Source organism: Klebsiella sp. 2019SCSN059 (genome assembly GCF_021739525.1).
Lineage (GTDB): Bacteria > Pseudomonadota > Gammaproteobacteria > Enterobacterales > Enterobacteriaceae > Klebsiella > Klebsiella quasipneumoniae.
Window position 1 is genome coordinate 56489 of the sequence record NZ_JAKKOM010000001.1, and the last position, 54500, is coordinate 110988.

A 54500-nucleotide genomic window follows, 5' to 3' on the forward strand; every position below is an offset into this window, starting at 1 on the left:
AGCGCCATCAGCGCACCGGTTTCAATGCCTGCCGGGGAATCACAGACGATGAAATCGAACTCCATCTTCTTCAGTTCTTCGAGAACTTTGTCGACGCCTTCGCGGGTCAGGGCGTCTTTATCCCGGGTCTGGGAAGCCGGGAGAATGTAGAGGTTTTCCGTGCGCTTATCTTTGATCAGCGCCTGGTTCAATGTGGCATCGCCCTGGATGACGTTGACGAAATCATAAACGACGCGACGTTCGCAGCCCATAATCAGGTCGAGGTTACGCAGGCCGATATCGAAGTCGATAACGACGGTTTTCTTTCCCTTCTGGGCCAAACCTGTAGCGATGGCCGCGCTGGAGGTGGTCTTGCCAACGCCCCCTTTACCCGAAGTCACAACAATAATGCGTGCCATAGAAATTCCTTGTTAAAAAGGGATTAATTTAACGGTTGAATTGTCAAAGCGCTTTCGCCTAAACGCAGGCGTGCCGCTTTGCCATAAAATTCGGCCGGGATGTTATCGCTCAGCCAATATTCCCCGGCGATGGAGACCAGCTCCGCCGCAAGGTGGGTACAAAATATCTGGGCGTCTCTGTCGCCACCGGCGCCTGCCAATGCGCGTCCTCGCATCATGCCATATACATGGATATTGCCGTCAGCGATAAGTTCCGCGCCGGCACTCACATGATTTGTAACAATAAGATCACAGTGTGGCGCATAAATGCGCTGACCGGAACGTACCGGCTGGTCAATCAAACGCGTTTTTGTGATCTGGTTAGCAACTGGCGGCGGCGGGGCAGGTTCGGACGGTGCCGGACGAGGGGCTTTTTCTTTCCCTTCGGTTAATAACGGGATACCGGCGCGGTCGATTTCGGTTTTCAGGCGCGGGATTTTGCATCCGCTGACGCCCATAATACGTAAACCGGTCGCGGCGATAGCCTCGTTGACGGCGCGCCATTCGACGCTCTCCTCGACGCTGGCGATATTCACCACCACCGGAGCATGGCGTAAAAAGGCGGGAGCCTGGGCGATTTTGTCTTCTAACGCCTGACGAATAACCTCGGGATTTGCATCGTGCAAATGAACGACAGATAACGTGAAGCTACTGCCTTTAAGTTCGATTGGCGTATTTGACATCCTGGCCTTACTCAATTTGCTGTTTATCGACCGCCGAAGTGCGGTGATATTCCGAAGACTAAAAGGCATGTTATAGTCACTCATATATTGAGGCAAGTGACCACGGGTCTAATTCCGAGTAAAACTATGTTTTGTGTGATCTATCGAAGTACTAAACGTGAACAAACCTATTTATACGTCGAAAAAAAGGACGATTTCTCACGCGTTCCTGACGAGCTGATGCGCGGCTTCGGCACGCCGCAAATGGCGATGCTGCTGCCGCTGGATGGGCGCAAAAAACTGGTTAACGCCGACCTCGAAAAAGTGAAACAGGCGTTAAGCGAACAGGGCTATTACCTGCAACTTCCTCCGCCGTCTGAAAATCTACTAAAGAAACACCTGGCGGAACAGGGGAAACAATCCGATTAACCCACGAGGGAAAATAATGTACCAACATCATAACTGGCAGGGAGCGCTCCTGGATTATCCGGTGAGCAAAGTGGTTTGCGTCGGCAGTAATTATGCAAAGCACATCAAGGAAATGGGCAGTGCGACGCCGGAAGAGCCGGTGCTGTTTATTAAACCTGAGAGCGCGCTGTGCGATCTCCGTCAGCCGTTGGTGCTTCCTGAGGGGCTGGGCTCGGTGCATCACGAAGTCGAGCTGGCGGTGCTGATCGGCGGTACGCTGCGTCAGGCGACGGAAGAGCATGTGCAGAAAGGGATTGCCGGCTATGGCGTCGCATTGGATCTCACCCTGCGCGACCTGCAGGCGAAGATAAAAAAGGCCGGGCAGCCGTGGGAAAAAGCCAAAGGCTTCGATAACGCCTGTCCGATCTCCGGCTTTATTCCGGCCGCCGAGTTCCACGGTGACCCGCAGAATACGCCGTTAAGCCTGAAGATTAACGGCGAGGTGCGCCAGCAGGGCACTACCGCCGACATGATCCATAAGATCGTGCCGCTGATCGCCTATATGTCGCGCTTCTTTACTCTCAAAGCCGGGGACGTGATCCTCACCGGCACCCCGGAAGGGGTAGGGCCGCTGCACAGCGGCGACGAGCTGGTGGTCGGCTTCAACGGCCTGTCGCTCACCACCCGGGTACTGTAAGCGTGGTTTGCCGCCTTTTGGGGCGGCAAAACTTGCATCGTCGTGCCAGACTGGTTATAAGGTGCACCCTTAACTGGCAACGACGGACACTTCGATGAGCGAACAACCTTTCTGGCAACAAAAAACCCTGGATGACATGACCGACGCGGAGTGGGAATCGCTGTGTGACGGTTGCGGCCAGTGCTGCCTGCATAAGCTGATGGATGAAGATACCGATGAGATCTACTTCACCAACGTCGCCTGCCGTCAGCTCAATATCAAAACCTGCCAGTGCCGTAACTACGAGCGTCGCTTCGAATATGAGCCGGACTGTATCAAGCTCACGCGCGAAAATCTGCCGACTTTCGAATGGCTGCCGCCAACCTGCGCCTATCGCCTGCTGGCGGAAGGCAAGCCTCTGCCGGCCTGGCACCCGCTGCTGACCGGCTCAAAAGCGGCGATGCACGGCGAACGCATCTCCGTCCGTCATATTGCGGTGCCCGAGTCCACCGTTGTCGACTGGCAGGACCACATCCTTAATCTGCCTGACAGGGCGCGGTAAGCGCCGTCACGCTTTTTTCGCGTGGAACAGCCCGTTTTCACCGTCGGTTTCATCCGCCACCCAGAAGTGAATATTGAAGCGGGCATCGTCGCTGAGTTCGACGCGGTGCCAGTACTGCGGCGGACTGGTGGCAAACTGCCCGGCATGAATGACGACTTTTTTCTCCGGCTCCGTCGCCTGTTCATTGGCAAAACCGTAATAGGTCACCGTACCTTCCATGACGCACAGCTGACCGAAGACGCCGGCTGCGGTGTTGTGGTGGCTCAGCAGGGCGGCGGGGACGTTCTCTTTGGTAAAGAACGGGGTGGAGCGTTTAACTTTCCAGTCTGCGGGGATCAGTAAAGATGACATGTGAGCTCCTGTGGGGCTATATAAGATGTATTTAATATGCATCTTTTGATGGCCGTGGTCAACCGCAGACAGGAAACGATTCAGCGATGAACAGCAGGCACAAAAAAACGCCCCGGAGGGCGTTTCATGATGCGCGGGACTCACAGCGGCTTAGCGGCCAAACAGATCGCGCTTTTTCGCTTTAAAAGGCTGAGCAACGATCACCAGGATAGCCACCACCAGATAGGCCGCGAAAATGCCCACCAGCCATTGCGGCATCTCCAGCGACAGGAACTGCCACTGGCGTACCGAACAGTCGCCGGACGCGACAAACACCTGCGGCAACCATTTATCCAGCGGCAGCCAGCTCGGGAAGCGGGCGGCGAAATCACAGGTCTGGAACGGCGATGGGTGCAACTGGATCATCGTATGTTCCCACGCCAGCTGCAGCCCACGTACCGCGCTGTACAGCCAAATCAGCATGGCGACATAGCGCAGCGGCGTTTTGGGGGCAATGGCGCCCACCAGCCCCGCGCCCATGATGCCAAACAGGGCGCAGCGTTCATAAATGCACATCACACACGGCTGCAGCAGCATCACGTGCTGGAACCACAGCGCGACGAGTTCGAGAATGAACGCGGTCAATGCCATCAGGAGCCAGGCGCCGCGTCCCCGCGAGCACTGGTTTAAATATTGCAACATAATCATTTCCCTGGAAGATGCTAAATCATGGCAGTGTAAACGAAAACCGAACCGACGCCAGCGGCCCGGCGGAAAATATTACGTAACTGGTTATTGAATCGCCCGGGCGAACCCGGGCGACGGGTGGATCAGGGCAGGGTGGGGGTAACCAGCCAGCCGTGAGCCAGCAACCATTCGGTGACCGGCATCAGGGTGAACTCGACGCACAGCAGGCCGACCAGCGTCAGCACGAGGGTGTAGGGCAGAGCCATCCACACCATGCGGCCATAGGAGAGCCGGATAAGCGGCGCCAGCGCGGAAGTCAGCAGGAAGAGGAATGCCGCCTGGCCGTTCGGGGTGGCCACTGACGGCAGGTTGGTGCCGGTGTTGATCGCCACCGCCAGCATCTCAAACTGCTTCAGGCTGATGGCGCCATGCTCGAGGGCGGTTTTCGCTTCGTTGATGTAGACCGTACCGACAAAAACGTTATCCGAGATGGACGACAGCAGGCCGTTAAACAGATAAAACAGCGACAGCTGCGCGTGCGGCGAGGCCTGCAGAACAAACTCGATGACCGGCGTGAACAGCTGCTGGTCGATGATCACCGCCACGACGGCAAAGAATACCGTCAGCAGCGCGGTGAAGGGCAACGCCTCGGTGAACGCCTTGCCAATCGCATGTTCATCGGTCACGCCGGTAAAGGTGGTAGCGAGAATGATCACCGACAGGCCAATGAGGCCGACTTCGGCAAGGTGCAATGCGAGGGCTGCGATCAGCCAGACGCCAATCAGCGCCTGGGCAATCAGCCGCAGCCGTTCCTGACGACTGCGCTGCGCGCGGCTGCGATCGTCAAAGTCCTGCAGCACCTTTCGGACCGTCGGCGGCAGCGGTTCGCCGTAGCCAAACAGGCGATACTTTTCCACCAGCAGACAGGTCAGCAGCCCGCAGACCAGCACCGGCAGCGTGATGGGCGACATGCGAATGAAGAATTCGCCAAAATGCCAGCCCGCCGCTTTGGCGATAATCAAGTTTTGCGGCTCGCCGACCATGGTCATGACGCCGCCGAGCGCGGTACCGACGCCGGCGTGCATCATCAGGCTGCGCAGAAAACCGCGGAACTGCTCCAGCACCTCGCGGTAGTGCTGATCGATATGGCTGTCGTCCTGCACATCGCTATCGTCGGGGCGCGCCGAGGCGACGCGGTGATAGATGCCGTAAAACCCGACGGCGACGCTAATCACCACCGCCACCACGGTGAGCGCATCGAGAAAGGCGGAGAGGAAGGCGGCGGCCAGGCAGAAGGCCAGCGACAGCAGCATTTTGCTGCGGATGCCGAGCAGCAGGCGCGTAAAGACGAAGAGCAGCAGCTGCTTCATAAAGTAGATGCCCGCCACCATGAACATCAGCAGGAGCAGCACTTCCAGGTTGCTGGCGATCTCTTCCCGCACATGACCCGGGCTGGTCATGCCGATCAGCACCGCTTCAAATGCCAGCAGCCCCCCCGGCAGCAGTGGATAGCACTTCAGCGCCATGGCGAGGGTAAAGATAAACTCAACCACCAGCAGCCAGCCGGCGACAAACGGCGCTAAGGCGAACACCAGCGGATTGATGATTAAGAAAATAATTAATGCCAGCTTGTACCAGTCAGGCGACTGGCCAAGAAAATTGCGCCACAGCGCGCGGCCATAAGAAATTTCCACGACAGAATCCTTCCCCGTCAATTAGTACATGATTTTGTGCGTAACGATTGGCAAGAGTATCAGCTGAGCAAAATGAGAAGCAACTTTCTTCGCAGCGCGGCGGCGGTTACGGGCGAGAAGGAAAAGCGTAAAGTAAAAACGGAAAATGAAACGGCGATCCCTTTTTAATTCACTTGCGATGCTATCTGCGCTATAGCGGCTCTGGTATGATGAGTGCAATTGCAACAATGTGTAATGGAAATATTATTATGGTCATTAAGGCGCAGAGCCCTGCGGGTTTCGCGGAAGAGTATATCATTGAGAGCATCTGGAATAACCGCTTCCCACCTGGATCGATTCTCCCCGCTGAACGCGAGCTTTCTGAGCTGATCGGTGTCACCCGCACCACTCTGCGCGAAGTGTTGCAGCGTCTGGCGCGTGACGGCTGGTTGACCATTCAGCACGGCAAACCCACCAAAGTGAACAACTTCTGGGAGACCTCCGGGCTGAATATCCTTGAAACGCTGGCGCGTCTGGATCACGACAGCGTCCCGCAGCTGATTGATAACCTGCTCTCCGTGCGCACCAATATTTCCACGATTTTTATTCGCACCGCGTTCCGTCAGCATCCGGATAAAGCGCTGGCGGTGCTGGACAGCGCCCGGGAAGTGGAAGATCACGCCGACGCCTTCGCCGACCTCGATTACAACATTTTCCGCGGTCTGGCGTTCGCCTCCGGCAATCCGATCTATGGTCTGATCCTCAACGGCATGAAGGGGCTGTATACCCGCATTGGCCGCCACTATTTCTCCAGCCCGGAAGCGCGCAGCCTGGCGCTGGGCTTTTATCATCAGCTGGCGAAGGTGTGCGAAGGCGGCCTGCACGATCAGGTGTATGAGCTGGTTCGTCGCTACGGCCATGACAGCGGCGAGATCTGGCACCGGATGCAGAAATCGCTGCCCGGCGATTTAGCCATGAATGTGCGTTAAGCTGGCTTTTCGCCATCGATAAACACAATAAGGGGGCCGATGGCCCCCTTCGTCGTTTTATACGTCCCGTAAAGCTATAGCGCGTTCGGCCGCGCCGGGCAGCGGTCCAGTAGCTCAATGCTGCCGTCGGCGTTCTGCTGCTCCAGCAGCACATCGAACCCCCACAGACGATGCACATGTTTCAGCACTTCGCGCCGCCCTTTGTCCAGCGGGACGCGGTTGTGCGGCACATAGCGCAACGTCAGCGAGCGGTCGCCGCGCAGGTCAACGTTCCACACCTGGATATTCGGCTCAAGATTGCTGAGGTTATATTGCGCTGAGAGCTTGTTGCGGATCTCGCGATAGCCCTCTTCGTTGTGGATCGCCGAGATCTCGAGATAATTGTTGTGGTCGTCGTCGAGCACGGTGAAGAAGCGGAAATCGCGCATGATCTTCGGCGACAGGAACTGGCTGATAAAGCTCTCATCCTTGAAGTCGCGCATGGCGAAATGCAGCGTTTCCAGCCAGTCGGAACCGGCGATATCCGGGAACCAGTACTTGTCCTCTTCGGTGGGCGACTGGCAGATGCGCTTGATGTCCTGGAACATGGCGAAGCCCAGCGCGTAGGGGTTAATCCCACTGTACCACGGACTGTTGTATGGCGGCTGGAACACCACGTTCGTGTGGCTGTGGAGAAACTCCAGCATAAAGCGCTCGGTCACTTTCCCTTCGTCATAGAGATGATTGAGGATGGTGTAGTGCCAGAAGGTGGCCCACCCCTCGTTCATCACCTGGGTCTGTTTCTGCGGGTAGAAATACTGGCTGACTTTGCGCACGATGCGCAGGATCTCGCGCTGCCACGATTCCAGCAGCGGGGCGTTCTTCTCCATAAAGTACAGCAGGTTCTCCTGCGGTTCGGAAGGGTAGCGGCGGGCGGACTCAATCGCCTTCTCCTCTTCGCGCTTCGGCAGGGTGCGCCACAGCATATTCACCTGGCTCTGCAGATACTCTTCCCGGCTTTTCTGCCGCGCCTTCTCCTCCTGCAGAGAGATTTTTTGCGGACGTTTATAGCGGTCGACGCCGTAGTTCATCAGCGCATGGCAGGAGTCGAGCAGTTTCTCCACTTCGTCGACGCCATAGCGTTCTTCGCACTCGGTAATGTATTTGCGGGCGAAGATCAGGTAATCGATGATTGAGCTGGCGTCGGTCCAGCTGCGAAACAGGTAATTGTTTTTAAAGAACGAGTTATGCCCGTAGCAGGCGTGCGCCATCACCAGCGCCTGCATGGTGATGGTGTTTTCTTCCATCAGGTAGGCGATACAGGGGTTGGAGTTGATGACAATCTCATACGCCAGGCCCTGCTGGCCGTGCTTATAGGCCTGCTCGGTCTCAATGAATTTTTTGCCGAACGACCAGTGCGGATAGTTGATGGGCATGCCGACGCTGGAGTAGGCGTCCATCATCTGCTCGGAAGTAATGACTTCGATCTGGTGCGGGTAGGTGTCAAGACGATAGAGCTTAGCGACCCGGTCCACTTCGGCCAGGTAGGTCTCCAGTAACTCAAACGTCCAGTCGGGTCCATCGCTTAAACGGGTGGTGTCCCTGTTCATGGAGTCAATCGTAGCCATTAGCGCGCCCTCGTTGTTGTTGGTTTTCTCTGAACGGAAAACCTCTAAACAAGCATAGAACACCGCACAGCAAACTGTGTTGTCAGCCAATCGCTTTTCTTCGCGATTTACCCATCTCAAAGCCGTTTTTTGCGCTTATTTACAGAATATAATGCTGGGTAAAAATAAAGCGCAGCATGAGATCGTAAATCTCGCAGCGCAGGGCTGGTGCGGTTTGCTGTGAGTTAAGTCACCATAAATAAAGCGTATGTTGAATAATATTTTCATCTGAGTTATCAATTTGTAATTAGATGATTGTTCTTTAACTGTTACGGAGTCGCTATGCGTGTCGTCATACTGGGAAGTGGGGTGGTTGGGGTAGCCAGCGCGTGGTATTTGAGTCAGGCGGGTCATGAGGTGACGGTTATCGACCGTCAGCCCGGTCCGGCAGAGGAGACCAGCGCGGCCAACGCCGGGCAGATTTCTCCCGGCTATGCGGCGCCCTGGGCGGCGCCGGGGGTGCCGCTGAAGGCGATAAAATGGATGTTCCAGCGCCATGCGCCGCTGGCGATCGGCCTTGACGGCACGTCGTTCCAGCTGAAGTGGATGTGGCAGATGCTGCGCAACTGCGACACCCGCCACTATATGGAGAACAAAGGCCGGATGGTGCGCCTGGCGGAGTACAGCCGTGACTGCCTGAAGGCGCTGCGCGACACCACCGGCATTCAGTATGAAGGGCGTCAGGGCGGGACGCTGCAGCTGTTCCGTACCGCCAAACAGTATGAAAACGCCACCCGCGACATCGCGGTGCTGGAGGACGCCGGCGTGCCGTATCAGCTGCTGGAGGCGAAGCGGCTGGCGGAAGTGGAGCCTGCGCTGGCGGAGGTCAGCCACAAACTGACCGGCGGCCTGCGTCTGCCAAACGATGAAACCGGCGACTGCCAGCTGTTTACCACCCGTCTGGCGGCGATGGCGGAACAGGCCGGGGTCACCTTCCGCTTCAATACCCCGGTGGACGCCCTGCTGCAGGAGGGCGATCGCATTGCCGGGGTGAAATGCGGCGATGAGATTATCAAAGGCGACGCCTATGTGATGGCCTTCGGCTCCTACTCGACGGCGATGCTCAAGGGGCTGGTGGATATTCCGGTCTACCCGCTGAAAGGCTATTCATTAACCATCCCGATTGCCCAGGAAGACGGCGCGCCGGTTTCCACTATCCTTGATGAGACGTATAAAATCGCCATCACCCGTTTCGATCAGCGTATTCGCGTCGGCGGTATGGCCGAGATCGTCGGTTTTAACAAAGCGCTGCTGCAGCCGCGTCGGGAAACTCTGGAGATGGTGGTGCGCGACCTGTTCCCCCGCGGCGGCCACGTTGAGCAGGCCACCTTCTGGACCGGCCTGCGGCCGATGACGCCGGACGGCACGCCGGTGGTCGGGCGCACGGCGTTTAAAAACCTGTGGCTCAACACCGGTCACGGTACCCTCGGCTGGACCATGGCCTGCGGCTCAGGGCAGCTGATCAGCGATTTGATCTCCGGCCGCACGCCGGCGATCCCTTACGACGATCTGGCGGTCGCCCGCTACAGCCCCGGGTTCACCCCGGCGCGTCCGCAGCATCTGCATGGCGCACACAACTAAGGAGCTTGCATGACCCGTCCGGTAGTGGCCAGCATCGACCTGCTGGCCTTGCGGCAGAATTTACAGATAGTGCGTCGCGCGGCCCCCGGGTCGCGCCTGTGGGCGGTGGTCAAAGCTAATGCTTATGGCCATGGCGTGGCGCGGGTATGGAGTGCGTTGAGCGCGGCGGATGGTTTCGCCTTGCTCAACCTGGAAGAGGCGATCCTGCTGCGCGAGCAGGGCTGGAAAGGTCCGATCCTGCTGCTGGAGGGCTTCTTCCATGCCGATGAGCTGGCGGTGCTGGATCAATATCGCTTAACCACCAGCGTTCACAGCAACTGGCAGATTAAGGCGCTGCAGCAGGCGAAGCTGCGCGCGCCGCTGGATATCTATCTCAAGGTGAACAGCGGCATGAACCGGCTGGGCTTTATGCCGGAGCGGGTGCATACCGTCTGGCAGCAGCTGCGGGCGATAAGCAATGTCGGCGAGATGACGCTGATGTCGCACTTCGCGGAGGCGGAGAACCCGCAGGGGATTGTCGAGCCGATGCGCCGTATTGAACAAGCGGCGGAGGGACTGGATTGCCCGCGCTCGCTGGCCAACTCGGCGGCGACCCTCTGGCATCCGGAAGCGCATTTTGACTGGGTTCGACCGGGCATCGTGCTGTATGGCGCGTCGCCCTCAGGGCAGTGGCAGGACATCGCGAACACCGGCCTGAAGCCGGTGATGGCCCTGCGCAGCGAAATCATCGCCGTGCAGAACCTGCGCCCCGGCGAGGCGATCGGCTATGGCGGCCTGTATCGCACCACTCAGGAGCAGCGGATCGGCATTGTCGCCTGCGGCTATGCCGACGGCTATCCGCGGGTGGCGCCGAGCGGCACGCCGGTGCTGGTGGACGGCGTGCGGACTACCACCGTCGGGCGCGTGTCGATGGATATGCTGGCGGTCGATTTAACCCCCTGTCCGCAGGCCGGGATTGGCGCGCCGGTCGAACTGTGGGGCAAAGAGATTAAAATCGACGACGTGGCGGCCAGCTGCGGCACCGTCGGCTATGAGCTGATGTGCGCCCTGGCGCCGCGGGTGCCGGTTGTGACCCTGTAACGTATTCCGGGGCGGATCACTCCGCCGATCACATATGCCAGTATTTCAATAAGTTACTGAAATACTGGCATTTCGATAACCTCAAACTACCCGCCAAAACCCGCCCTAACTCGGCGGGTGTGGACACTTTGTGGATCTCTATCAGGAGCCAAATTTTGCCACTAAAAAGGTGATGAGTGCTGAAAGAATGCCGACAGCAACAGGCACCACAACACTACCCCATTTCCAGCGAGCCTTATCCTCAAGCTTGTCAAAGCGTTTATCCAGCGCTTCGATAAACTCGTTTTTAACATTAACAATATCTAATTTAAGTTCGCTCTTCGTATTAGAAATTTCGGATTTCAGGCCCAACATTTCTGCCTTCAGTTCACCTTTAAGCTCTGACAAATCTGCCTTTGTGACAAACTGCTCTGAACGCTCTGTCAGCCTTACAAGGTCGAGCTTGACTGTGGACATACCGTCTTCGAGTTTTTCTACACGTTTTTCAAGATTGTCAGACATGCCATCGCCTCCATCCCCGTCTTTCTTCCATGGTACATCATTTGTGCTATTGGAGCGGCGAAACTCAGAAACACTACTCATCGTTTTGTGCTCCTTTAGGGTTTTGATCTTCAAACCACTTAAGGACAGCACTGGCACGATATAAGCTCAGATGACCGCAATTGAGGCAATTCACCATGTAATAGCTTTTTCTAAGTCCGGCGATCGTATTCAGGTTACCAAATGCAACATATTGGACATATTGTACTGATTGAGCATCTTCAATCATGCCTCGCTCAGCTTCTCCAAGAGATTCAAAGTTTTCGGGAAAACTATCGGTTTTTATGTAACCAGTCTGTGGAACAGATAATTTATCTGAACCGCAAGCCAGACAATGCCCAGAAATTCTTTTTTCTGAAAGATACTTAAATAACATCTCTGCATCTATAGTTCTAAGACGACTACGATACTTATCTGTTACTTCTTGTTCATCACCGTTAAGAAGGTCGATTTTGGACTTGAGTTTTTCTTCATAAAATTGTTTTAGAAGAAAATCTCGCAATTCTTTCTCTGTCGGTTCTTTCATATCCATTTTAGTTCTCCAGAGGGTTAAATCGCACGGCATCCTGTAGGTAATCTGGCGCAAGATGCGCGTATACCATTGTTTGCTGTATGTTCGAGTGACCCAGTATTTTTTGCAGGGTCAGAATATTGCCGCCATTCATCATGAAATGGCTGGCGAAGGTATGCCGCAGAACATGAACCCCCTGGCCGTCCGGTAGATCCGGAGCCACCTGCTTGATCGTCCGGCGAAGCAGTTCGTAATCCACGTCCGCAAAAATATCGCCCGTTCCCCGCTCGCACAGCTCATCAAACAGCATATTGCTAACGGGCACAGTTCTGTTTTTGCTGTTCTTGGTGTTAATAAACATCGCTTTTGAATGAGCAAGGTGTGTTCGCCTTAGCTTCACGACCTCACCCCAGCGAGCACCGGTCGCCAGACTTAATCGTGCCGCGAGGTTTTCCGGCTCGGGCAGGGTAGCCAGCAGCTGCTTAATCTGCGACTTCAGCAGATAACCCATTTCATGCGCGTGTACTTTTAGTGGCGAGATGCCTTTAAAGGGGTTCTCGTGGTGATAATTCCCGGTCTCAATGAGGGTACCGAACAGTGACGATAGCGTTTCCTGTTCGCGGTTCAGTGTCTTGGCCTTAATGCCGGCAGCGTAGCGACCAGCGCGATAATCAGCCCAGGTGCTTTTATTTACCTTGTCGGTGGTGGGATACCCCATAGCCTCATCAACACGCTCAAGCTTACGGCGGGTACTTTCGCCTGATTTCATGGTCTGGCCTTTGATGCGCCACCAAAGCTCAATAAGTTCGGAGAACGGACGCTTGTCGGGGGCTCTATCCAGCCATTCTTTCCCGTGTTGTGAGGACAGGATCCAGCGCTCATATTGTTGCGCTTCGGATTTGGTTGGGAATTTTTTGCGTATACGCCGGCCTTCACGACCCTGCGGACGCATATCAACCATATAGCCATCTTTAAGAGATTTAATACTCACCAGAAAATCCCCCTCTCATGACAGATCCCACCTTTGCCCCATCTTTCCATTATATTTAAAGCAGTTAGCCAACCTTTTTCGCGCTTCGGCGGCTCGATGTTCCGTCTTGCCCATCAGGGGAGAGAGCCGGAGCTATCTGACCGGATGCTTCATTGGTTTCATCGCTCATTAGCCACAAGGTGTATTTTTTGAAGGACTCGTGAGTTGTGATTTTTCTCAGCGTAACTCCGCCAGGCTCCATTATCCCAACCTCATATTTCTTAATCGTGCTTATGGAAATACCTGTTAAATCGGCGAATTTTGCCTGACTTAAACCCTCTGCTTCCCTGATCAGCTTTAGTTTCTCACTTAGCTCGCTTGACATGGTTCATTCCTATGATCTAAAGTTGGTTCATGTTAATGAACCAATAAAACCCCAAACTACCCAAACAAGGCAGGATAACACATGGCAAGAAACGCAAGAAGAGCCACTACGCCACCTGAAATCAGGGATTTGCCGGGTGATTACCCATTTGGCGATCGTGTTTCTGAGTCCCTGGCCGACTACGCGAAGCGCACTGGCCTAACGCTGAAGGCAGTTCAACATCGCGCAGACGATGGCCGTTTACCGATCATTCAGGCGCGCCCACGAGCAAAGCGGGAAGTTAACCTGCTCGCCATCTACATGAACGCCCGCTACAAAGCCGAGCGCTTTGTTGAGTCAATGAACTAAAGGGGATAGTCATGCAGAAAGGGAGTGGAATTACGCGCGATAACTTACCCAAGGTTACCTGGATAAATAAGCACGCCGGAATTTGTTGCGGCTTCACCATCCGTGTATTACCGCGCAGGGTAGGTAAGAAGCGTTATCAAATTATGAAAGATGGTGATTCTTTCGGAATTGACTTTGCTTTATCGGAAGCGCGCAAAACGATAGATCGCATTATTACCAATCACCGCTTTATTAATCATTGGGAGAACGGGAAATGAAACGCCTTTATGCTGAGCAGATTAATAAAATGCTGGAAGATTATTATTTCAATCTGGAAAACAACCCGCAAGGCCGTGAGTCGCATTACGGTGTATTAGCCAGTGGCGTCCAGCATATTTATGGTGCCGCCTTCTGCATGAATGATGACGACGCACTTAGTGATCTGCGCCCGTTCGATAGCGCGATCATGAATGGCGAGATACCGTCTCCAGCCGCGATAGAGCTTGCTGTATGAGTATCTTCAGCGAAGAGAGAACATCATGGGAACGTGAAATGCTGATCCGCGAGGCGATAGAAAACGCTGAGCAGGGTTTCACTGTCCACCTGAGAAATGGTGCGCGTATTACTGTCAGCTCTAACAGCCCGTCGATTGACTTAATTATTTACGGTCTGGAAAAAACCATTCGCGGTAATCATGAGCGCGCACGAATGACCTTTATTGATTTTATGTATTACTGGCACGAAAGGTTATTCAAGCAGGTTAAAAGAAAGCCGCGACCTAACCACTAATTAATCAGCGTCAAAAATAACGGCATTTATTTTGCCGGGGATTCGTTTTGCCTTTTTCAGGAGGTCGCCATGTCGATCACGTCAATAAAACTGGATGGCGGACTTAGCGATCCAGAGTTTGTGGAAATAAGCGCCAACGCACGGAAACACGAACGCGCGCACCTGCTGGGCTTACTGCGTATTTATGTCGGCCAGCTGAAAAAGGAAAGCGCCACCCCGGACGAGATTTATCAATCAATCGAGCGGTGGATCAGCAGCCGCGAACTTCCAATCAGTGAGGGTATTAAACAATGAACCACTTAATGATCGATATTGAAACGCTCAGCAACCGACCGAACGCGGTGATTTGCGCGATTGGTGCGGTGTTCTTCGAGCCATCAACCGGGAAGATCGGCCCGTCGTTCTATCAGACCATTGATCCGCGCACCTCGCAGAGCCGTGGCGCGGATATCTCCGCCGACACGGTGATGTGGTGGCTCAGGCAGGATAAAGAACCAATCAGCGAGCTGGTAGGCGCGAAGTCGCATGAAATTGAGGTGATGCTGGATTTCGCCAAATTCATTGAAGGCGCATTCCCTGAAACCAAGAAAAAGAATCTGAAGGTGTGGTGCAAGGGCGGTTCGTTTGATTTCCCGATCCTCAAATCTGCATTTGAACGCTCATCGCTCGAAGGCGTTTCCATGCTACCGTGGCTTTATTGGAATGAATGCTGCTTCCGCTCGCTGCTTACAGTGGCCGGAGCTATCGGTTACGCCCCCCATCCGCGCCGCTCAGTTGCACACAACGCCTTAACCGACGCTATCTATCAGGCCGAGCAGGTTTGCGAGATCTGGCAGCGCCTGACCTCCCCGCACCTCGAATCATTGTGAGGCGCGCAATGACTAAATCACCTATCAAATGGGCTGGCGGCAAAACCCGCGTCATGCCGCAGCTGCTGATGCAACTGCCGAAAGCCGATTGTTTAATCGAGCCGTTCGTTGGCAGCGGTACCGTGTTTATGAACACGGAATACCGCCGTTACATCCTCTGCGATAGCAATCGCGCGCTGATCAATTTCTTTCGTGTGCTGACTTCCAACACCGAGCGACTGATTGATACCGCTCGCGGAATGTTCCTGGGTGGCAATAACGAAGAGCAATATTACAAGCGCCGTGCGCTATTTAACTCCATGCAGTGGAGCGATACGGGCAAGGCTGATACTGCTTTACTTTATGCCGCTTTGTTTCTGTATCTGAACCGACATTGCTTTAACGGGATATATCGCGTCAATCAGATGGGTGATCATAACGTCCCGTTCGGGAAATATGGCGCACCTTACCTTCCGGCTGACGAGATGCGCCGCTTTGCCGAAAAGGCCAACGACACAAAAGCCGTTTTCATTGATGGCGATTTTCGTCACACCATCCCTCACGTTATGCAGCTGGCATATGACGCGGTTATTTACTGCGACCCCCCCTACATTCCAGCCAGCAAGACAGCCAACTTCACTGCCTACGGCAAGCCATTTACCCTGGACGATCACCGCGACCTGGTTGCAACCCTGCTCGATGCTCATCGCCAGCACGGCACCCGCGCGGTGATATCCAACAGCGACACCCCGGAAACCCGCGAGATCTACTCCGCTTTCAATCTCCACGCCTTCAGCGTTCGCCGCTCTGTCAGCGCCAAAAGCCGCGATATGGCCGGTGAAGTGATCGGCGTTCTTCGCGGCGATGTGGGTCGCAACTCTGGCGCATATGGAGCTTGGACGAGCACCATTGAAAATCTGCGGCCGGCGGCGATATGGATCGGGTTTGACCTGGCCGCCGGATTCGATAACGGGGAGCCATCTGATGAACACGCTTGATGCCGTTGTGACGCGAGTTTTGGACGTTCGTCCATATCGCCATTTCTGGATCGTCGAGGTGGAGGTGTTGAGCTGGGGCAGATACAGCAACACAACCATCATCCGCGATAGCGAAAAAGAAGCCCGCCAGGTTCAACCCGGCGACACGGTAACGATCTGAGGATCCGCAAATGAACGAAGAAACCAATTACCGCCGGTTCTGGCGAAACCTTGTGATCTGCTGTGCGCTTTGCTCGCTGTTGTTCTGGATCCCGATGGGCTATCTCGCCTTTCGTGTTGGCTCTGTGGTCTGGGATGCGCTGTGGTCTCTTATAAAAATGTAGTGAAATCAAAGGAGAAAACTAAATGGCTTTGTACGAAGAGAAGTATCAACTCAAAGGAAATGAGCTAATGAATCGGCTGCTGGAACAGGTTGATGCATGGAAATATGTCAATAAATACAAGTCAAAAAAGCAACAAAAGGCGGCATTTTGCCGCCAGAGCTTATTGCTTGAAAACGAACAATGAATCGTATTTTCCAGGATTAAGGTTATCTGCATGAAGATCAGTCAGCCCAAGCTTAGCAATGCCTTGAACGAGAGCCAGGTATGCGCCAAGACCATCAACAGTAATGACGCGGTAAATATCACCAGCTTCATTTTGAATCGCTGTCAGCATCGGCATGCCACCAAGTTCAGCATCCTTCGCTTTGCGGACTACTTCGGAGATTTTCTCATCAATGGAGGACTTCACTTTTCCTTCTACATATTTATCTTTCATTTTTATCCCTTTTTTGCTGTATGCGTTGGCAATACTAACCATCTGCTGCGTTTGAGGGCAAGAAAGTTTGCCGCACATGGCGAGCCAGAAAAGGCAGATCATGTCTGACTATTCCTCCTTAGTTTGGGAATGGAACGCCAAACGGCAGGCTATCAACCCCAACCACGTCTCAGATCCTCAAATTGAGTATCTCACCCCGAAAGGCGAGCGGAAGACGCTCGCCTATGCGGATTTGGTCGATACCGTTTATCGCACCCCCATGCGCCCGCGCGAAGGTGCCGCGCGTGAAGCATTCGACCGCAAGGGACGCGCCCACTACCTGCGCCGCCGGGTTCAGACTCTACCGGCGTTTATCCGCAAGCGGTTCTCTCTGCGCCTGGAATCGCTGGAGCGTCACGACCCAAAAGAGGCCGTGCGCTGGCTGTTCAGTACGTTTGAACGCCATGTCTTACGCCGTGTCGATGCGGTAAACGCACAATACCTGCCACAAAGCACGCTGCCGGCGATCCTGCTTCCCCTTCGCGATGATTTCCATCTGCTGCCCTGGGCAGACAAAAAGCGCCTGAAACGACTGGCGTATAAGCTCGCAAACCTGATGAAAAGCGAGTTTATGCGCGAGTTTGATTTCCAGTACGAGAAGACCGCCGACGTGGAATTTTCCACGCTCTACGCTTACGGATATATCGCCAGCAAGGCGATGACACTCAATATCGCGATCCCTGCATGGGGGCGATATTGCGATGAAGAACTGGAAGCTGAAGAGGCACTGCGTGCCGTTGCGCGCCTTCAGTCGGAAAAGTGGTGGTTAGGTAAAATCCGCCGGATCCATGATTGCTGGAGAGAGCACCTCATGATCGCCGCTGGCTACGTCAGCAAGGTGGCTTCGCCGTATTGCTCTGATCCGTGCTTCAAGGAATGGATAGCCCAGAAAAAAGCGAACTTTGAATACCTTCAGGCGATGGAACTGGAAGACCAGGACACCGGCGAGCGCACCTCGCTGCTTGATAAGGTCATGGGGAGTACGTCGAACCCTAAAAACGCCCGCGCCGAGCTGATGGTGCGCATGCGCGGTTTTGAGGATATGGCAAAGGAAATGGGTCTGGTCGGCATGTTTTACACGCTAACCGCACCGTCTCGCTATCACTCTACACACGTAAAATCGGGCAAGCGCAATGACAAATATCGCGATGCCAGCCCGCGACAAACGCAGAAATACTTATGCAAAGTCTGGGCGCGAGTCCGTGCAAAATGGGGTCGCGAGGGGATCCGCGCATTCGGTTTTCGCGTTGCTGAGCCGCACCATGACGGAACGCCACACTGGCATTTGCTGCTGTTTCTCCGCCCGGAAGAGGTGGAGTTTGCAACGGCTGTTTTCCGCAAGCATGCACTGAAAGAGGACGGCTACGAGCCGGGTGCGCAGGAGCACCGCTTTACCGTTACACCGATTGATGAAAAATTTGGCTCGGCAACGGGCTATATCGCGAAGTACATCTCTAAAAATATTGACGGTTACGGCATGGACGGCGAGTTAGACGACGAATCCGGCCAGCCCGTCAAAGAGATGGCGAAGCGCGTGCGCGCGTGGGCGTCGCGCTGGAATATCCGTCAGTTTCAGCAGATCGGCGGCGCGCCAGTGACTACATGGCGCGAGCTGCGCCGGTTAGGTAATCGCGAGCTGGTCCTGCACCCTGAGATCGAAGAAGCGCGAGCAGCTGCTGACGCGTCGGACTGGCCGGGGTACAACCACGCTCAGGGCGGCCCGTTGGTGTCCCGCGACTGCCTGCGCGTGCGCATCAGTTACGAATACACCGAAGAGGGCAACGATTATGGTGACACGGTCGCCAAAATAACAGGTGTCTATTGCCCCCTAACCATCCGTGAATCGGTCATTTTTACCCGTACCACCGATTACAAAATTGTGCCGAAGCGCAAGCCGTCGCCGGTCGAGAATTTGACCTTAGAAGGCCGCGCAGCGGCCCCTCGGAGTTCTGTCAATAACTGTACGGGGCGCGCCGAATCGGACGAAAAACCACCGTCAGAAACGGCGGTGTCAGTTGATAAAACTGCGCCAGACGACAGTTCAGTGACAGAACTTCCGCTGAATATCGATGTTTTGAGGCGATATTCACGCCAGCAAAGGCAGGAAATCACCAGCAGGCTAAGAAAATCCGCCCGGGAAAGCTCAGATCAAGCCTTCACGAGTACCGCGCGCGGCCTGCGCAAGTCGATTGATGACGAAACCGCGCTGATGTGGGGGCCAAAAGTCACCGCCGCGAAAGATATGAGCCTGACGCCGGAAGAAGCCGAACAGCGCTGGCGTGAGCAACTGCGGATCGAGGCGGAACGGCGAGCAGATAACTACGCGGCGGCGGTTGCTGAGTATCAGAAGAAAAAAGCCGAGGCCGCGTTGCGCCAGGCGCAGCAAAAAGAAGCAACGCAAAAAAACGGCATCTCCGAAGAGATGATTGCCAGTATCGGCGCGCAGCTCCGCGACTGCCGGATTTTCGTCAGCGATGACGTCGTACGGTCAATTGCCGACGGCGCCCGCGTCCGCTACGGCGGCGGCCTGCTCGCGGCGGACAATGGCCGGTTGCGCGAAGTGAAGGTATGGCACGCAGGCGAGAAAGATAAACCAACCTCCGAATATATGGCAGTGCGTGACTTGGTCAGACGCTGGAAAAAGGCCACCCACTGAAGGGCGTAGCCATCACTAATGTGAAAGGGTTATTTTTGCTAGTAGTATGGCCTTTCCCCACGAACCATCTGGCAGACGCGATCATGAAAATTCTCTCCCTCATCGCCGATATAATGACTTAAATCAACATAACGAAAAGGTTTATCACCTCCAGTCATAGCTTTGACGTAGTTAGCAAAGTCATATGCGACATAGGTTGCAAAACGATTAGAATATCCGTTGCCGCGGTGAGTCTGAGAGATAAACACGGAGTCAATAGTCATCGAAATCACAATATCATCCGGGTTGGCATTAGCTCCCCCAAACTTGTAGGAGCAGTATCCAATAGCAGCTCCATTGTGGACTAATGTTACAACGTTGTAATAATCAGATGCTTTAACAGTGTCATAGGCGGCGCAAGCACCGAAATCCTCATCAGAGAAGGAAAATAAGTCCGGTGTAACATCTTGAATTCTATTTCCATTTATGTTTATGCATGTCTTTCTCATGGCGCTATCCTAGTTTTCTGAATGTGACAATGAAAGAGCATCTTCTGATTTTTCAATCACGATCTCAATGCATTGCTAAAAAAGATATTGATAAGGTGATATGTGCAAAAAAGCGCACAAATTTGCACAATTTTTGAAACATCGTTTTTGCCCCGCAGCGCCAGTGCTGGCAGGGCTTCGGCGGTCTGCACAAAGTGCACAAAAAGAGGCAGGTTTAGCGCGCAGGCGAGGCGGGGGAGCAAGCGCGCGCTTTGGGGGTAGGGAAGGGGTCGGCATACCTCGCCAAAAGCCGCCTGCCGGGCGCGCACTTTCGCGGTGCATCAGGCGAGCGGACAGGCAAAAGCCCGCCAGAATGGCGCTGGCTGCGTCTGGTTGGGGATATGGCGTTGAGGTTTTGCAGGCTGGCCGACATGGCCGGGAATGGTGGTGCTGCAGGTCGGTACCGCACCGCCGGGAATGGCAGTGCGGTACCTTCAGATCACTTCGGGGTTTCCAGCAGAGCGTAAGGGTTGAAGCGGATCACCTCTTCGCCCAGCCAGTCGTTAACATGCTTCATCGCTTCCATCACCGGCGTCATCTCGTTGACTGCAAAGACTCTCGCCGCCTTCTCGACGTCGCCGAACGATCCGTTACCTTCCGGGATAGCGCCCATCAGTTGCGGCGGTACGCGGTGAGCCGCGAGCATGTCATCACGCGTGGAGGACTTCACGCCGACAAACTCATCCTTTGCCGATATCTGGCTGAACGGCAGGATCTGCACGGCATCTTTGCCGACACCGGGCGCACTCAGCAGGATGTTTTTAAATGCCCCGCCTCGCCGGGTGTCGGTCAATGTCTTCTTCAGGTTCTCCAGACTTTCCCCGTCAGCCACTGCGCTGCTGACGTAGACAATACAGCCGGCATGCGACCCGTTGTCGTAGTAGAGCTTACGGAACTTGTCGGCGGAGTGGGCCAGATTGGCCGACAGCAGACCGGCGAAGTACTCCGGCATGCCGTAGATCTCCTGGTGAATATCCGGGTTGATCACATGGCACACTGAACCGGTTTCGAACTGATGATCATCAAGGCCGGACTGAATAAACCAGTAGGTGTCAAGGTCGGAACCGCGCCGGGTGTACTTCGCCAGCGAGTTACGAAAGCCCATTGGCCCACGCAGGCGGTTGCGGCGCATCTCAAGGTACGCATTGCCGAACACAAACCAGTCGAGCGCAAAGGCGCTGAACGCCTGGCGCGATAACAGTTTGTGCGGGATAAAGCATCCGGCCAGCACGTTACGCTTAAAGAACAGCGCCGACTGGTGCCAGCTCGCATAGCCGAACTGGCGGGCCAGCCCGTACCAGCTGATCGGTGTCTCGTAGTACCGGCCATTGTTGGCGCAGTACATGTTATCCAGCAGGTCATGAGCACCGGTAACAGGCCACGGGCCGTCAAACGTAAAAGCGCTCAGGCCGGGGGCCGACTTCAGCGCGTCGGCGAGATCCACTTGCTGCCTGGCATACTGTCTGCCGCGCGGGGATTTTCGTCTGCTCATCAGTACTCCATAACAGTCATAGTATTGCCGCCTTCCTGACCCAGCGGCTCGTTAACGGTGGCGAGCATGGTCGCCCAGGCGAGATCGCCGTGACTCACGCCACGTGCACGGTCGGTGTCGTAGGTGATAACACCACCCGGCGTGACCACCTTGCGCACGGCACTGAAGGCGGTGATCAGGTCATACTCGCCCCGGTCATATTCCCAGCGACCGGCGCGAACCAGTTGCAGCATTTTAAGTACCAGCATGCGCTTGCTGGCCGGGGAGAACTGGTAGCATACCGCCGCCGGAAAACGTTTTTTCACGAGCTGGTAAACCGCCTCGCCAATACCGCTGCCGTCAATTCCAATGTGCTGCACGTTGTAGCGCGTGAGCATGTTGATAATCATGGCGGCCTGCGCCTCGAACTCCATGCCGCGTATGCGCTGCGTCTCAATCGTGCGGAATTTACCGCCAGGGATCAGTGGTGCCGCATTCACAGAGATTGCACCGCTGTCGCCCTTGCCGCTGGCTCCGTTGGGGTCGTAGCCAATCCACACAGGACGATCGGCCATTGGCCGCATGGCGTAGGGCTTCCAGTCCGGCCACTCGTCGTACCCGTCCGCGCCGCAGCTCAGCAGCATGTTGTAGTCAAAGGCCGTCTCGCCGTTCTTGATGAAGGTGCAGGCGTAGAGGTTGTCGTACTCTTCCGGGCTGTTCTCCTCGCGAATTTCATCAATATCAGTGAGATCCCAGCCGTGATCGACAGCATCCTGTAACGTGACAATCTGGCGCCAGATTTTGTCCGGGCACATCAACCCGCTGTTCAGCGTCTTCCATGAGGTGTCGAACTCCACGCGCTTACCGTGGCTGCGGCCTTTGTTGAAGGCCTCACCAGACCAGAAGGGGTACGCTTCATGACTCTCTGCTGACGGTGTCGAGAAGTAGGTGCGCGTCAGCCCCTTCAGGGTCGCCATCGCGCCGGCCACTTTCTTCAGGTTGGCAAACTGCCCGACCCAGAAAAACTCATCAAAGTACAGGTTGCCGGTATACGACTGCGCGGTTGCGGCAGACGTACCGAGAAAGTGCAGCTCTGCACCGTTGAACAGCTGGATCATGTCGCCGCCTTTCAGCTCAACATCCACCTCTTCTGCTGCCGAGCGAATGAAGCTGCGGAACTGGTACGCCTGACGACGGCTCGCTGATAAAAAGATCTGGTTACGCTGATGTTTGTACTTCACCTCATCAGACAGCGCGCGCAACAGCGCCTCGCGGGCAAAGTACCAGGTCGCACCAATCTGACGGCTTTTCAGGATGGCGCGGTTACGATGGTGATGGTTTTCAAACCAGCCCTGCTGATGCCAGTGCAACGAGTCGATGATGTTGGCGCGCAGTGCAGCGATCTGCGCTTCTGAAAAGAAGTTTTGCTTCTTACGGATCTTTTTCTTCGGTTGCGTCGCTGGCGTTCCGTTGTCCAGCTTCTTCAGCTGACGCGTGAGGAGGTCAATTTCCTTGAAGTCGCCGCCGGTCTTTTTGTCCTTGCCGGTGAGCTGGACGAGCCGGGCGTCAATGGACGTCGTGACCCGCTGCACAGGCGGCGTGTTGTCCCACTCGTCACGCTTTTTCCATGAGTAAACCGTGTTCTGATTGATACCCATCAGGCGTGCGATCTCCGCTGGCGGGTATCCCTGCCAGTAGAGCTGCCGCGCCCGGTGCATGATGAATGCTTCTTCAATCGCCATTTGTCCTCCTCGCTTCCTGCCGGGGAGATTAACCCGCGCGCGCGTGCCCTTTCGCCCGCTTTTGGTTGTGGCAATACCCTCACAACAACAACGCGTTGAGCGCGTACGTCAGCCCCTGCCATCATCACCGGGAACTCAAAAACCAGCGAGTAAACGAACATGGCAGGCACAGCTAAACCCCGTAAGAAGTTTCGCGTTGCCGTCTCCGGGAATACCGTGGATGGCCGCGAAATTCAGCCGCAACACCTCCGCGATGCGGCGGCGAACTACAGTCCGGAGGTGTACGGCGCACGCGTCAACATTGAGCACTATCTCTCTATGTTTCCGGGTAGCGATTTTGGCGCAATGGGAGATGTGGTAGCACTCAGCACCGAAGACATTACCGATGGCCCATTAGCCGGGCGAACGGCGCTTTATGCTGAGATCGAACCATCTGATCGCATGGTGCAGATGACCAATAAAGGCCAGAAGGTCTACTCCAGCATTGAGCTGCATCCGCAGTTCGCTCTTAACGGTAAAGCCTATGTTGTCGGGCTGGCAATGACTGACACCCCGGCAAGCCTGGGTACCGAACGCCTCAAGTTTGCGGCACAGCATCGCGCATCGGTGATGGCCTTCAACAACCAGCAAGGTGAGGCGCCAATGTTTACCGAGGCCCTGGAGGCCGAAGTGATCGAGCTGGCCGCACAGCGCAGCGATGAGGGTAAGCAGTGGCTTAACCGGGTCATGGGCATTCTCGGCAAGGGGCAGAAAACCGACGATCAGCGCTTCGGTCAGGTGCATCAGGCTGTTGAAGCGGTGGCGCAATCACAGGTTGATCTTGGCGAGCAGTTCAGTACTGCCGAACAGGAACGCCAGCAGGACAAAGCCGCTATCCAGAAGCTGACCACTGAACTTGCCGCACTTCGCCAGCAGCTTGAAGGGACGGACGGCAATTTCAGCCAGCGCCCGGCGGCCGGCGGTGGCGACAGCGCGCAGCTCGCTGACTACTGATATCCATAACGAGAGATCCCGCACATGAGAAACCCTACCCGTAAGCTGTTTGACAGCTACGTTGCCCGCCAGGCACAGCTTAACGGCGTCAGCGCCGCTGCCGTTGCGGCACAGTTCAGCGTTGACCCGACTGTACAGCAGCGCCTTGAAGCGGCCGCTCAGCAGGATGATGCCTTTCTGAAGCTGATTAACGTCTTTGGCGTGGAAGAGCAGATCGGCCAGAAAATCCTGATCGGCAGCAAAGGCCCGCTGGCGGGCGTCAACAACAGCACCACCAACCGCCGCAATCCCGGCGCTAACGACAGGATGGATCCGTACAACTATCTGTGCCGTAAAACCAACTACGACTACGCCGTCAGCTACGCGCAAATGGATGCGTGGGCGCATCAGCCGAACTTCCAGCCGCTTATCAGTTCTGCGATGGCCCGTCAGATGTCGCTCGACCGCATCATGATCGGCTTTAACGGTACCAGTTACGCCGACCCGTCAGACCGTGCAGCGAATCCGCTTTTGCAGGATTGCGGTATTGGCTGGCTGGAGAAAATACGCCTTGAGGCGGCGCACCGCCGCATTACCGGCGTGACGATCACCTCGCGTGACCAGAACAACGCCATTGTCGCCCAGGGCACCTATGGCAACGTAGCGGCGGCGGTCTATGACGCTAAAAACAGCCTCATGGACGAATGGCATAAGCGTAACCCTGACAACGTGGTGATTTTGTCCGGCGATCTGCTGACAACCAGCAATTTCCCGACCATCAACGCCATGAGTCAGACCAACCCGAACACCGAAATGCTGGCCGGTCAGCTGATTGTGGCGCAGGAACGCGTAGGCAACATGCCGACCTTTATCGCGCCTTACATGCCGGGTAACGCCATTCTCATCACGCCGTTTAAAAACCTCTCGATCTACTACCAGCGCGGTGGTCTGCGCCGGACGATCAAAGAGGAGCCGGAATACAACCGCGTGGCAACGTATCAGTCCTCTAACGATGACTTCATTGTTGAGGATTACGGCGCGGTGGCCTTTATCGACGGCATCACCTTCGCTGAAAAAGCAGAAGGCGGCGAGTAACTGTGCACAGGGCGGGCTACGGCCCGCCGTTATTCGGGGAAGAGATAATGCTGACACCGGCACAAAAACATTTTCAGAAGGTCATGGCTGAGCGCCATGGCAAAACCGACGATCTTTCGGATACAGCCAGAACGGCGCACGAGCAAATCATGCACCGGCTGCGCATGGATCAGAGTGCATTGAAGCGAGTGCAGTCTGACCAGGCGAAAGCGGCCATGAAACGGCAGTTGCTGCCGCATTACGAGGGCTGGATCGAGGGCACGCTTGACGGCGACAGTGGCCGACAGGATGAGGTGATTGTCACCCTGATGGTCTGGGCGATTGATGCCGGTGATTACGCGCTGGCTGCCCGCATTGGTCGCTACGTCGTCACGCACGGCCTGCTGATGCCTGACCGCTTCAACCGTACCGCCGCTACCGTTCTGGTCGATGAGATTTGCGATCCGATTCTGGTGCAGGTCAAGGCAGACGATACCACCGACGTCACGCCATATCTGACGGTACTCGATGACGTAGCGGAGTTCACCGCCGGCAGTGATATGCCCGACGTGGTTCGCGCCAAGCTCTGCAAGGTGCGCGCCTTTGCGCTGCGTCACGGCACAACTGAAGAACAGGCGACCGCGCTGGCACTGTTGCGCCAGGCGCTGACGCTGGATGCTGGCGCCGGGGTGAAAAAAGAGATTGAGCGACTGGCTCGTGTGGTGAAAAAAGCGGCCGCACAGACAGGCGCAGACGGTACCGATAGCACCGATGGTTCAGATGGCGGAGAAGGCACCGAAGGCGCTGGCGATGCTGGCGGCGATACCGCAGCGGACGACGCAGGCGAAGCTGCAGCATCGTCAGATCCGGCGGTAGCGGCCAGCGCCACAGCGACCAAAACCACCCGCAAAAGCCCAACCCGTAAACCGGCAGCGCGCAAAACAACAGCGAAAAAAGCGCCTGCCGCCAAAAAATAACCGACTTGCGCCCCGTGCGCTGGCGGCGCGGGCGGAGATCTGCAACGCATTGCGTTTACTTTTCTCCGCCCGCCCACCGCCACCTATTCAGGAGACGACGCGATGAGCCTTGTAGCCGGTCGCACTGTTACCCCCTCCTCGGAGGATGTGCCGGACACTGACGACGGTGGCGAGAAAGTCACCGCCGGAACGTTCTGGCCGGAAATCGCCCTGAGCGATGTGCGCATGGAAATGCGCATCAATGGCGCGGTGACCACCTCACGTCTGAAACAAGCGGTTATCGAAGGCGTATCTCACACCCTCGAACAGCTTGCTGACTGGCAGGCTGCCAAGCTGGCAGCGGGTTACACCCAACTGGCCGACGTCCCGGCGGTCAAGGTGAACGGCGAAAGCGTGAAGGTCCACCGTTTCCGCCGCGCGGTATTCAGCATCGCCCGCGCGCATATCCTCGGCACTAACCGGGACGTGGACACCACCGGTGACGCGGGCGAGAAACGCGCCGTCGCGCTAGCTTCGCAGGCCGATGATATGTGGCGGGATGCCCGCTGGGCTATCTCCGACATTCGCGGCACCGTGCGTAATACTGCGGAGGCGTTCTGATGAAAGTCAAAGCGTTGCAGGGCGACACGGTAGATCTGTTATGTCAGCGGCACTACGGCACCACGCAGGGCGTGACTGAGGTAGTCCTCGCCGCTAACAAGGCGCTGGCTGGTCAGATATTTCTTGACGCCGGACAGGTGGTGGAACTGCCGGAAATCAGCGCCACGGCGACACAGGAGACCGTACAGCTATGGACTTAATCAATCGCATCTGGAATGGCGTGACGTACTCCTGGTCAACGCTGCTGACCAGCATCGGCGTGATGACGCAAAAAGACTGGCTGGCCGCCATTGGCGTGCTAATCGGTATCGCTGCCGCCGTGTTCGGTGAGCTGCATCGTCGCCGCATGGCACGTATTCAGGAAACCAATAACTCATTGCTGAATGAACTGATCGACGCCATCCGCGACGACACCGAGAACCGCCAGGACGTTAAAGAACTGATCCGCACCATCCGGGAGGCGCCACGATGAAAAAGGGAATTATTGCCTGCTCCATCGCCGCGATCATCTCGCTGGCCGCCACGCTGTGGCCGCAGGCGTTGCGAACCAGCCCGGAAGCGCAACTGAAGATGGCAAAGTACGAGGACTGTCGCAAGACCCCGTACTACTGCCCGGCGGGTGTACTGACAGTGGGGATCGGCTCCACTTCAAAGGTGGAAAACCGCGAACACACCAATGGCGAGATCGCCGAGCGCTGGGTTAACGATTTGATACGTGCCGAAAAGTGCACCAACCGTGAGTTTAACGGCGCCGCTGCACCGCAGAAGGTTTTCGAAAGCATGACCGACGGCACTTTTAACGTCGGCTGCACTGGGCTGGGCTGGTACACCACTAAAGATGGTCAGAAGGTGCGAACCACCCTCTGGCGCCACGCGCAGGCAGGCAACTGGAAGGGCGTATGCGAACGGCTGACGGACTTTGTGAACTCTGGCGGCAAGCGCCTGCAGGGGCTGGTCAACCGCAGGGAAGAATTCAAAGCGTGGTGCTTATCCGATCCGGCACTGAAGGGGGCGAAATGAAAGCGATAGCCATTCTTGCCATCGCGATGTTTGTCCTGCTGATTGCCGCAGTCAGTGGATTTGCCTGGCAAAGCCATAAGCGTGAACAGGCAGAGCAATCATTGAACAGCACCCGGGAAGAACTAAAACAAACCGGCGACGTACTGGGAGAGGTCAGGGCGCTACGCCAGGACGTCAGTCAGGTTGAAGCCGGGCTGAAGAAACTCAACCAGCAGCGCACCGCAACAGGAGAGCACCGACGTGAAAACATCAAAACCGCACTGGCCGGTGACCCCTGCACTGTTGGTCCTGTGCGCGCTGCTGTCGCTGACAGCCTGTACCAGCGAGCCGAAGAAGTCACCGCCGCAGATTATTCAGGAACCCTTACCCGAAAGCCTGACGGCAAAAACTGACGTCCCGCCGCCGCCGGACAGGCCGATGACGTGGGGCGGACTGGCTGTCTGGACGGATTCATTACTCGACGCGCTGGATACCTGCAACGCCGACAAAGCGGGGATCCGTGAGCTGGAACTAAGGCGTATCGCCAGGGGGATAAAGTGAAAAAAGCTGAACTGCTGCGTGCCGCGCTGATTGCCGGTAACACCTGGTGTAAAGCCAACCCGGAACAAATCACGGTCTGGGTTGAGAAGGGGCACATACAGATCGAAGCAACCGGCGAAGCGTCGTTCATGTACCACTACAGCATTCAGGTGCTGGCGATGGATTTTCCCGGCCCGATTGACGATCTGATGCTGCCGTTGCTGGCGTGGGTCTGGCAGCAGCAACCTGATCTCCTGCTGAATCCGGACAATAACCGCAAGGTGGAATTTGATGCAGATATCGTCAATGACGACGTCGCCGACATTCTGTTTAAGGTGCCGGTCTGGGAGCGCGTCATGGTGACCGACGACAACGGCACACCGAAGGCGGAGCACCTGGCCGAGTCCCGCCCGCGCTTTAGCGGTGGCGAGTGGGAGATGGTCTTTGATCCTGAGTCCGGAGGCGCACTGGCATGAGCAACGATCCGTCGTTTCATCAGCTTGATGAAGTGTTTGCAGCCATTCTGGCGGGGGCGTCCGTACAAGGCCGCCTGCGCATGGCCAGGGGGATGGCCACGATGCTGCGCCAGAGTCAGAGTCGGCGCATCGGCAAGCAGGAAGACCCGGACGGCACGAAATATGAAGGCCGCCGCCGCAAGGTGCTGCGTGCGCGCGCAGGCATCAAATTCATGTGGCAGGGGCAGGAAAGAAACCTGCGCAACTGGCGTACAACCCGCAGCAGGAGGGGGCGCATGGTGAGCGGTTTTGACGTGGAGCGCGGGGCGCAGCGGTCATTCTATCGCGAGGATATTGAGCGTTATCTCGATATCAACCTGAGCGAAACGCGCCGTAATACCACTACGGCCGAGCCGATGTTCCGACGCCTGAGAACCGCGCGCTTCCTGAAGTCACGCGCCACGGCTGATGGCGTTGAAGTGGGCTATTCAGGCGTGGCTGCGCGTATCGCCAGAGCACACCAGGAAGGGCTACGCGATCGGATTAATGACAGCGGCGCGATGGCGGACTATCCGCGCCGCGAGCTGCTGGGCCTGAGCAAAGCCGACCGCACGGCCATTTTCCGCCACGTGATCAACTCGCTGGAGGGGCGCTGATGGAGATTGCAGAGCTGCTTCGCCTGATGGAGAACATCGCCCGCACCGGCACAGTGACGGAGATCGACGAGGGCAAATGGCGCGTTCGGGTGCAAAGCGGTGAACTGGAAACTACCTGGCTGCGCTGGAACGCACAGCGTGCCGGTGCATTTAAGGTCTGGGTGCCGCCATCCATCGGCGAGCAGGTCTGGTTCCTGTGCCTGGGCGGTAATACCGACGTCGCCTTTATCGGCGGAAGCCTGTACAGCGATGACAACCCAGCGCCGGGCGCGTCGCGTAACGAGATGGTGGTGACAGCGCCGGACGGCGCGAAGTTTCGCTACGACGCGGAGGCGGGCGCATTGCAGGTAAAGGGGATTAAATCCGCTGTGGTTGAGGCGTCAGTCAAAATCACGCTGGACACGCCGGAGGTGGAGTGCACCAACCTGCTGACCACCAGGAATCTGAACGTCACCGAAGGCGGTGAGATGCACGGCGATATCACCCACACCGGCGGGGCATTCACCTCTAATGGTGTGCAGGTGGATGATCACAGTCATGGCGGGGTTAAGCGCGGTGGCGAATGGACGGTGGACACAAAATGACAGAGCGCTATCGCGGTATGAATGCCGCAGGAACTGGCACCCTGACCGACGAGGATCATGTGTGGCAGTCAGTTAACGACATTCTGCTGACGCCGGTTGGTAGTCGCCTGATGCGCCGTAACTACGGCTCACTGTGCCCTGACCTGATCGACAGCCCGCAAAACGACGTCACACGACTGCAACTGATGAGCGCAGCAGTCATCGCGCTGGCCGCATGGGAGCCGCGCATTGTGCTGGATACCATCAACGTGACTTATTCAGCCAGCGGTGCTGTGACCGCCGCACTGTCCGGCATGCTGACGGAAACCATGGAAAAAAGCACCCGCGTGGTGACATTAAGGGGCGCCAATGCCAACGATTGACCTCTCACAGCTGCCAAAGCCGACCATTATCGAAGAACTCGACTTCGAGACGATCCTGGTTGACGTCAAAGCGCTGATGGTGGCGGCATTTCCTGCTGATCAGCAGTCAGCCGTTGCCGCTGCGCTGGGTCTGGAGTCAGAGCCACTAAACATCATCGCCCAGGCGATGGCGTACCGCGAGCTACTGTTACGTCAGCGCATCAACGAGGGGGTGGCGGCCTGCATGCTCAGTCATTCGACTGGCGACGATCTGGACAATATTGCGGCCAACCTGGACACAGAGCGGCTCATCATCACGCCAGAGACCGACACCACCGACGCGGTGACGGAAAGCGACGAAGCGTTACGCCTGCGTGCGCAGGCGGCCTTTGAGGGCATGAGCGTCGCCGGACCGTCAGCTGCCTATGAGTATTTCGCACGCAGTGCCAGCGGAAAGGTGGCGGATGTTAAGGCATCCAGCCCGGCACCGGCGGAGGTGGTCATTGCTGTACTGTCTACAGAGGGTGACGGCACCGCCTCGCCGGAGCTGCTGGCCGACGTCGCAGAAGCGGTAAACGACGAGGAAGTGCGCCCCCTGGGGGATCGGGTCACGGTGCGTAGCGCCGAGGTTGTCGATTACGAAATTAACGCCACGCTCTATCTGTACCCAGGGCCGGAGTCAGAGCCGATCATCAACGCCGCCGACGCATCGCTGCAAAAATTCCTGAAACAGAACAACAAAAAAATCAGTCGCGACGTCGCGCGCTCCGCTATTTCGGCAGCGCTGCATGTCCAGGGGGTGCAGCGAGTGGTAATAAATTCGCCCGCGAGTGATATCAAAATCAGCGACGTCCAGGCCGCCCGTAATATCGGTTATCACCTGGAAAACGGCGGAACGGATGAATAGCACATTACTGCCGCCGTCCTCCACTGCATGGCTGCGCAGTACTGAGGCCGCCACGGCACGGCTTTCCGGGATAACCGTCGCGATACGCACGCTATGGACGCCGACCGCCTGCCCGGTTGATTTACTGCCGTATCTGGCCTGGGCACTGTCTGTCGATCGATGGGATAAGGACTGGCCGCCAGAACGAAAAATAGCCGTTATACAGCGCTCGTACTGGCTTCACCGCCGTAAAGGCACCCGCGCAGCGGTACGGCGCGTGATCGAAGATATGGGGTTTTCTGCAACGTTCGCGGAGTGGTTCGACGTCGGTGACGCACCCGGAACGTTCAGGCTTGAAGTGGATGTGAATGACGTCGGGATCACAGCGAAGACGCTGGATGAACTCAACCGCCTGATCGGCGATGCAAAACCTGTGAGCAGACACCTGGCAGAACTGACTATCGCAACCAGCTCCAGGGGGGATGCATGGGTAGGCGCCGCGATAGCTGACGGGGATGTTATTACCGTCTATCCGGAATGGTATACACCACCCGAATGCATTTTTTATAACGGAGTCGCTCACTACGACGGAAATTATCATTACTGCCGACCGGGAAAATACCCCGATGGCGTGTTTCATTACGACGGTTCTGCGCGCTATGACGGAACTCAACTTTACGACGGTGCTTATCGCTCTTCAGGTGAATAAAAATGAATATTACAGAAAAGTTACAATGGGAAGACAGTATTACACTCCTGACCCGTCAGCAGAGAGTTGAAGGCGGTCAGGATGGCGCGGCAAATATTCAGGCAAAAGAGCTGGCGAATCGCACCGCATGGCTGAAGTCGCAGCTTGAATCAATACCGGATTATAAGGAGTACACCTTTTACCCAACGGAGGACGATCCTGACGGAACAATTTCAGGTCTGACGGGAACACCTGCGGGTAAATTATTTCGTGTGGCAATGCAGGATTCCGGCAATGCGAAAGTGATTTTTAATTATTATCTTAACGATGATGGGGTGGCGCGATTCATCAATGACATGATGAACGCCAGAGGGATTAATGATTTATTTACTGCACTGGCAGTCACTTTGCAGCAGCTTTATATTTCACAACAAGTTCAGGTATCAGCCATTAGCGATACGGCGCAAGGAATTGGCGAAAATAACGAGACCTTCCTTGGTGCCATCTCTGCGCTGCAAGTATGGTATCAGCGATTATATTTATCGCAACAAAGCCAACTGTCGGCGGCGGGTGATATTGCACAGGCAGTAGAAATCAATGAACGGGCATTACAGCAATTTTATGTGGCGCAGCAACTGCACACCGCATTACTGAGCGAGGTTGATAGCCAGTTAGCTTATCTTGGCCCCGACAATCAGCTTTCGCGGTTACTGATCACGCAACAGATGGCCGTCGCCCTGGCCGCACTGGAAGGCTTTGATCCGGCAGACTCCGCCACGGCATCGCCGCCACTGCTGGATAAGCATTTTGTTTTTGGTGAGCCGGCAGGGATTATTCGAATCTCCGTTAATTCGCCAAATGGTGTACCGCCAAATAAGGCGGCGGGACAATACCCGACGACAGCGCGCATTGATGTCGACGGAAAGGTGATCTCGTTCTACAGCACCTTTGAAGTGCAGGGAGACACGTCGGCGACGTTCCCGAAAAAAAATCTCAATATTACCTTCAGCTCAACCGCTGACCGTGATGAGGATATGGATTTAAAAATCGGCGACATTATTCCACACGATGAGTGGACGTTTAAATCAAACTGGATTGATAACACTCACGCCCGGCAGTATGCATCATTCCTGCTGTGGTCGCAGATGATGGATTCCCGTCGTGGCTGGCCGAAACGGGATATCGATAATTGCTACGTGGGAAAAGTCGGGCCTGATGGGTTCCCTACCGGCGCCCGCGCTCATCCGATCGGCTATCCGGCGGTACTGTACGTCAATGATGCGTTTTACGGCATTGGCACTCTGGCCGTCGGTAAGAAAAAGGAAAATTATAATATCCCTAAAAACGACCCATTGAAGATACATATTTCGATGGATGCCAACACGGCATGGGTGGATATTAAAAAATTATCCACCGATGCCATGAAGGCGCAATACAGTTTTAAAGCACCAAAGACGCAGACCGCAGCCACGCAGGCTGCATTAGAGGCATGGGATGCTTTTGCATCATCAGGACAGGCTGATTTCACTGCAAACATCGCCACTAAACTCGATAAAAATAACGCCATTGATTTTTATCTGTTGCTGGCCGTCATTGGCGCGACTGATTTATGGGCGAATGACAATACCAAAAACGTGCAGTTTATTACGTGGGATGGTGTTAAGTGGTTTTTTATGCCCTATGACCTCGATACAACATATGGCCTGAAGTTTGAAGGGACGACAATCAGTTACCTGCCTGACACTGTGCCGGGGACTGACAGAAGCGCAAATTTATTCTGGATGAAAGTCAGAAATGCTTATGGTAATTCCGTGAATCAGCGCTATGCGGATTTACGCAATCAGGGGATTTTCTCACCGGATAATTTGTATTTTCTGCTGAAACAGTTTCAGAGCAAATACTCACCGGATTTAGTTAAAGCAGACGTGGCGAAATGGCCCACGCAACCATCATTAAACGTCACCAGCATTGACCAGATCCTGACGTGGTTTAAAGCCCGACTGGCATATCTGGATACCTATTTTACTTATACCCAACAATAACGAGGGCTAACTATGTCAACCATCATCATTAAAGACACGCTGCGCCAGTCCGTCGAGGCGGCATCGGGTGGAGCGCAAACGGTACTTTACACGGCAAAAGGTCAGCCCAGCTTTGTGAATATTATTCCCAAAGTCACTCTGGACTCTTTGGGGATGGGCGCAGGTACGCACCCGGCGTTTATTGTGGACGGAAAAGAAATCCCGCAGCTCTTTATCGGGACCTACCAGGGCGTGATTAAAAATGGCGAGTTCCTGTCCCTGCCATTTGCCACCCCGACGTTCAGCAACCCGGATAACTATATCTACTACAACACGGCGAAAGCGTGCGGTCCGGGCTGGCACGCCATCACGGCGGCAGAATGGGGATTGCTGGCGATTCAGGCGTTTCGTGCAGGGACGCAACCGCTCGGTAACACCAACTGGGGTTTCTCCTCAGATGACCCGTCAGAGTTCGGTCAGCGTGTGGATGGCCGTCAGCCAGGGGATAAAAATAACACCACGGGTGTGACGTATACCGGTTCCGGTCCGGTGGACTGGCGACACGACCGCACGTTTTCGGGGATTTCTGACCTCTGCGGCAACATTGCTGAATACACCTATGGCGTGCGTATGATGGCCGGTGAATTACAATTCCTGGCAAACAATGATGCAGCGCTGTATGCATCCAATATTTCTCCATCATCACCGGCATGGAAAGCGATGGACGCATTAACCGGCGAGCTGATTACCCCGACGTTTACGGGAACGGTTGAGGGTGGGGATTACGTCGCCACCACGCCGACCAGCGTGCGTTTTGCCCTGAGTGCCAGCAACGTGCCGTACTCCATTACGGTATCGGGTACCATGTATGCCCCGTTTGGCTCCATTTCGACGAACAGTGCTAAACCAGTCGCGGAAGCTGCCCTGCAAAAGCTGAAGGCCCTGGCATTGTATCCATTTGGTAGCGACAGTTCGGCATTTAAGGGCGATTGCGTGTGGTCAACGGGGATTAATGCGAATCGTGCACTGCTGAGTCGTAGCGGACACAATGCGCTCGGCGCATCAGCCGGTATTTTTGCTATGGAATATGGCCGTGATGGTGGCGGTTATATCGCCGGTTCTCGCCCGGTTTATTACAAGCCCCTGATCTAAGTAGGTGAGCATGGCCGAATATATAACCACCCTGACAGAATACGGTGCGGCCAGGATGGCACAGGCTGCACTGACCGGTGTTGCGGTTGATTTTGCAGAAATGGCGGTAGGGGATGGCGGCGGCTCGGTGCCGGTGCCAGACCCGACCAGCGCGCAACTGGTCAATGAAGTATATCGTGCCCGCCTGAATCGCGTGGTTGTCGCTGATACTGCTGCAAATATCATTCGTACAGAAATGATTATGCTGCCGCAGGTCGGCGGGTTCTGGCTGCGGGAAGCGGCCCTCTATGATGAGGCCGGGCATTGCCTGGCGGTGGCGAGCCTGCCGCCGTCATACAAACCGCTGCTGTCCGAAGGCAGCGGGCGGCTGCATTCGGTTAATCTGTGGATTGCTGTCAGTAACACCGCCAGCGTCGAGTTAAAGGCCGATCCCTCCGTCATCCTGGCAACCGCCGGTGAAGTGCAGGCGGCAAAAGATGAGGCGAAAGATTACACGGATAGTGAGCTAATCGTGCTGAGTAAAGATATTCAGGAGGCGATTGCCGCTGCGGTAGAAAAGGCTGTGAGTGATGCCTGGGAACTCGACAACCCCGTCGGCACCACGCGCTTTTTCAGCCAGAACCTGAATCCTAATGAGCGGTGGCCATGGTCGGAATGGATATACACCGGCGAAAATAAAACGATCCGCGTCGGCAAGGCGGACGGCTCGGACGTCGGCACGACCGGCGGCAGCGATAACGTCACACTCCAGCGGGACAACCTGCCCGCTGTGCAGATTGATGTGAGCGGTGAAACCAGCGAGCAGATAGAGCAAAAACTGACAACCACGAAAAACGGTAAACACAATCATGGTGGTGTGGCCGGTAAAGATGACCCGTGGGAAATTGGCGGTAATGTGCGGCAGCTCTTTAACCCTAAAGAGCTGGGCGTTACAGATGATGCCGGAGAGCACGATCACGAAGTCACGATCCCACCGCATAAACACTCGGCCAACGGCAAAACAGCCAACCTCGGTGAAGGGAAATCATTCAGCGTGGTGGAGGCCCACACCCTGCTGATGTGCTGGGCGCGGGTGGCGTAGTATCGAGTACCGTCAAAAGTAGCAGTGCTGCAGGTCGTCAGAAGTGACTGTGCGGTACCACCATAGTCGGAAATGGCGATGTTTGCCGGTAGTGAAAGCCCCTCAGGTGAGGGGCTTTTTGTGGGTTAAAACAGACTATTGAGGGAGTTTGAAACCGAGTTAACGGCTTTGGTCGCACTGGTTTTGAGATCATCCAGCACATCGCTGACTGACGACGATTGCAGCTTCTCGCGAAAATCCGCATCCGCCCGGCTCAGACTGATAGTGAACTCAATCTTTTTGGGATTGCCGTAGCGATCAAACTCCGTTTTTCCTCGCTCCAGCCGCGTCATAACGTACATCCCGTAAATCTGCCCATCACCTTCAATCAGCGGCCAGGGGCGACCGGCAAAGCCGATTGTCTCCAGCGCCGACAGCGACCACCGCCCGCCGGTGATTTCTGGATAGAGCACACCGTCAAGCGTGATCGTGTCGTCACCGGGCCCGATGTACTGCCAACCCGCCGACTGATTGACCCGGTCATTCTTAACGTGACGCCACTCCTGCGAGTGGCGCAGCTGCTGATACGGGACAGTGCGCAGCGTAAAAACAAACATCCCGAATACCATCATCATAAAACCTCCTTACTCCCGATCGCGGAATGAACCACGGTTAGTTTTGCGGGTGTTGGCCATCAGATCGCGCACGGCGTTGCGCACCATTTTTTCAAGCTCCTGATCCGAGCGTTTACCGACGTCGTTAAAGACCAGTTGGAAGAACGGCGCCGCACCCGACGCGGCAGCGACCGGCGCGGAAGTCGCCCCTTGCGTCGCCGTTGGTACCGACAGCACACCGCCGGCCGCAGCCGCAGATACGCGCGGCACCGGTTGCGGAATAACCCGCGCCTCCTGATACGCACCACGCAGCGCCAAAGCACGCGGCAGATTTTTAAAGACAATATCCCCGGGGCCGACTTTCTTCGTGTTGTTGGCCGTTGCTTTGGTATTCGTGTCGATGTTTTTCAGGTGGCCCTGAACGCCGGTAATGACCGGCGGCTTACCGCCACTAACTGGTTTGGATACCGTCGCCTGACCCAGGGGTAGTTGATGCCCGGCCAGCGCTGTCGCAGAGGCTTCAAGTTCCCGCTGTGCCTTGTCAGCCTGCTGCCTGGCCCTGTCTATCCCTTCAGGAATAAGATCCAGCTTTTCAAGCAGCCAGCCCACGCCATTCATTAACTGCTGTAGCGGCCACAGCAGGAAACTGAGCGCAGAACTCATCACCCGCCCGAAAATCTCCCCGGCGGTAGCGCATTTATCCAGCGTATCCTTGCTGGCCTGCATCGGAGACAGCAAGTCTTTGAACCATCCCCACACTGCTTTAATGGCATCACCCAAGGAGGAGAATACTGGCGCCATCGCTGAGAATGCATTCCTGAGCGGGGTTAATCCCTCCCATATCCCGCGAAGGAAACCACCAAAGAATGCTTTAATGGGCTCCCAGAATTTCCAGATAATCAGCCCTGCAGCGATAAACCCCAGCGCAATCACTCCGGGGATGCCGAGTAGTGTTGCAAGAATGACGCGCAGGCCGGAAAGAACCAGGTTGAGCCTGGCGATACTGGAGGTCGTAGTGATCGAAGACAGGCCGATGTTTTGAATAGCTAGCCTTAGCTTTGCAAAGGGGCCAACGTAGAAACTGACAGCGAGACTCGCTATGCCTACCGCTCCAGTCAGGGCCACAAGCGCGGCAGTGACAAGCACCAGAGTCTGTGTAAGCTCCGGGTTTTCACTCACCCACGCCCGCAGGTTGTTGAGGAAGGCCGTCAGCGTCTGCGTGATTGTCCGAAGGCTGGCATCCATCCCCGTCAGCACCTCCGTGCGCAGCCCGTCAAATGCCCCGCCCAGCTTGCTGATATCACCAGGCAGGTTATCGCGCAGGGTATCTCCCAGCCTGTCGGCGCTTCCCCTGGTATCACCGAGGCGATTAGAAACGTTCGCCAACGCCGAAAGAAACGCCGGGATCTGGTCTATAGACAGGTCTTCAATCGGGGTACCAAAAAGCGAAATCGCGGCATTAGCCCGCGTCGCCGGATCCTGAATGGACAGCAGCCCTTTCGCGGTCTTCTCCATCGCCTTGCGCGCACTTTCGCCACCCGTGGCTATCGCCGATGACATGGCCGCCGCGTCAAGACCGATCGCCTTGTAGGCGCTGACGCTGTTTTTTGACATGTCAGAGCCACGAATGCTGAATTCCTTGATGGCATCCCCGGTTTTATCCAGCGCGAACTTACCCTGCTGAGCCATATTGACCAGCAGCGACATAGCTTCCGCCCCGGTAAAGCCCATATTGCGGAAGTGAGTAGAATACTCATGAAGTATTTCCGGCATCTCGCCGCGCATCTGCGTGGAAACGCGCTGCATGCCCGACGTGATAAGGTCGAATGCCTCATCACTGCTGCGGGCCAGCCCGTTTTTCATCATGATCGCCGCCATCTGGATATGCTCCGTCATATCCCCACCCAGCGCAGTTTGCAGATCCAGTGCCTTGCGGGAAATGCGCGTGAGTTCCTCGTCACCCACCGCACCGAGCGCACCGAGCGTACTGCGAACACCCGCCACCGCCTCAGAGATACGGGCTAAATCGCGACTGACGCCAGCGGCGTTAATGTCCTGAATGATGCGGGAGTAGCGACCGCCAGATGCTGCGCCCTCGCCATTCTGAGCGGCAATAACGGAGGCGTGCTCCTGAGTCTGAATTTGTGGCGCCATCAGCCGCGAACCCAGATAGAACCCCCCGGCACTGGCCGCCGTCATCGCCAGCCCGGCACCGCGCATCCTGCCGGCGATCTCTTTCGCGCGGTCATACTGCATGCGCGCTTGTGTGGCAGCGGCGAGCTGGCGGCGTTCGCGCTCAAGGGTCTGGTTATATTGCTCGGTTCGGCGAATGGCGCTGGCAATGGTCTGACTGCCGCCTGCAAGGGATACGCCGTGACGACGGAGCGCCTCGGAGGCTCCCCGGAGACTCTCGGTCTCTTTATCACGTCGGACTTTGAGGCGATCCAGTTTTGCCGCGAGATCGGTCATCTGCTGACGTTGCTTGTCCGTCAGCGTCGCACCTGACCGCTGCGCCAGTTTCAGTCCTTCCAGCGTGCGGGTGGTGTCGTCTATAGTGCGGGAGGTTTTTTTAACGCTGTCGCGCAGACGGTTGAAGGCGGCAGACTGTCGCTCAACCTCTTTGATTGAGCCCTGCGTTTGCTTAAGGGAGTCCGAAAGGCCGCCAATAGCTTTACTGGCGGCACTGACCGGACGGGTGAGCTTATCAATGGCGCTGAACGCAACGCGAATACTAAGATCCATCGTCGTCATCCTCCTGTTCATGGTTACCGCTTCTGATGGCCGCCTTCTCGCGCCAGGCCATCAGCTCGCGCAGCTCCATGCCGTACATCTCGGAGGGCGGCCAGTGAAAAATAACTGCAATGTCGGCGATCAAATCGTCGACGTCAGAAAATACCGCCTCTCTTATTCGCTCCCCGTCTCCGCCGAGTTCGGTGCGGACGGCGCCGGTTTCGTCAAAAAAGGCGTAATCTCTTCACAGAGCGCGGTGAAGTCACCGGTTGCCATAGTGCCAACATCAGAGGTGGTCAGCGACGGTGTGGTGACGCGCGTCAGCAGCGTAGAGACCGCGTCGAAATCGAAGTTCAGCACATCAACCAGACGCAGGCCGCGCAGGGATCCGGCCTGTTTGATATTGTCGTTGATGGTGATAGTAGTAATTTCCTGATCGCCGCGCTTAATCGGCTTACTGAGAATAACGGACATAGCATTTTCTCCGGGCGGCCAGCAGACCGCCTTAAAGGTGAGTAAAAAGGGTTATCAGCTGCCGAGGCCCAGCGCCGACATAATGCGGTCCGGGTAGAGATTCTCCCCGTTGCGCTTGTAGATAAAGTTCAGCAGGTCGATTTCAAGCAGCGCCTTATCGTCCACTGACAGCTTGTAGTAGGTGTTTTTGATGGCGTAGGTGTGATTGGTATCATCGCCCTGTTTCGCATCACCTGGATCGATTTCGGTGATACGTCCGCGCATCTCAACTTCCAGTAACGAGCTGGTACCGCCGCTGTAAAACTCGCCGACAAAGCGCAGGCGCATTTCGTCGATATCGCCGCCATATTTCAGGATCAGCTCTTCGACCACGCCGCCGACAATCATCGACGCATCCAGCGCGCCGGAATCCAGCCCCAGATCGACGGCCACCGAACCGAGCATACCGCCGCCCTGGTAATCCTCGGTTTTACGGGTCACTTTTGGCAGCGTCACGCTGGGGACTTTGCCGATATAGTTCTCGCCGTCCACAAAGACGGTGAACAGCCGGAGTTTTTTAGGAATAGCCACTATTCACCTCCCAGCGATGCAAAAGCGGATTCGTAATACTGATCGGTGAACGTCTGGATCATTGTTAGATCTTCCAGCGGCGGCACCGGGCTGTAGTTGTAGCGCACGATGGCTTTACCCTGCCGCAGACCAACGGTTGGGTTATCGACGATATCAAACCAGCACGCTGCGCCAATCAGCTTGCCGGCGGTAACCAGCGCCTGAAGTTTGGCGTTAATACCGCTCACCACGTCTTTCACGTTCGCAGGCGTCAGCGGGGTATCTACGGTAGTGAACTGCGCTTCCGCGATACTGTCTGCCAGAATCTGCGCGGTTCGCGTGTACACCTCGAAAATGAATTCCTCGGTCTCGGTGGTGCGGTTGCCCCAGAAGCGGAAGCCGTCGCGCTTAATCAGCGTGGTGATCTCGTTGGCGTTCAGCTCGTTGGCGTCAGAGTCTTCCGCCTGCAACGCCCAGAACACGTCCTTCGCAATCCCCAGCACGTTTTTGACCGGCACGTTAGACAGTGATTTATGCCAGCCCTGCTCGTTGTCGATAAGCGCCCGCAGACCCAGCGCATAAGCCACGGCCGGGAATTCTTCATTCGCACCGGTCAGCGGGTTATAGGCGATGAAGTTCGGCCAGATCAGCATTCCTTCACGTTCCGCAAACGTTTCTCGGTAGGCTTTGGCTTCAGCAATAGTGTCGCAGCCGTGGCAGTAGCTGTATGAGAACGCTCGCAACTGCTTTGCGATAACCCGCAGTTGCGCGGTCACTTCGGCAGTGTCGTAATCAGGCACGCCGAGAATGCGTGGCCGGTATCCGGTTTTTTGCTCCGCCGTCAGAAAAGCAAACATGCCGGTATAGCTGCCGTCTGCCTGCGTGCCGCCGATAATCAACTGCGACTGAGTGGGCTTGTTTTCACCCGCTTCAGCTTTTGCCACACGCACAACGATCACGCGGGTGCTGACTTGATCGGAAATAGCTTTCAGCGATTTGTAAAGCGAACCGGTTTTACCCGCCTTGCCGAGCACGCTGATAACCCGCGTCACAAGCACCGGAGTGTTAAGTGGAAAGGTGACAGGGTCGGCGTCTTCAGCTACCGCAACCAGACCAATGACCGTTGAATCAATGTCATTGATCGCGGTCTGGAGGTCTGTATTTTCCTTGACGCGCGCCCCGTGAAAAAAGTTGTCGGTCATACTCTACCGCCATCATGTTGAGTGAGTTCGCGGTCATCATCGCCGGACTGGCTGGCCGCTGTCGTGCCATCAGGGTTGTGACCGGTCTGTCACAACAAAAAGCCATCGCCAGTATCGCGCGCGCATGAAACTATCAACGGCGGGGGAATGCATATGGCACTGACGACAGACACTATTGACAAAGCAAAAGCGCTACTGGACGAAGGGGCACAGCGATTCCAGGACTATCAGTCAGAGCTTTCGCGCGTGCCGGCGTTCAGTATCCTGATGGGCGGCAAAGCACTGACGCAGCTGGACCCACGCATTATTTCGCTGGAGCTGACCGACAACCGCGGATTTGAGGCCGACGAGCTGACCATTGCTATCGACGACAGCGACGGATTGATCGAACTGCCGCCGCGTGGTGCTGAGCTGTCGGTGTCGCTGGGGTGGCAGGGTGAACCGCTGGTTTACAAAGGGGTTTACACCGTTGATGAGGTCGCCCATTCGGGGCCGCCGGACAGACTGGAGATCACCGCCCGCAGCGCGGATTTTCGGGATGAGTTCAACGTCAAGCGCGAGGTGTCATGGCATGACGTGACGGTTGAGCGCATCGTGTCAGCCATCGCCAGGCGTTACAAACTGACGCCGGTGATTTCCGGGCAGCTGATGAGCGCCGAGATTGATCACGCCGACCAGACCCAGGAAAGCGATATGTCATTTCTGACGAGGATGGCCGACCTGCTGGGGGCCATTGCCACCATCAAAAACGGTAGCCTTCTGTTTATCCTGCCGGGTGGCGGCGTCAGCGCGAACGGCAAAGCCCTGCCGCAGTTTGCGATCACCCGTTCCAGTGGCGACCGGCATTCGTTCCGCATTGCCGACCGTGACGCTTACACCGGCGTGCAGGCGTACTGGCTGGATCTGGAGTTCGGCAAAAAGAAAAAGGTCACCGTTAAAGCCCGCAAGAAGAAGACCGAGAAGAAGCTGCGCAGCAGCGCAAGGGAAGGGGATTACATCGCCGGTGAAGACGGTAATGTTTTTGTGCTGCGGACAACCTATAGCAGCGAAACCGCCGCCCAGCGTGCCGCTGCGGCAAAGTGGCAGCAGCTCAAGCGAGGCGCTGCCGAATTTAATATGACGCTGGCCTATGGCCGAGCTGATCTGTACCCGGAGATGCACGGCACGGTATCGGGATTCAAGACGGATATGAATAATCAGGACTGGATAATTGCGAAGGCCACGCACACGATCGACGACGGCGGATTTAAAACGCAGCTGGAGCTTGAAGCGAAAATACCTGAATGGATTGCGGAAACCGAGTCATAGCAGCCATAATAACGGTGAGTTCAACTCCCGCCCGGGAGGCCATCATGTTCAAGTGCCCTATTTGCGGTGCCGTTGCCAAAACGCGCACCAGTCGTCCGTTAAGTAATACCACCGTCCGGCATTATCACCAGTGCCAGAACTTTGAATGCAGCATTACTTTCACCACCCTGAACAGCGTTGAAAAGCTGGTAACAAAGCGCGGGCCGCAAGAAAAATTATCACCAGGATTCATCCCATCAGACGCATTTCCTGCCTCGCATTACGGCCGGGATCAGCTCAACCTTGCTCTGTAGCGATAAGGAGAAGATATGCAGGTTTTCTTTTGTGCGGGGAATTCAGCAAAAAACCGCCGCTCACTTGCCAAAGGTTTTTTCTGGTTGGCAATCAAGATGCTGAGAGGTGGGAGTGTGAGTATTGAAGTCAAAGACCACGAAGGCTCCAGGGAAAGTATTTTGCAGGGCGGAGTTGGCGTCGTTGTCCTGGTTGATAATGGGGAAACGGTGTCCGTAAGGGAATAGGCGGATAACCATCACAAGCCATTAAAAAGCCTCGCATATGCGAGGCTTTTATTTTTATGTGGTCTTTATGTGGATCGTATAAATAAAAATTATATAAATATCATATAATTACTCTTTCTTATGAGGCGGATCACTCCGCCTCGTCTTCCGCGACCCGGACCCCTACCTTCAGCACGTGATCGTTCTCTTTTTCCGCTACTGTCCACACCATCCCGGCGAACTCCACCTGGTCGCCCACCACCGGCGCGGCGCCCAGCAGCTGCTGAACCACTTCCCCCAGCGACTGCTGATGTTCGCGGAACTCCTCTCCGCCGTCGATGCCGTAGATTTGCGCCACATCGGCGAAGCGGGCCTCGGCATCAAGGATAAAGTCGCCGAAAAAGCGCTGATCGAGCGCCACCGGCGGCGACTGGCTGAACATTTTGCCCAGCGCAGGCAGGTCGTGTTCCCGGCCAATGACGCACAGGATATCGCCTTCCCGCAGGCGGGTGCTGCCGGTGGGGTGCAGCAGGACATTGTTGCGAAACAGCGCGGCAATCCGCGTCTCCGGCGGCATATGCAGGTCGCGCAGCGCCGCGCCGATGCACCATTTATCGGCCCCCAGCTGGTAGACAAACTGCTCCCACGGGTTTTCCGGGTGAATATCCAGCCCGACGCGGGAGATGGGCCAGCTGACGGGCGGCACCACCACTTTGGCTTTTTTCGCCGCCCACGATAGCGAGGTGCCCTGCAGCAGCAGCGACACCAGCACCACGAAGAAGGCGACATTGAAGAACAGGCGGGCGTTGTCCAGGCCGGCCATCATCGGGAACACCGCGAGAATAATCGGCACCGCGCCGCGCAGGCCAACCCAGCTGATAAACACCCGTTCACGGAGGTTAAACCCGCGGAACGGCAGCAGACCGGCAAACACCGACAGCGGACGGGCAATGAAAATCATCCACATCGACAGCAGCAGCGCCGGGATAGCGATCGGCAGCAGGTCGGAGGGCGTCACCAGCAGGCCCAGCACCAGGAACATGGCGATTTGCGCCAGCCACGCCAGACCGTCGAAGTTCTGCAGGATACCGTGCCGGTTGCGGATCGGCCGGTTGCCCAACAAAAAGCCGCAGAGATAGACGGCGAGGATACCGCTGCCGTCGAGGGTGGTGGTGACGGCGAAAATCATGATCCCGCCGCTCAGCGCCAGCAGCGGATAGAGCCCGGCGGGCAGCACGATGCGGTTGATCATCTGCAGCAGCAGGTAGCCGCCGCCGAGGCCGATGGCGATCCCGAGGCCAAACTGTTGAATGATATGCACGGCGAACATCCAGCTGAGGCCGGTCTGGTGCTGCTGGATCATTTCGATCAGGGTGATGGTCAGGAATACCGCCATCGGGTCGTTACTGCCTGACTCTATTTCCAGCGTCGAGCCGACGCGCTCGTTGAGCCCCTTGCCGCCGAGCAGCGAGAAGACCGCCGCGGCGTCGGTGGAGCCGACAATGGCGCCGATCAGCAGGCCTTCGATCATATCCAGTTTGAACAGCCAGGCCGCCATCATCCCGGTGAGCGCCGAAGTGATCAGCACCCCGACCGTCGCCAGCGACAGCGCCGGCCACAGCGCGACGCGAAAGGAGCTGGCCTGGGTGCGCATCCCGCCGTCCAGCAGGATCACCGCCAGCGCCAGGTTACTCACCATGTAGGCGAAGGGGTAGTTGTCGAAGGGGATGCCGCCGATGCCGTCAATGCCTGCCAGCATCCCGATAGCCAGAAAGATGACCAGAATCGGGATGCCAAGGCGAGAAGAAAAGGAGCTCAATAAGATACTGCAGGTTACTAAAACAGAACCCAGAATAAACAGACTAATGACCGCAGCGGCGTCCAATGTTCACGTACTCCCTGACTGGCGTGAAAAAATGGCTAAAAGTGACACTATTTTAACAATTCGCAGGGGATCCGCCTATGCGTCTGACAAATTTATTCTGCCAGCACCGGGTGGCCGCTGATTGTCAGGGTGGTGGCCGCCGCCTGATTCACCAGCCGCGCGCGCGCCCCCAGCGGCAGGGTCACCGTGCGCTGCTCGTGACCAAACTCCAGTCCGCTAATCATCGGTACAGAGAGCTGCTGGCGCAGGTAATCAAAGACCTGCGGCAGGTCGTATCCCGCGTCATAGTCGTTCGGCGTGCCGCCGGTGAAGCTGCCGAAGATCACCGCCTTCTGCGCCGCCAGTACGCCGCTGTGCAACAGCTGAAGCAGCATGCGTTCGACGCGGAACGGGTGCTCATTGATATCCTCCACCACCAGGATGCCGTCGCGGATCGCCGGCAGCCACGGGGTGCCGATAAGCGAGGTCAGCATCGCCAGATTCCCGCCCCACAGGGTGCCTTCCACCCGGCAGTTCGGCCCTTCGCCCGGCCATTCGAGGGTGAATTCCGGCTGGCGCAGCGCCTGCCAGAAATGGTGTTCGGTAAACGGATCGAGGGTCTCCGCGCCGAAGTTGCCCGCGAGCATCGGCCCGCTGAAGGTGACGACATTGCCCAGGGCCAGCAGGCCCGACTGGATGGCGGTGAAATCGCTGTGGCCGCAAATCAGCAGCGGGTCGCGCTGCTGGCGGGCAATCAGCCCCTGCCAGTCGATATGCGGCAGCAGACGACTGGCGCCGTAGCCGCCGCGCACCGCGAGAACGATCCGGTTGCGCCCGGGCAGCTGGGCAAGCTGGTTAATATCGGCCAGCCGTTCATGTTCAGTCCCGGCGAAACGCTGCAGCCGGCGGGGAATGACCTGCTGGTGGGCCACCTCGTGTCCGGCCTGCTGCAGACGCTCGACGCCGCGGGCCGCCGCTTGCTGGTTGATGCAATAACCGGATGGCGCGACCAGATAAAACTGAGACATGATAATTCCTTGCTATGAATGAAAGGGTTATGATGCCGCCTGGAATGGCGATTGTCATCTCCAGGTGGCTAACTTCAATCCGCACCCGTCATCCATCAGGCTGTCGGCGGGCGGGGGTCGTACCGCTGCCGTCGTTCTGCAGCATGATGGCGTTTGGGTAGATAAGGATAGATGTGTGAAATTGAGATGGTTGCTTATTTTAGTCGTTTTTCTGGCCGGTTGTAGTTCGAAACATGATTACACCAATCCGCCGTGGAACCCCGAGGTCCCGGTGAAGCGGGCGATGCAGTGGATGCCGATCAGTGAAAAAGCCGGCGCTGCCTGGGGCGTGGATCCGCAGCTGATTACGGCGATTATCGCCATCGAGTCGGGCGGTAACCCTGCGGTAGTGAGTAAATCCGGCGCCGTCGGGCTGATGCAGCTTAAGCCGTCGACCTCCGGACGCGATGTCTATCGGCGGATGGGCTGGCGCGGCGAGCCGTCGGTCAGTGAGCTGAAAAACCCGGAACGGAATATCTCGATGGGGGCCGCCTATCTGAGCATTCTGGAAAACGGCCCGCTGGCGGGGATCAAAGACCCGCAGGTGATGCGCTATGCGGTGGTGGTCTCCTACGCCAACGGCGCGGGCGCGCTGTTGCGCACCTTCTCGTCAAGCCGGCAGGACGCCATCGACGAGATTAACGATCTCGACGCCGATGAGTTCTTCGAGCATGTGGTGAAAAAACACCCGGCTCCGCAGGCGCCGCGCTATATCTGGAAGCTGCAGAAAGCGCTGGATGCCATGTAATCCCTCGTTTGGCCTCCGGGAGTCTCCCGGAGGCCACGTCCTCAGAAATCGTAGCCGACGGTAGCCATCACGCTGCGCTCTGCTCCCCAGTAGCAGTTGCCGGTGCCGTAGCAGCCGGAAACGTATTCACGATTGCCGATATTGTTGGCGTTAACCTGCACATAAGCGCCTTTCAGCCCCGGCGACCAGACGCCGAGGTCGGCCCGCATCATGGCATCCATCAACGTCACCGACGGCAGCCGCGCGGTGTTGGCATCATCCGCCCACTGTTTGCCGATGTAGCGGACGCCGGCGCCCACCGAGATCCCCGCCGGGAACTGATAGCGCGCCCAGAAGGAGGCCATCTGATCCGGGGTCAGCTGCGGCGTGTTGTTGTCGGTACCGTCCTTAGTGTCCTGGAAGCGCAGACGATTCCAGGTATACGAGGCGATAGTGCTCAGCTGCGGCGTGATCTGATGGTGCGCTTCCAGTTCGACGCCCTGGGAATGCACTTTCCCCGCAGGAATATAGGTGGCGGTGGCGATGTTCGGGTCGCGGGTGGCGACATCCTTTTGCGTCAGGTCGTAAATCGCGATGCTGTAGAGGTCGCTGCTGCCCGGCGGCTGGAACTTCAGGCCGGCTTCAAACTGTTCGGCGGTGGTCGGTTTCAATGGTTTGCCATCCGCGCCGGGCAGCATCGCCGGGGTAATCGCCTGACTGTAGCTCAGATAGGGTGAAAGCCCGTTGTCCAGAGCGTACAACAGCGAGGCGCGGCCGCTGATATGATCGTCTGAACGGCGGTTCGAGGTGCCCTGGGTGTCGCTGACCTGCTGGGAAACGATGCGGTCATAGCGGGCGGAAACATCCATATGCCAGCGGTCCCAGACCATCTCATCCTGCAGATACAGCCCGGTCTGGTAGTAGCGGCGATTATTGTCATCGCTGTAGGTCACGGTATGCCCGGTCTGGGCGGTATAGCCGGTAAACGGGTTAAGCGGCGCCGCGCCGCCGGCGCCGGTCCACAGATCGTTGCGGAAGCGATGATATTCGGCGCCGAGGATCAGGGTATGCGCCAGATCGCCAGTGTTGAAATCGGCGCGCAGGCGGTTATCGGTTGACCAGCCGTCCAGCGAACCGCGCGAGCCGCTGTAGCCGCGGGCCAGCCTATCGCTGTCATCTATCCAGCCGACCTGGTAGACCTGATCGAGGGAGACGTTGGTGTGGGTGTAGCTCCCGGCGGAATAGACCGACCAGACGTCGGTGAACTGGTGGTCAAACTCATAGCTGTAGATCTGCTGACGGCGCTGATAGCCATCTCCCGGATCGCCCTCGTTGGTGCTGGTGGAGAGCTTACGGCCATTGTGCGCGAAGCGGGTGCCGTCCAGCGGCAAAGAGCCATGATAGCCGCCGGAAGGATCTTTTTGCAGATAGGCGCGCAGCAGCAGCGAGGTGTCGCTGTCCGGCTGCCACAGCAGGGAAGGCGAAATGGCGTAGCGCTCTTCGCGGGTATGGTCATACTGCGTGTCGCTGCTGCGGGTCATACCGATCAGCCGCCATGCCCACTGCTCATTGATGGCGTCGGTGTAATCGAAGGCCGCGCCTTTGGTATTTTGCGTTCCGCCAGTCAGGCGGACGTGGCCCTGCTGACTGAACTGCGGGCGCTTGGAGGTCAGGTTGACCACCCCGCCCGGCACGCTTTGCCCGTAGAGCGCGGAGGAAGGGCCGCGGATCACATCGACGCGTTCGATAAACCATGGGTCGATCTGCACAACGTTATGGCTGCCGCCGTCGCTCATCAGGCGCATGCCGTCGAGGAACAGGTTATCGACGTCGCCGCCGTGGTAGCCGCGCAGGGAGATGGCGTCAAACCGGGTGGCGCCGCCGCCGAAGCTGGAGTAGACCCCTGGGGTATATTCCAGCGCCTGGCTGATGGTATTCGCCCCCTGATCCGCCATCTGCTGGCGGGTGACAACCGACACCGACTGGGCGGTGGTGATTAACGGCTGGTCGGTTTTCGTCGCCCCGAGCGAGGTGCTGGCGCTATAGCCTTCAGTCGGCGCGCTGGCAGACACCGGCGGGCTGGCCGTCACCACTACCGTCTCTTCGGCCTGCGCGGTGAAGGGAAGTGCGACCGCGAGGGCGTACAGTAGCCCCGGGCGTTTTCGAGAAATAGCCACGTTCATAAGATCATCCTGAACCAGCGCGGTCTGGTACTCCTGTACGCCGCCGCGGGAAAAACGAATCTGTCATTATTCGTTAAAAAGTAATGCGAATTATTATTGTTTGTATTTGTGCAATCAAGCGAAAAGGTGACCTGTTCAGCGCGAGGGGGTGGAGAGGTGTTTCCCGCGAGCCGCGGAATGGGCCTGCGCGGGAGGGTCGTGACCAGGGAGACCGCTTCACCCCTACCGATTTTGGTAGGGGGAAGCGGAACAGCGTCAGGAGCCGGTCTTTTGCGGTGCCGCAGGGGCGGGGTCGTTAGCGGCGGGTTTGTCCTGTAGTGAAGGCGTTGTCGCCGGACGGGTGGCGGGCAGCGCATCGCAGGGTTTCTCCTGCGGGCAGATCAGGTCCAGCATCTTAAGGGTGACGCCGTTGGTCCAGCCAAAGCCGTCCTGCAGTGGATATTCCCCACCGCCGCCGCCGGTGCCGGTCGAACTCACATCATACTTCTCCACCAGCTTTTGTTTGCTGTCATAGGTATGCTGCACGTTGGTCAGGAAACGCCAGCTGACCTCCATGGCGATCTTCTGCTGGCCATAGTTTTGCAGCCCCTCGACGGCCACCCACTGCAGCGGCGCCCAGCCGTTGGGGGCGTCCCACTGCTGGCCGCTGTTGACGGTGGTGGTGGTCAGCCCGCCGGGTTTGAGCAGCCGCGACTCGGCGGCGGCCGCCACTTTCGTCGCCCGCTCGCGTGACGCGGCATTGACGTACAGCGGGAACAGCGCCGCGGCGGTCAACTGATTGCGCACCTTGTGGCTTTTCAGATCGTAATCGGCGTACCACCCCTCTTTTTCATTCCACAGGTATTTCTCGATAGCCTGCTGGCGGGTGTTGGCCAGCGCATCGTACCGCGTAGCGCCAGCGCTGTCCCCCGCAGCTTTACTGGCGCGGGCGAGGGTTTTCTCCAGATGGAACATCAGGGCATTGAGATCGACCGGGACAATTGAGGTGGTGCGAATGGTGGCGAGCTGCTGCGGATTGTCCATCCAGCGGGAGCTGAAATCCCAGCCGGAAGCGGCGGCGGAGCGCAGGTCGCGATAGATCTCGGTGGCCGGACGATTCGGGTTGCTTTTGGCGGTTTTGACGTCGTCAAGCCAGGACTCGGGGCGCGGGGTGTCGTTATCGTCCCAGTAGCGGTTGAGCAGCGCGCCATCGGCCATCCGCACCGCCCGTTTGTCGGCGCTGCCGGGAGCCAGCGCGTCCGCCCCGGCCATCCAGTAGCGATACTCTTTCTCCAGCTGCGGCTGGTAGGTTTTCAGCACCTGGTCGCCATCGTGCGTCGCCAGCAGGCTTACCATAAAGGAGAAGAAGGGGGGCTGCGAACGGCTGAGGTAATAGGTGCGGTTACCGTTGGGGATATGGCCCCAGGTGTCAATTTCCGCGGCGAAGTTGGCGACCATATCTTCGACTTTATCCCAGTGACCGCTTTCGGCAAGACCCAGCATGGTGAAATAGCTGTCCCAGTAATAGACTTCGCGAAAGCGTCCTCCGGGGACCACGTAGGGCTTAGGCAGCGGCAGCAGCGAGTCCCACTTTTCCACCTCGACGGTGCTGCGGGTCAGGACCGGCCACAGGCCGTCGATATGCTGACGCAGGGTTTGCCCTTTGGGCGGCACATAGGTGTCGTTCTCTTTCGGCAGCGTGAAGTTCAGCTCGACGAAGTGGCGCAGGTCGAAGCTGGCCTGGTTTTTTTGCATCCGGTAATCGGCAAGGATCATCAGCGGATCGCTGTTAGGGATCGCGTCGGCGAAGGTTTTTTGATCGGCAAAGAGCTTCGCGCTCTGGACATCATTGAACAACGGGCCCAGCAGAATATCCGGCGAGGGTGGCGGCGCGGTTTTGCCGTCTTCCGCCTGGACATTCAGGCTCATCAGGGCGAGCAGGGCGCCGCCGATCGCCAGGCGCAGGGAACAGGGCAAAGCAGCGGGACGATGTGCATCAGTACTCGTCATGGGGAGTTCTCCTTATCATTATCGACTGCGGGCCACGACGTTTGGCCATCCAAAAACCTTAGACGAATATCTGCCGCTGCGCGTGTCAGGGGTAACATTTTGCGCGAAAACAGAGGATTTACCTGCCTGGTTTTCTGCTACAACCGCCGGCAAAGCGATTAGTCTTACCGGCAAGCCAACGCGCCCGGGCCACTGGCCACGGCGCGCTGGAGGCGAATACCAGCGGATCGAGAAGGGTTGTGAGGCCCGGCCTGCGGCACACTGGCTGACGGCGCTGACGTCCACCATGGCGCAAAAATCGTCGCCCTGCCTCACGACGGTGCAACCGCAGCCGGGCGCAGGCGGCCATTGTGGCGATTTTTTGCACAATCAGACGGCGGGTCAGAACCGATTTGCACAACGCCGCGGCGGCGGATGACCTGGCATAATTAATGCTTATCTCTTACCGGGATTACCACAAAGTGAGTACAACCGGAGGAGACGGCCATGATAAAAATAACGCTTCCTGACGGGCATTATTATGACGAGATGCTGACCGCCCAGGGTGAACAGCGGCCGCACTATAATGCCTGGTGGCAATGGTTTCGCAACACCGATCAATTCTCTATCCGGCAGAAAAAAGCGCAAGCGGAACTGCTCTTTCACCGTATCGGCATCACTTTTAACGTTTACGGCGAGGATGAAGGGACCGAGCGGCTGATCCCGTTTGACAGCGTGCCGCGGATCATCCCCGCCGGGGAGTGGCAGCGCATTGACCGCGGTATACGCCAGCGGGTGAAAGCGCTGAACGCTTTCCTCTATGACATCTATCATGAGCAGAATATCCTGCGTGCGGGGCTGATCCCGGCCGAGCAGGTGCTGGCCAACGAGCAGTACCAGCCGTGCATGCAGGGCATCAACCTGCCAAACAACACCTATGCCCATATCACCGGCGTCGATATGGTGCGCAATAACGACGGTCAGTACTACGTGCTGGAGGATAATCTGCGCACGCCGTCCGGCGTCTCCTACATGCTCGAAAACCGTAAGATGATGATGCGCCTCTATCCGGAGATGTTCGAGCAGCATCACATTGCGCCGGTGGAGCGCTACCCGAGCTACCTCCTGCAGACCCTGCGCGAAAGTTCGCTGGTGGATGATCCCTGCGTCGTGGTGATGACGCCGGGTCGCTTCAACAGCGCCTACTTCGAGCACAGCTTCCTGGCGCAGCAGATGGGGGTTGAGCTGGTGGAGAGCGCCGACCTGTTTATTAAAAACGGCGCGGTGTATATGCGCACCACCGAGGGGCCGCGGCGGGTGGATGTGATTTATCGCCGCATCGATGACGCCTGGCTCGACCCGCTGGCCTTCCGCGCCGATTCGATGCTCGGCGTACCGGGGCTGCTGTCCGTTTATCGCGCCGGCGGCGTGGTGCTGGCCAACGCCATCGGCACCGGGGTGGCCGACGACAAATCGATCTACCCGTACGTCCCGGAGATGATCCGCTTTTACCTCGGCGAACAGCCGATCCTCAGCAATATCCCCACCTGGCAGTGCCGGAAAGCGGAGGACCTGCGCTACGTGCTGAGCAATCTGGAGCTGATGGTGGTCAAGGAGGTCCATGGCGCCGGGGGCTACGGCATGCTGGTCGGCCCGCGTTCCACCAAAGAGGAGCGGGAGGCCTTCCGCCAGCGCCTGCTGGCCAATCCGGCCAACTATATCGCCCAGGACACCCTCGCGCTGTCGACCTGCCCGACCTTCGTTGATGAAGGGCTGTCGCCGCGGCATATCGATTTACGCCCCTACGTACTGTCCGGGCAGGAGATGCGGCTGGTGCCTGGCGGCCTGACCCGCGTGGCGCTGACCGAAGGGTCGCTGGTGGTCAACTCGTCGCAGGGCGGCGGAACCAAGGATACCTGGGTGATGGAGGATGACGCATCATGCTAAGTCGTACGGCGAGTGAACTGTTCTGGATGGCCCGCTATCTTGAGCGGGCGGAGAGCTACGCCCGGGTGCTGGACGTGACCTGGAAATTATCAATGATCCCCCGCCACAGTCAGCAGTCGCGGGATCTGGCGCTGCCGCTGAATTTGTCGATGACCCACGAGCTGTTTCAGGCGCGCCACGCCCGCTTTACCATGAGCAATCTGCTCAACTTTTTTGCCCTCGATGGCAACAACCCCTGCAGTATTTACAGCTGCGTGGAGATGGCGTGGAACAACGCGCACGCGGTGCGCGGCAGTCTGTCGGCCGAAGTGTGGGAGAGCATCAATGCCACCCGCATCGAGCTGCGAACCCTCCGCCAGCAGGGGCTGGGCGAGCTGGGGAGCGACGGCTTTTTCGAGTGGGTGAAAGAGCGGGTGCATCTGTTTCGCGGGGCGGTGATTGGCACGCTGCTTCGCAACGACGCCCTGAGCTTTATCGGTATCGGCACGCTGATCGAGCGTGCGTTCGCCACCACCCAGCTGCTGCTGATTAAGGATCAACAGCTGACCAACGATCCGGACCCGGTGCGCGAATACTACCGGCTGGATACCCTGCTCAATGCGGTCAGCGCCCGCGAAGCTTACAACAGCCTCTACCGCCAGCCGGTCAGTCGCGAAACGGTGATGGAGCTGCTGATCCTGCGTAACGATATTCCACGTTCGCTGCGCGCCAGCATTGCCGACCTGGTGGGCGAACTGGAGAAGATCGCCAACGATCGCTCCTATCAGCCGCTGCGCCTCGCCCATCAGCTCAACGTTGACCTGCGCTTCAGCACCCGTGACGACCTGGCGCAGGCGGACCTGCAGACCACGCTTAACGGACTGCTGGCGAGAATTAACGCCCTGTCCGACAGCATCAGACAAACCTATCTGGAGGCCTTATGAAACTGGTCATCGATCATCTCACCCGCTACGGCTACGATGAAGAAGTGAAGTTTTCCACCCAGTATCTGCGCCTGACGCCGCGCAGCACCGGACGGCAGACCATCACCGCCTGGACGCTGACCCTGCCGGACGGCGCGGCGGTGACCACC

General features: G+C 57.0%; 68 protein-coding genes (2 of these 68 running past the window's edge). 44 read left to right on the top strand and 24 right to left on the bottom strand.

Translation table 11 applies throughout. From position 1 onward, the window contains the following. A protein-coding gene (minD, locus tag L2I46_RS00285; protein WP_002910900.1) for a septum site-determining protein MinD crosses the window boundary here: on the bottom strand, positions 1-398 show its 5' portion. The gene continues 415 nt to the left of window position 1, outside the view; 398 of the gene's 813 nt are visible here — the first part of the coding sequence; its start codon is at positions 396-398; its stop codon lies off the left edge, out of view. A gap of 23 nt (positions 399-421) precedes the next feature. Then, the gene (gene minC / locus L2I46_RS00290; protein WP_023290209.1) at positions 422-1120 is read right to left on the bottom strand and encodes a septum site-determining protein MinC; all 699 of its coding nucleotides are present in this window, start codon (positions 1118-1120) and stop codon (positions 422-424) included. A 126-nt stretch (positions 1121-1246) separates the two neighbouring features. On the opposite strand from minC, the gene L2I46_RS00295 reads away from it, so the two are divergent. The 3 genes from L2I46_RS00295 (at position 1247) to L2I46_RS00305 (ending at position 2745) form a co-directional block, all read left to right on the top strand. Continuing rightward, a complete protein-coding gene (locus L2I46_RS00295) occupies positions 1247-1528 on the top strand; it encodes a YcgL domain-containing protein (protein ID WP_004203320.1) in 282 nt (93 codons plus the stop codon). 16 nt (positions 1529-1544) lie between these two features. After that, the gene (locus L2I46_RS00300; protein ID WP_236947454.1) at positions 1545-2204 is read left to right on the top strand and encodes a fumarylacetoacetate hydrolase family protein; all 660 of its coding nucleotides are present in this window, start codon (positions 1545-1547) and stop codon (positions 2202-2204) included. A gap of 94 nt (positions 2205-2298) precedes the next feature. After that, complete coding sequence (locus L2I46_RS00305) at positions 2299-2745, top strand: YcgN family cysteine cluster protein (RefSeq protein WP_017900197.1); 447 nt, start codon at positions 2299-2301, stop codon at positions 2743-2745. Between the two features lie 6 nt (positions 2746-2751). Here the strand turns inward: L2I46_RS00305 and L2I46_RS00310 are convergent, their stop codons facing one another. From L2I46_RS00310 to nhaB, 3 genes are all read right to left on the bottom strand, one after another. Next, the gene (locus L2I46_RS00310; RefSeq protein ID WP_032453353.1) at positions 2752-3096 is read right to left on the bottom strand and encodes a DUF1971 domain-containing protein; all 345 of its coding nucleotides are present in this window, start codon (positions 3094-3096) and stop codon (positions 2752-2754) included. A gap of 150 nt (positions 3097-3246) precedes the next feature. After that, positions 3247-3777, bottom strand: coding sequence for a disulfide bond formation protein DsbB (gene dsbB, locus L2I46_RS00315; protein ID WP_004203315.1), 531 nt, complete (start codon positions 3775-3777; stop codon positions 3247-3249). Positions 3778-3905: 128 nt separating this feature from the next. Further along, a complete protein-coding gene (gene nhaB, locus L2I46_RS00320; RefSeq protein ID WP_032453352.1) occupies positions 3906-5456 on the bottom strand; it encodes a sodium/proton antiporter NhaB in 1551 nt (516 codons plus the stop codon). 248 nt (positions 5457-5704) lie between these two features. On the opposite strand from nhaB, the gene fadR reads away from it, so the two are divergent. Next, entirely contained in the window at positions 5705-6424 is a 720-nt protein-coding gene (fadR, locus tag L2I46_RS00325) for a fatty acid metabolism transcriptional regulator FadR (protein ID WP_004203311.1), read from the top strand. 74 nt (positions 6425-6498) lie between these two features. Here fadR and L2I46_RS00330 read toward each other — a convergent pair whose 3' ends face one another. After that, positions 6499-8031, bottom strand: a complete 1533-nt coding sequence (locus L2I46_RS00330) for a SpoVR family protein (protein ID WP_004203310.1) — start codon at positions 8029-8031, stop codon at positions 6499-6501. Between the two features lie 76 nt (positions 8032-8107). On the opposite strand from L2I46_RS00330, the gene L2I46_RS00335 reads away from it, so the two are divergent. From L2I46_RS00335 to dadX, 3 genes are all read left to right on the top strand, one after another. After that, on the top strand, positions 8108-8254 hold the full coding sequence (locus tag L2I46_RS00335) for a hypothetical protein (RefSeq protein ID WP_065805731.1): 147 nt from the start codon (positions 8108-8110) through the stop codon (positions 8252-8254). A 98-nt stretch (positions 8255-8352) separates the two neighbouring features. Beyond that, on the top strand, positions 8353-9651 hold the full coding sequence (locus tag L2I46_RS00340; protein ID WP_044523951.1) for a D-amino acid dehydrogenase: 1299 nt from the start codon (positions 8353-8355) through the stop codon (positions 9649-9651). 9 nt (positions 9652-9660) lie between these two features. Next, entirely contained in the window at positions 9661-10731 is a 1071-nt protein-coding gene (gene dadX / locus L2I46_RS00345) for a catabolic alanine racemase DadX (protein ID WP_023290204.1), read from the top strand. Positions 10732-10872: 141 nt separating this feature from the next. Here the strand turns inward: dadX and L2I46_RS00350 are convergent, their stop codons facing one another. The 4 genes from L2I46_RS00350 to L2I46_RS00365 all read right to left on the bottom strand — a co-directional run bounded on the left by L2I46_RS00350 (position 10873) and on the right by L2I46_RS00365 (position 13137). Next, a complete protein-coding gene (locus L2I46_RS00350; RefSeq protein WP_101837125.1) occupies positions 10873-11313 on the bottom strand; it encodes a DUF1640 domain-containing protein in 441 nt (146 codons plus the stop codon). Further along, positions 11306-11803: a hypothetical protein gene (locus tag L2I46_RS00355; RefSeq protein WP_130973333.1), complete on the bottom strand. Its 498-nt coding sequence runs from the start codon at positions 11801-11803 to the stop codon at positions 11306-11308. The genes L2I46_RS00350 and L2I46_RS00355 overlap by 8 nt, the downstream gene beginning before the upstream one ends. Position 11804: 1 nt before the next feature. Continuing rightward, positions 11805-12773, bottom strand: a complete 969-nt coding sequence (locus L2I46_RS00360; RefSeq protein ID WP_130973332.1) for a phage integrase — start codon at positions 12771-12773, stop codon at positions 11805-11807. A 64-nt stretch (positions 12774-12837) separates the two neighbouring features. Then, entirely contained in the window at positions 12838-13137 is a 300-nt protein-coding gene (locus L2I46_RS00365) for a helix-turn-helix transcriptional regulator (protein WP_130973331.1), read from the bottom strand. A gap of 81 nt (positions 13138-13218) precedes the next feature. On the opposite strand from L2I46_RS00365, the gene L2I46_RS00370 reads away from it, so the two are divergent. From L2I46_RS00370 to L2I46_RS00415, 10 genes are all read left to right on the top strand, one after another. Continuing rightward, on the top strand, positions 13219-13485 hold the full coding sequence (locus L2I46_RS00370; protein ID WP_032737939.1) for a hypothetical protein: 267 nt from the start codon (positions 13219-13221) through the stop codon (positions 13483-13485). Positions 13486-13496: 11 nt separating this feature from the next. Beyond that, complete coding sequence (locus L2I46_RS00375) at positions 13497-13742, top strand: DUF4761 domain-containing protein (protein ID WP_153649039.1); 246 nt, start codon at positions 13497-13499, stop codon at positions 13740-13742. Continuing rightward, positions 13739-13978, top strand: coding sequence for a hypothetical protein (locus L2I46_RS00380; protein ID WP_236947455.1), 240 nt, complete (start codon positions 13739-13741; stop codon positions 13976-13978). The genes L2I46_RS00375 and L2I46_RS00380 overlap by 4 nt, the downstream gene beginning before the upstream one ends. A gap of 2 nt (positions 13979-13980) precedes the next feature. Beyond that, the gene (locus tag L2I46_RS00385) at positions 13981-14253 is read left to right on the top strand and encodes a hypothetical protein (RefSeq protein ID WP_094905273.1); all 273 of its coding nucleotides are present in this window, start codon (positions 13981-13983) and stop codon (positions 14251-14253) included. A gap of 69 nt (positions 14254-14322) precedes the next feature. Continuing rightward, positions 14323-14547, top strand: coding sequence for a hypothetical protein (locus tag L2I46_RS00390; protein ID WP_040209795.1), 225 nt, complete (start codon positions 14323-14325; stop codon positions 14545-14547). An 8-nt stretch (positions 14548-14555) separates the two neighbouring features. Beyond that, positions 14556-15122, top strand: a complete 567-nt coding sequence (locus tag L2I46_RS00395) for a 3'-5' exonuclease (RefSeq protein ID WP_226330312.1) — start codon at positions 14556-14558, stop codon at positions 15120-15122. Positions 15123-15130: 8 nt separating this feature from the next. Further along, entirely contained in the window at positions 15131-16099 is a 969-nt protein-coding gene (locus L2I46_RS00400; protein ID WP_137915870.1) for a DNA adenine methylase, read from the top strand. Then, complete coding sequence (locus L2I46_RS00405; protein ID WP_023279599.1) at positions 16086-16259, top strand: hypothetical protein; 174 nt, start codon at positions 16086-16088, stop codon at positions 16257-16259. Before L2I46_RS00400 ends, L2I46_RS00405 begins: the two co-directional genes overlap by 14 nt. Before the next feature lie 10 nt (positions 16260-16269). After that, on the top strand, positions 16270-16422 hold the full coding sequence (locus L2I46_RS00410) for a hypothetical protein (protein WP_153649041.1): 153 nt from the start codon (positions 16270-16272) through the stop codon (positions 16420-16422). A 22-nt stretch (positions 16423-16444) separates the two neighbouring features. Continuing rightward, a complete protein-coding gene (locus L2I46_RS00415; protein ID WP_023279597.1) occupies positions 16445-16606 on the top strand; it encodes a hypothetical protein in 162 nt (53 codons plus the stop codon). Here L2I46_RS00415 and L2I46_RS00420 read toward each other — a convergent pair. Beyond that, positions 16583-16960: a hypothetical protein gene (locus L2I46_RS00420; protein ID WP_004201499.1), complete on the bottom strand. Its 378-nt coding sequence runs from the start codon at positions 16958-16960 to the stop codon at positions 16583-16585. The genes L2I46_RS00415 and L2I46_RS00420 overlap by 24 nt on opposite strands. Here L2I46_RS00420 and L2I46_RS00425 point away from each other — a divergent pair. Beyond that, on the top strand, positions 16959-19553 hold the full coding sequence (locus L2I46_RS00425) for a replication endonuclease (RefSeq protein ID WP_148394281.1): 2595 nt from the start codon (positions 16959-16961) through the stop codon (positions 19551-19553). The two genes, L2I46_RS00420 and L2I46_RS00425, sit on opposite strands and share 2 nt — an antisense overlap. A 38-nt stretch (positions 19554-19591) precedes the next feature. Here L2I46_RS00425 and L2I46_RS00430 read toward each other — a convergent pair whose 3' ends face one another. The 3 genes from L2I46_RS00430 to L2I46_RS00440 all read right to left on the bottom strand — a co-directional run bounded on the left by L2I46_RS00430 (position 19592) and on the right by L2I46_RS00440 (position 23293). Then, complete coding sequence (locus tag L2I46_RS00430) at positions 19592-20041, bottom strand: hypothetical protein (protein ID WP_137915872.1); 450 nt, start codon at positions 20039-20041, stop codon at positions 19592-19594. A gap of 478 nt (positions 20042-20519) precedes the next feature. Next, positions 20520-21572, bottom strand: a complete 1053-nt coding sequence (locus L2I46_RS00435; RefSeq protein WP_137915873.1) for a phage portal protein — start codon at positions 21570-21572, stop codon at positions 20520-20522. Next, complete coding sequence (locus L2I46_RS00440; RefSeq protein ID WP_137915874.1) at positions 21572-23293, bottom strand: terminase large subunit domain-containing protein; 1722 nt, start codon at positions 23291-23293, stop codon at positions 21572-21574. The genes L2I46_RS00435 and L2I46_RS00440 overlap by 1 nt, the downstream gene beginning before the upstream one ends. Before the next feature lie 159 nt (positions 23294-23452). Here L2I46_RS00440 and L2I46_RS00445 point away from each other — a divergent pair, with 159 nt between their 5' ends. From L2I46_RS00445 to L2I46_RS00525, 18 genes are all read left to right on the top strand, one after another. Beyond that, positions 23453-24286, top strand: coding sequence for a GPO family capsid scaffolding protein (locus L2I46_RS00445; RefSeq protein WP_137915875.1), 834 nt, complete (start codon positions 23453-23455; stop codon positions 24284-24286). 24 nt (positions 24287-24310) lie between these two features. Further along, entirely contained in the window at positions 24311-25360 is a 1050-nt protein-coding gene (locus L2I46_RS00450) for a phage major capsid protein, P2 family (protein ID WP_137915876.1), read from the top strand. 47 nt (positions 25361-25407) lie between these two features. Beyond that, positions 25408-26316: a phage terminase small subunit gene (gene gpM, locus L2I46_RS00455; protein WP_156728255.1), complete on the top strand. Its 909-nt coding sequence runs from the start codon at positions 25408-25410 to the stop codon at positions 26314-26316. 102 nt (positions 26317-26418) lie between these two features. After that, positions 26419-26916 carry a head completion/stabilization protein gene (locus tag L2I46_RS00460; protein ID WP_137915878.1) on the top strand — a complete coding sequence of 166 codons (498 nt, stop codon included), beginning with the start codon at positions 26419-26421 and terminating at the stop codon, positions 26914-26916. Continuing rightward, positions 26916-27116, top strand: a complete 201-nt coding sequence (locus tag L2I46_RS00465) for a tail protein X (RefSeq protein WP_137915879.1) — start codon at positions 26916-26918, stop codon at positions 27114-27116. Before L2I46_RS00460 ends, L2I46_RS00465 begins: the two co-directional genes overlap by 1 nt. Further along, positions 27107-27388 (top strand): hypothetical protein, encoded by a 282-nt coding sequence (locus tag L2I46_RS00470; RefSeq protein ID WP_032418778.1) that lies wholly within the window; start codon positions 27107-27109, stop codon positions 27386-27388. The genes L2I46_RS00465 and L2I46_RS00470 overlap by 10 nt, the downstream gene beginning before the upstream one ends. Next, on the top strand, positions 27385-27936 hold the full coding sequence (locus L2I46_RS00475) for a lysozyme (RefSeq protein ID WP_137915880.1): 552 nt from the start codon (positions 27385-27387) through the stop codon (positions 27934-27936). Before L2I46_RS00470 ends, L2I46_RS00475 begins: the two co-directional genes overlap by 4 nt. Beyond that, positions 27933-28328: a DUF2570 domain-containing protein gene (locus tag L2I46_RS00480; RefSeq protein ID WP_227551170.1), complete on the top strand. Its 396-nt coding sequence runs from the start codon at positions 27933-27935 to the stop codon at positions 28326-28328. Before L2I46_RS00475 ends, L2I46_RS00480 begins: the two co-directional genes overlap by 4 nt. Then, a complete protein-coding gene (lysC, locus tag L2I46_RS29685; protein WP_421152545.1) occupies positions 28219-28476 on the top strand; it encodes an Rz1-like lysis system protein LysC in 258 nt (85 codons plus the stop codon). The genes L2I46_RS00480 and lysC overlap by 110 nt, the downstream gene beginning before the upstream one ends. Continuing rightward, positions 28473-28931, top strand: a complete 459-nt coding sequence (locus L2I46_RS00485; protein WP_137915882.1) for a phage tail protein — start codon at positions 28473-28475, stop codon at positions 28929-28931. Before lysC ends, L2I46_RS00485 begins: the two co-directional genes overlap by 4 nt. Beyond that, a complete protein-coding gene (locus L2I46_RS00490) occupies positions 28928-29566 on the top strand; it encodes a phage virion morphogenesis protein (protein ID WP_137915883.1) in 639 nt (212 codons plus the stop codon). The genes L2I46_RS00485 and L2I46_RS00490 overlap by 4 nt, the downstream gene beginning before the upstream one ends. Beyond that, positions 29566-30150, top strand: coding sequence for a phage baseplate assembly protein V (locus L2I46_RS00495; protein ID WP_137915884.1), 585 nt, complete (start codon positions 29566-29568; stop codon positions 30148-30150). Before L2I46_RS00490 ends, L2I46_RS00495 begins: the two co-directional genes overlap by 1 nt. Then, positions 30147-30512, top strand: a complete 366-nt coding sequence (locus L2I46_RS00500; protein ID WP_048272155.1) for a GPW/gp25 family protein — start codon at positions 30147-30149, stop codon at positions 30510-30512. Before L2I46_RS00495 ends, L2I46_RS00500 begins: the two co-directional genes overlap by 4 nt. After that, positions 30499-31398, top strand: coding sequence for a baseplate assembly protein (locus L2I46_RS00505; RefSeq protein WP_137915886.1), 900 nt, complete (start codon positions 30499-30501; stop codon positions 31396-31398). The genes L2I46_RS00500 and L2I46_RS00505 overlap by 14 nt, the downstream gene beginning before the upstream one ends. Next, positions 31391-32086 carry a phage tail protein I gene (locus L2I46_RS00510; RefSeq protein WP_137915887.1) on the top strand — a complete coding sequence of 232 codons (696 nt, stop codon included), beginning with the start codon at positions 31391-31393 and terminating at the stop codon, positions 32084-32086. The genes L2I46_RS00505 and L2I46_RS00510 overlap by 8 nt, the downstream gene beginning before the upstream one ends. A gap of 2 nt (positions 32087-32088) precedes the next feature. After that, positions 32089-34107 (top strand): CotH kinase family protein, encoded by a 2019-nt coding sequence (locus L2I46_RS00515; protein ID WP_236947456.1) that lies wholly within the window; start codon positions 32089-32091, stop codon positions 34105-34107. A 12-nt stretch (positions 34108-34119) separates the two neighbouring features. After that, positions 34120-35238: a hypothetical protein gene (locus L2I46_RS00520; protein ID WP_236947457.1), complete on the top strand. Its 1119-nt coding sequence runs from the start codon at positions 34120-34122 to the stop codon at positions 35236-35238. Positions 35239-35248: 10 nt separating this feature from the next. Then, on the top strand, positions 35249-36319 hold the full coding sequence (locus tag L2I46_RS00525; protein ID WP_236947458.1) for a phage tail protein: 1071 nt from the start codon (positions 35249-35251) through the stop codon (positions 36317-36319). A gap of 125 nt (positions 36320-36444) precedes the next feature. Here L2I46_RS00525 and L2I46_RS00530 read toward each other — a convergent pair whose 3' ends face one another. The 6 genes from L2I46_RS00530 to L2I46_RS00555 are packed head-to-tail and all read right to left on the bottom strand — an operon-like array spanning position 36445 to position 41867. Beyond that, a complete protein-coding gene (locus L2I46_RS00530) occupies positions 36445-36933 on the bottom strand; it encodes a phage tail protein (protein WP_032442276.1) in 489 nt (162 codons plus the stop codon). A gap of 9 nt (positions 36934-36942) precedes the next feature. Then, on the bottom strand, positions 36943-39654 hold the full coding sequence (locus L2I46_RS00535) for a phage tail tape measure protein (protein WP_236947459.1): 2712 nt from the start codon (positions 39652-39654) through the stop codon (positions 36943-36945). Further along, on the bottom strand, positions 39644-39784 hold the full coding sequence (locus tag L2I46_RS00540) for a GpE family phage tail protein (RefSeq protein ID WP_032415160.1): 141 nt from the start codon (positions 39782-39784) through the stop codon (positions 39644-39646). The genes L2I46_RS00535 and L2I46_RS00540 overlap by 11 nt, the downstream gene beginning before the upstream one ends. A gap of 32 nt (positions 39785-39816) precedes the next feature. After that, positions 39817-40116, bottom strand: a complete 300-nt coding sequence (locus tag L2I46_RS00545) for a phage tail assembly protein (RefSeq protein WP_137915893.1) — start codon at positions 40114-40116, stop codon at positions 39817-39819. A gap of 54 nt (positions 40117-40170) precedes the next feature. Then, on the bottom strand, positions 40171-40686 hold the full coding sequence (locus tag L2I46_RS00550; protein WP_137915894.1) for a phage major tail tube protein: 516 nt from the start codon (positions 40684-40686) through the stop codon (positions 40171-40173). After that, positions 40686-41867: a phage tail sheath subtilisin-like domain-containing protein gene (locus L2I46_RS00555; RefSeq protein WP_137915895.1), complete on the bottom strand. Its 1182-nt coding sequence runs from the start codon at positions 41865-41867 to the stop codon at positions 40686-40688. The genes L2I46_RS00550 and L2I46_RS00555 overlap by 1 nt, the downstream gene beginning before the upstream one ends. 153 nt (positions 41868-42020) lie before the next feature. On the opposite strand from L2I46_RS00555, the gene L2I46_RS00560 reads away from it, so the two are divergent. From L2I46_RS00560 to L2I46_RS00570, 3 genes are read left to right on the top strand one after another with little or no spacing between them, the layout of a single operon-like run. After that, on the top strand, positions 42021-43175 hold the full coding sequence (locus tag L2I46_RS00560) for a phage late control D family protein (RefSeq protein WP_236947460.1): 1155 nt from the start codon (positions 42021-42023) through the stop codon (positions 43173-43175). A gap of 44 nt (positions 43176-43219) precedes the next feature. Then, the gene (locus tag L2I46_RS00565) at positions 43220-43468 is read left to right on the top strand and encodes an ogr/Delta-like zinc finger family protein (protein ID WP_087796135.1); all 249 of its coding nucleotides are present in this window, start codon (positions 43220-43222) and stop codon (positions 43466-43468) included. A gap of 15 nt (positions 43469-43483) precedes the next feature. Next, entirely contained in the window at positions 43484-43693 is a 210-nt protein-coding gene (locus L2I46_RS00570; protein WP_160326470.1) for a hypothetical protein, read from the top strand. A gap of 130 nt (positions 43694-43823) precedes the next feature. Here the strand turns inward: L2I46_RS00570 and L2I46_RS00575 are convergent, their stop codons facing one another. Next, positions 43824-45557 (bottom strand): potassium/proton antiporter, encoded by a 1734-nt coding sequence (locus L2I46_RS00575; RefSeq protein WP_049013408.1) that lies wholly within the window; start codon positions 45555-45557, stop codon positions 43824-43826. Positions 45558-45649: 92 nt separating this feature from the next. Further along, complete coding sequence (gene ldcA, locus L2I46_RS00580) at positions 45650-46564, bottom strand: muramoyltetrapeptide carboxypeptidase (RefSeq protein ID WP_044523947.1); 915 nt, start codon at positions 46562-46564, stop codon at positions 45650-45652. A 175-nt stretch (positions 46565-46739) separates the two neighbouring features. Between ldcA and emtA the strand changes: the two genes are divergently transcribed. Next, positions 46740-47351 (top strand): membrane-bound lytic murein transglycosylase EmtA, encoded by a 612-nt coding sequence (gene emtA, locus L2I46_RS00585; protein ID WP_032453347.1) that lies wholly within the window; start codon positions 46740-46742, stop codon positions 47349-47351. Between the two features lie 41 nt (positions 47352-47392). Here the strand turns inward: emtA and L2I46_RS00590 are convergent, their stop codons facing one another. Both L2I46_RS00590 and L2I46_RS00595 read right to left on the bottom strand, forming a co-directional pair. Then, entirely contained in the window at positions 47393-49513 is a 2121-nt protein-coding gene (locus tag L2I46_RS00590; protein ID WP_102002717.1) for a TonB-dependent siderophore receptor, read from the bottom strand. 255 nt (positions 49514-49768) lie between these two features. Next, positions 49769-51502 carry an alpha,alpha-trehalase gene (locus L2I46_RS00595; RefSeq protein ID WP_023290200.1) on the bottom strand — a complete coding sequence of 578 codons (1734 nt, stop codon included), beginning with the start codon at positions 51500-51502 and terminating at the stop codon, positions 49769-49771. Here L2I46_RS00595 and L2I46_RS00600 point away from each other — a divergent pair. The 4 genes from L2I46_RS00600 to L2I46_RS00615 form a co-directional block, all read left to right on the top strand. Next, positions 51501-51920 carry a hypothetical protein gene (locus L2I46_RS00600; RefSeq protein WP_236947528.1) on the top strand — a complete coding sequence of 140 codons (420 nt, stop codon included), beginning with the start codon at positions 51501-51503 and terminating at the stop codon, positions 51918-51920. The two genes, L2I46_RS00595 and L2I46_RS00600, sit on opposite strands and share 2 nt — an antisense overlap. Before the next feature lie 68 nt (positions 51921-51988). Beyond that, a complete protein-coding gene (locus L2I46_RS00605) occupies positions 51989-53428 on the top strand; it encodes a circularly permuted type 2 ATP-grasp protein (protein ID WP_004180417.1) in 1440 nt (479 codons plus the stop codon). Next, positions 53422-54351: an alpha-E domain-containing protein gene (locus tag L2I46_RS00610; RefSeq protein WP_002910835.1), complete on the top strand. Its 930-nt coding sequence runs from the start codon at positions 53422-53424 to the stop codon at positions 54349-54351. Before L2I46_RS00605 ends, L2I46_RS00610 begins: the two co-directional genes overlap by 7 nt. Further along, positions 54348-54500: the beginning of a transglutaminase family protein gene (locus tag L2I46_RS00615; protein WP_032453344.1), read on the top strand. 663 nt of this gene lie beyond the right edge of the window; only the first 153 of its 816 coding nucleotides appear in the window; the start codon lies at positions 54348-54350; its stop codon lies beyond the right edge, outside the window. The genes L2I46_RS00610 and L2I46_RS00615 overlap by 4 nt, the downstream gene beginning before the upstream one ends.

Coding starts and splice junctions, on each gene's coding strand:
- L2I46_RS00350 (WP_101837125.1), bottom strand. CDS start 11,313: ATGAGTAGTGTTTCTGAGTTTCGCCGCTCCAATAGCACAAATGATGTA.
- L2I46_RS00375 (WP_153649039.1), top strand. CDS start 13,497: ATGCAGAAAGGGAGTGGAATTACGCGCGATAACTTACCCAAGGTTACC.
- L2I46_RS00495 (WP_137915884.1), top strand. CDS start 29,566: ATGGAGATTGCAGAGCTGCTTCGCCTGATGGAGAACATCGCCCGCACC.
- L2I46_RS00545 (WP_137915893.1), bottom strand. CDS start 40,116: ATGTCCGTTATTCTCAGTAAGCCGATTAAGCGCGGCGATCAGGAAATT.
- L2I46_RS00370 (WP_032737939.1), top strand. CDS start 13,219: ATGGCAAGAAACGCAAGAAGAGCCACTACGCCACCTGAAATCAGGGAT.
- L2I46_RS00440 (WP_137915874.1), bottom strand. CDS start 23,293: ATGGCGATTGAAGAAGCATTCATCATGCACCGGGCGCGGCAGCTCTAC.
- L2I46_RS00450 (WP_137915876.1), top strand. CDS start 24,311: ATGAGAAACCCTACCCGTAAGCTGTTTGACAGCTACGTTGCCCGCCAG.
- L2I46_RS00340 (WP_044523951.1), top strand. CDS start 8,353: ATGCGTGTCGTCATACTGGGAAGTGGGGTGGTTGGGGTAGCCAGCGCG.
- L2I46_RS00530 (WP_032442276.1), bottom strand. CDS start 36,933: ATGATGATGGTATTCGGGATGTTTGTTTTTACGCTGCGCACTGTCCCG.
- L2I46_RS00420 (WP_004201499.1), bottom strand. CDS start 16,960: ATGATCTGCCTTTTCTGGCTCGCCATGTGCGGCAAACTTTCTTGCCCT.
- L2I46_RS00410 (WP_153649041.1), top strand. CDS start 16,270: ATGAACGAAGAAACCAATTACCGCCGGTTCTGGCGAAACCTTGTGATC.
- L2I46_RS00605 (WP_004180417.1), top strand. CDS start 51,989: ATGATAAAAATAACGCTTCCTGACGGGCATTATTATGACGAGATGCTG.
- minC (WP_023290209.1), bottom strand. CDS start 1,120: ATGTCAAATACGCCAATCGAACTTAAAGGCAGTAGCTTCACGTTATCT.
- L2I46_RS00500 (WP_048272155.1), top strand. CDS start 30,147: ATGACAGAGCGCTATCGCGGTATGAATGCCGCAGGAACTGGCACCCTG.
- L2I46_RS00400 (WP_137915870.1), top strand. CDS start 15,131: ATGACTAAATCACCTATCAAATGGGCTGGCGGCAAAACCCGCGTCATG.
- L2I46_RS00570 (WP_160326470.1), top strand. CDS start 43,484: ATGCAGGTTTTCTTTTGTGCGGGGAATTCAGCAAAAAACCGCCGCTCA.
- L2I46_RS00475 (WP_137915880.1), top strand. CDS start 27,385: ATGAAAAAGGGAATTATTGCCTGCTCCATCGCCGCGATCATCTCGCTG.
- L2I46_RS00300 (WP_236947454.1), top strand. CDS start 1,545: ATGTACCAACATCATAACTGGCAGGGAGCGCTCCTGGATTATCCGGTG.
- L2I46_RS00535 (WP_236947459.1), bottom strand. CDS start 39,654: ATGGATCTTAGTATTCGCGTTGCGTTCAGCGCCATTGATAAGCTCACC.
- L2I46_RS00595 (WP_023290200.1), bottom strand. CDS start 51,502: ATGACGAGTACTGATGCACATCGTCCCGCTGCTTTGCCCTGTTCCCTG.
- L2I46_RS00505 (WP_137915886.1), top strand. CDS start 30,499: ATGCCAACGATTGACCTCTCACAGCTGCCAAAGCCGACCATTATCGAA.
- L2I46_RS00600 (WP_236947528.1), top strand. CDS start 51,501: ATGGGGAGTTCTCCTTATCATTATCGACTGCGGGCCACGACGTTTGGC.
- L2I46_RS00415 (WP_023279597.1), top strand. CDS start 16,445: ATGGCTTTGTACGAAGAGAAGTATCAACTCAAAGGAAATGAGCTAATG.
- L2I46_RS00305 (WP_017900197.1), top strand. CDS start 2,299: ATGAGCGAACAACCTTTCTGGCAACAAAAAACCCTGGATGACATGACC.
- L2I46_RS00295 (WP_004203320.1), top strand. CDS start 1,247: ATGTTTTGTGTGATCTATCGAAGTACTAAACGTGAACAAACCTATTTA.
- L2I46_RS00480 (WP_227551170.1), top strand. CDS start 27,933: ATGAAAGCGATAGCCATTCTTGCCATCGCGATGTTTGTCCTGCTGATT.
- L2I46_RS00590 (WP_102002717.1), bottom strand. CDS start 49,513: ATGAACGTGGCTATTTCTCGAAAACGCCCGGGGCTACTGTACGCCCTC.
- gpM (WP_156728255.1), top strand. CDS start 25,408: ATGCTGACACCGGCACAAAAACATTTTCAGAAGGTCATGGCTGAGCGC.
- L2I46_RS00470 (WP_032418778.1), top strand. CDS start 27,107: ATGGACTTAATCAATCGCATCTGGAATGGCGTGACGTACTCCTGGTCA.
- L2I46_RS00555 (WP_137915895.1), bottom strand. CDS start 41,867: ATGACCGACAACTTTTTTCACGGGGCGCGCGTCAAGGAAAATACAGAC.
- L2I46_RS00515 (WP_236947456.1), top strand. CDS start 32,089: ATGAATATTACAGAAAAGTTACAATGGGAAGACAGTATTACACTCCTG.
- L2I46_RS00565 (WP_087796135.1), top strand. CDS start 43,220: ATGTTCAAGTGCCCTATTTGCGGTGCCGTTGCCAAAACGCGCACCAGT.
- L2I46_RS00525 (WP_236947458.1), top strand. CDS start 35,249: ATGGCCGAATATATAACCACCCTGACAGAATACGGTGCGGCCAGGATG.
- dsbB (WP_004203315.1), bottom strand. CDS start 3,777: ATGTTGCAATATTTAAACCAGTGCTCGCGGGGACGCGGCGCCTGGCTC.
- L2I46_RS00380 (WP_236947455.1), top strand. CDS start 13,739: ATGAAACGCCTTTATGCTGAGCAGATTAATAAAATGCTGGAAGATTAT.
- L2I46_RS00510 (WP_137915887.1), top strand. CDS start 31,391: ATGAATAGCACATTACTGCCGCCGTCCTCCACTGCATGGCTGCGCAGT.
- L2I46_RS00520 (WP_236947457.1), top strand. CDS start 34,120: ATGTCAACCATCATCATTAAAGACACGCTGCGCCAGTCCGTCGAGGCG.
- L2I46_RS00610 (WP_002910835.1), top strand. CDS start 53,422: ATGCTAAGTCGTACGGCGAGTGAACTGTTCTGGATGGCCCGCTATCTT.
- L2I46_RS00330 (WP_004203310.1), bottom strand. CDS start 8,031: ATGGCTACGATTGACTCCATGAACAGGGACACCACCCGTTTAAGCGAT.
- L2I46_RS00425 (WP_148394281.1), top strand. CDS start 16,959: ATGTCTGACTATTCCTCCTTAGTTTGGGAATGGAACGCCAAACGGCAG.
- L2I46_RS00460 (WP_137915878.1), top strand. CDS start 26,419: ATGAGCCTTGTAGCCGGTCGCACTGTTACCCCCTCCTCGGAGGATGTG.
- fadR (WP_004203311.1), top strand. CDS start 5,705: ATGGTCATTAAGGCGCAGAGCCCTGCGGGTTTCGCGGAAGAGTATATC.
- L2I46_RS00405 (WP_023279599.1), top strand. CDS start 16,086: ATGAACACGCTTGATGCCGTTGTGACGCGAGTTTTGGACGTTCGTCCA.
- L2I46_RS00465 (WP_137915879.1), top strand. CDS start 26,916: ATGAAAGTCAAAGCGTTGCAGGGCGACACGGTAGATCTGTTATGTCAG.
- L2I46_RS00365 (WP_130973331.1), bottom strand. CDS start 13,137: ATGTCAAGCGAGCTAAGTGAGAAACTAAAGCTGATCAGGGAAGCAGAG.
- dadX (WP_023290204.1), top strand. CDS start 9,661: ATGACCCGTCCGGTAGTGGCCAGCATCGACCTGCTGGCCTTGCGGCAG.
- L2I46_RS00490 (WP_137915883.1), top strand. CDS start 28,928: ATGAGCAACGATCCGTCGTTTCATCAGCTTGATGAAGTGTTTGCAGCC.
- L2I46_RS00395 (WP_226330312.1), top strand. CDS start 14,556: ATGATCGATATTGAAACGCTCAGCAACCGACCGAACGCGGTGATTTGC.
- L2I46_RS00310 (WP_032453353.1), bottom strand. CDS start 3,096: ATGTCATCTTTACTGATCCCCGCAGACTGGAAAGTTAAACGCTCCACC.
- L2I46_RS00445 (WP_137915875.1), top strand. CDS start 23,453: ATGGCAGGCACAGCTAAACCCCGTAAGAAGTTTCGCGTTGCCGTCTCC.
- ldcA (WP_044523947.1), bottom strand. CDS start 46,564: ATGTCTCAGTTTTATCTGGTCGCGCCATCCGGTTATTGCATCAACCAG.
- L2I46_RS00430 (WP_137915872.1), bottom strand. CDS start 20,041: ATGAGAAAGACATGCATAAACATAAATGGAAATAGAATTCAAGATGTT.
- L2I46_RS00560 (WP_236947460.1), top strand. CDS start 42,021: ATGGCACTGACGACAGACACTATTGACAAAGCAAAAGCGCTACTGGAC.
- L2I46_RS00435 (WP_137915873.1), bottom strand. CDS start 21,572: ATGAGCAGACGAAAATCCCCGCGCGGCAGACAGTATGCCAGGCAGCAA.
- L2I46_RS00390 (WP_040209795.1), top strand. CDS start 14,323: ATGTCGATCACGTCAATAAAACTGGATGGCGGACTTAGCGATCCAGAG.
- L2I46_RS00355 (WP_130973333.1), bottom strand. CDS start 11,803: ATGGATATGAAAGAACCGACAGAGAAAGAATTGCGAGATTTTCTTCTA.